This is a genomic window from Cereibacter johrii, from assembly GCF_001720585.1.
Taxonomy (GTDB): Bacteria; Pseudomonadota; Alphaproteobacteria; order Rhodobacterales; family Rhodobacteraceae; genus Cereibacter_A; species Cereibacter_A johrii.
Map to the genome: position 1 here is coordinate 1 of NZ_MABH01000043.1, position 54,814 is coordinate 54,814.

The window sequence follows — 54,814 nt, forward strand, 5'->3', positions numbered from 1 at the left end:
CCGCGCGCTTTCACGCTGGCGCAAATATCCCGGGGGTCCGGGGGCAGCGCCCCCGGTCCTTCGGGGCCCGCCCCGGACGTTCCGTGATCAGAGCACCGCGGTGACGATCACTTCCACCCTGTAGTCGGGCGCCGCCAGCTTCGCCTCGCCGGTCGCGCGGGCGGGGCAATGGCCCTGCGGCACCCACTCGTCCCAGACCGCATTCATCTCGGCAAAATCGGCCATGTCGGCGAGCCAGATCTGGGTCGAGACGATGCGCGTCTTGTCGGTGCCGGCCAGAGCCAGCAGCCGGTCCACCTCGGCGAGGCAGGTGCGGGTCTGCTCGGCCACCGACTGGCCGGGATTGCCGACCTGGCCTGCCAGCCAGACCATGCCGTTGGCCGTCACGGCCTGGCTCATGCGGGCGCCGGTTTCGAAGCGGGTGATTTCGGTCATCAAAGCCTCCTGAAGTGACGCCTCCTGTTAGCCCACGGGCGGCGGGCGCGAAACCCTCTCCTGCGGCGCGCCCGGCGTGACCCGAAGCGCGGCGGCCGCGCTTGGGCTCTCCCTGAAACAAACGACATCCGTCCCGCTCCGGCGCGCGGCGGCGTGCGGATATTCCCCGCCTGCGGCCCGTCCCGGAACGATCGTCTCCTCCGCGCCTGAGGCCGGAAGAACGTTCCGGCCTTCCGCCCCCTCCGGCGGGCCTTACCGGAACATCCTGACTTGATTTTTCCGCTCTGCCGGCCGATCTGAGGAGCGACCCCAGATTCAGGATGTGACGCCATGCGACTGATCCCGCTCGCCGCCGCGGCTCTTGTGGCCGTTTCCGCTCCCGCTCTCGCCCAGACGGGCTTCGGGCCGCTCCTCACGCCCGAGCAGGCGGCCGAGGCGCAGGCCTCGGGCGAGGCGCTGTTCCTCGATATCCGCACCGGCGAGGAGGGCGCGGCCACGCCCTACGAGACGGGCCATATCGCCGGCGCGGTGCCCGCGCCCTACGGCCTCTTCCGCGGCCCGAAGGAGAACCCGGGTCAGGTGCCCGAGGCCGCGAAACTCACGGGGATCCTGAGCGGGCTCGGCGTGACCGCCGACCGGCCCACGGTCATCGTGCACGAGGGCAAGGACGCCACCGACTTCGGGGCGGCCGCCCGCGTCTACTGGACCCTCAAGTCGAGCGGCGTGAGCCAGCTTGCCATCATCAACGGGGGCATGCGCGGCTGGCAGGAGGCGGGCCTTCCGCTCAGCACCGAGGCCGTGACCCCCGAGCCCAGCGACTTCACCGTGACCTTCTCCGACCGCTGGCTCGCCACCCAGGACGAGGTGCAGCAGGTGGTCGAGGGCAAGGAAGAGGCCAAGCTCATCGACGCCCGCCCGCAGGAGTTCTGGGAAGGCAAGAAGGCCGCTCCCGCCGCGGCCCGTCCGGGCACGCTGCCGCAGTCGGAATATTTCACCCATGACCGCTGGTTCGGCTCGAATCCGGCGATCATCGATGCGGACCGCGCCCAGAGCCTCGCCACCGAGGCGGGCTATACCGACGGCGAGGAGCTCATCTCCTTCTGCAACACCGGCCACTGGGCCGCGACCAACTGGTTCGCACTGAGCGAGCTCGCGGGCGTCGAGAATGTGAAGCTCTATCCCGAATCGATGGTGGGCTGGTCGAACGCGGGCCTGCCGATGGAGAATGTCCCGGGGCCGATCCAGAACCTCTGGAACCAGATCTCCGGCGTCTTCTGAGGATCGCGACATGACGGACACCATGGCGGCCGCCGGGCCGGTCCCGGCGGGCCCCGGCGGCAAGAGCCTGCTCTTGGGCGCGGCGCTCTTCGCCGTCTGCGCGGTCGCGGTGATGGCGGGGGCGCGCTACGGGCTTCTGCTCGCGATCGGCCTCGGCTTCGGGATCGCGCTCGAGGGGCTGCGCTTCGGCTTCGCGGGCCCCTGGCGCGCGATGATCCTGCGGCGCGAGCCCGCGGGCCTTCTGGCGCAGCTTCTCGCCATCGGGCTCGTGGCGATCGTGGCGATCCCGCTTCTGGCCGCCCATCCGGCCGAGCTGGCCGGCGCCCATGCGCCGGTCGGCTGGTCGATGGTCGGCGGCGCCTTCGTCTTCGGCATCTGCATGCAGCTGGTGCTGGGCTGCGGCTCGGGAACGCTCGTCAATGCGGGCAGCGGCAATGCGGTGGCGGCGGTGGCCTTGCCCTTCTTCGCCGTGGGCAGCTTCCTCGGCGCCTACAACATCGACTGGTGGAACGGCTTCGGCATGGCGCCCCTCGTCGTGCTGAGTGGGACGGGCGGCCTTGCGGTGACGCTGGCGGGTCTGGCCGCCGTGGCGCTTCTGGCCGTCTGGTTCGGCGTGCCCGGCGGGGCGCGGCTGCCGCGGCGGCTCTGGATCGCGGCGGCGGCGCTCGCGGGGCTCGCGCTTCTGAACCTCGTGGTGGCGGGCCAGCCCTGGGGCGTGGTCTACGGCCTCGGCCTCTGGGCCGCCAAGGGGGCCGTCGCGATGGGGGCGGATCTCTCGGGCTCGGCCTTCTGGAGCGCGCCCGCCCAGGTCGAGCGTCTGCGCGAGAGCCTGCTGACCGACGTGACCTCGCTCACCAACATCGGCATGATCGCGGGCGCGGTGGGCGTGAGCCTCTGGCGCGGCGGCCTCGGCTCGGCGGTGCCCGGTCTTCCGGCCAAGGCGTGGATCGCGGCCATCGTCTCGGGCCTGCTTCTGGGCTATTCCTCGCGTCTGGCCTTCGGCTGCAACGTGGGCGCCTTCTTCAGCGGCATCTCGACCGGCAGCCTGCATGGCTGGGTCTGGTTCGTCGCGGCCTTTGCCGGCTCCTCGCTGGGGATCCGCCTGCGGCCCGGCCTCGGACTGGAGGGGCCGCGATGACCCGCAAGCCCGTGGCGCTCGTGGTGGTGCTGGCGGTGGCCGGTGTGCTGGCCCTCGACACGGCGGTCAGCGCGCCGCCCAATCCCTATCAGGCGCCGCCGATCCTCGCGCTCGGCTCGGGGCTCGCCCCGGGCGGCGCCCACTGTTCCGCCGCCGGATCCTGACGGAGCGCCCTCGGGGGCATCCTGCCCGACCGTCCGACAGGAACGGCGCCCTCCGGGGCGCCGTTCGCGTTTCGGCCGCCCCTCGCAGGCGCCGGACGCCTTCTCCGCCGCGCCCGACCCATGGCTTGCGGAATTTTCGTTGACAGACGCGTGAACCGGTCAGCTATTCTGACCGCACGGCGCCGTTGGGAGGCGGAGCCGTTTCTGCACGACAGTCCGGATCCCTGCTGCGCCGCCCTCGGCCGCGGCCTCTCCGGGTATGACGGTTCAACAAGGGAGGAAAACATGAAGCGACTGACGACGTCCCTCGCGGCCCTTTCCCTGACCGCAGGACTGGCCCATGCGCAAGCGGCGGATGTGCCCGACAATCTCGAGAAACTGTCGAATTTCCAGAGCACCGGTGCCACCGACTTCACCTTCGTCGAGCAGGGCGGAGAGTTCGCCGAAGGCATCAAGCGCAACCTCGAGCGGATCGAGCTGCCGCAGGGCTTCCGCATCGGCCTCTATGCCGTCGTCCCCGATGCGCGCCACATGGCGGTGGGGCCGCAGGGCATCGTGACCTTCGTGGGCACCCGGAAGGACAAGGTCTGGGCCGTCACCGACCGCAACAAGGACCGCGTGGCCGATGAGGTGAAGGATTTCGCCCCCTCGCTGCGCTTCACCATCCCGAACGGGCCCTGCTTCTCGAAGGACGGTTTCCTCTACATCGCCGAGCAGAACCGCGTGCTTCTCTTTCCCGCAGCCGAATTCTTCTATGAATCGGGAGATGTGGCGGCCTTCAACCTCGTGAAGCAGGGCGAGCTGATCCCGGTCGAGGAGGAGAGCTTCAACCACACCGCCCGCGTCTGCGACATCGGCCCCGACGGCATGATCTACATTACCCTGGGCCAGCCCTTCAACGTGCCCGCGCCCGAGAAGCGCGAGCTCTACGACAAGTGGGGCATCGGCGGCATCGTGCGGATGAAGACCGACGGCACCGGCCGCGAGGTCTTCGCCCGCGGCATCCGCAACTCGGTCGGCATGGACATCGACCCCGAGACCGGCAACGTCTGGTTCACCGACAATCAGGTGGACGGGATGGGCGACGACATTCCGCCGGGCGAGCTCAACCGCGCCACCGGGCCGGGCCAGAACTTCGGCTTCCCCTGGTATGGCGGCGGCAGCATCCGCACCAACGAATACAAGGACGAGGAGCCGCCCGCCGATGCCGTGATGCCCGTCGTCGAGATGGACGCCCATGCGGCCGATCTCGGCATGATGTTCTACACGGGCTCGATGTTCCCCGAGGAATATCGCGGCGCCATCTTCTCGGCGCAGCACGGCTCGTGGAACCGCACCACGCCCGTGGGGGCGCGCGTCATGGTGACGACGCTCGCCGAGGACGGCACCGCCACCACGAAGCCCTTCGCCGAGGGCTGGATCGACGAGAACGGGGAATATCTCGGCCGGCCCGTCGATGTGGCGCAGCTCCGCGACGGATCGATCCTCGTCTCGGACGATCTCGCGGGCGCGATCTACCGCATCTGGTATCAGCCGGAATGAGGAGGCTCGCGTTTCTCGGCGGTCTGGGCGGGGTTCTCCTCGCCCAGTCCGTCGCCGCCGAGCAGCCGGCGGCGCCCGAGGGCAATCCTGCGGCGGGCAAGGTGGCGGCGGGGCTCTGCCGCACCTGCCACGGGCTCAACGGCTTCGCCCGCATCCCCATCGCCCCCCATATCGGGGGCGAGCATCCGTCCTACATCCGCCACCAGCTCGAGGCCTTCCGATCGGGCACGCGCCAGCACGAGATCATGTCGGTGGTCGCGGCCTCGCTCAGCGATGCGCAGATCGCCGACCTCTCGGCGTGGTTCGCGATGCAGAAGATCCATGTGGCGCTGAAGCCCGGCGTCGATCCCCATGCGGCGCCCGAGGCCTGTGCGCTCTGCCACGGGGCCGACGGGGTGGCCGTGCTCGAGGATGCGCCGAACCTCGCGGGCGAGAACGCGGTCTATATCGAGACCCAGCTCAAGGCCTTCCGCACCGGCAAGCGGACGCACGAGATCATGTCGCCGATCGCGGCAGAGCTCACCGACGCCGAGATCCGCGCGGCCGCCGACTGGTATGCGGCCGTGCAGATCGAGATCGACCCACCCCCGTGACGGCGCCGGTCCCCCGGGGCGCGCGCCCGGCCCCCTGAGGGTCGGGCCGGGCCTCAGGCGAACGGGCGGCGGGCCACGCAGCCCGCTCCCCCATCGCCCGCGCTGCGGCAGTCCCAAGGGAACACCCGCTCTTGAGGGCAGGGCAGCGCGTCACGCGAAAGCGGCACCGCGGCGCATGGCCTGATCCTCCAGTGTCCCGAGCTGCGGCGGTCCCTTGAAGCGCCCGCTCTTGAGGGCGGGGCGGGACCTCAGGCCAAAGCGGCGCCGAAGCTCATGGCCTGATCCGCCAGCGTCCCGCGCTGCGGCAGTCCCTTGAAGCGCCCGCTCTTGAGGGCGGGGCAGGGCGTCGCGCGAAAGCGGCGCCGAAGCTCATGGCCTGATCCTCCAGCATCCCGAGCCGCGGCGGTCCCTCGAAACGCCCGGTCCCCTGACGGCGGGGCGGGGCTTCAGGCGAAGGCAGCACCTCGGCGCATGGCCTGATCCTCCAGCGCCACTCGCTCGGAGGTCTTCTGCAGGCCGTGCACCAGCGAGACGCCCATGAAGAAGTGGTAGAGGATCGTGCCCGGCAGCAGGTGCAGCAGGTAGCTCCAGCCGCCCCAGACGGTCGCCAGCGCCACGACCACGAGCGAGCCCGCGAAGGAGAGCGTGAAGCAGCAGAGGATCGCGAGCCCGTTGACGCCGGTGTAGCGCCCGACGATGGCGCGCCGCTCGATCTCGGTCGCCCCGAAGAGAAGGGCCAGCGAGACGGCGAGCGACAGGGTGAGAAAGAGGAACATGGCTAATCCTTCCGATCCGGCCCCGGCACGAGGCAGGCTCCGGCCGGGGACGGATCCTGCATAGATCCGGCAATCCGTGCGGACAATGAGACGAGATGACCTCCCCGCGGCCCGAGCGGATCGCGCAGCGAGGATGGCCACTTTCTCACTTCTGAAAGAACCGGCCCCCGAGGACCGGGCCGGCCCCACCCGGTTCCGGACGCCCGCGGCCCGAAGGCGAGATCCCTCTTCCCGGACCGAAGGAAACAGGCGCCCGACGCGCCTGTGCGGCCCGTCCGCGCTCCGGCCGGGACATCGCCGCCATGCCCGCCTGACCCCGCCGGCACCGCGCCCTGAGAGAGCCCCGGAGGGGGCAGGCTCGACGGCCGGTCCGTCCTCGAACCAGAGGTCGAGCGCCTCCGCCGCCTTCGCCGAAATCTCGGACCAGTCGTCGGCAGCGGCGACGCTTCCGTGGATGTTCTCCCGCAGGACTCGCGAATACAGGCTGGGGATCACTGGGAACCCGGTGCCGGAATCGTGCCGTATGCGCCGATTGCGACATTCGGAGCGGCAGCATCATGCGCCGCTTCCGGGATAGGCAAGTGCCCGCATGACAAAGAGAATTTTAGTGGGAAGTTGGAGCGGGTGAAGGGAATCGAACCCTCGTCGTAAGCTTGGGAAGCTTCTGCTCTACCATTGAGCTACACCCGCGTCAGGCATCCACCTAAGCCAGCCAAGGCGCCTCGTCAAGCGGTTGGATGCGGTGTTCATCCAAGGCCTCGGCGGCAGAGGGCGCCGAAGCCGCCATCGCCGCGGACGGACGCCGTGCGACCCGTGCCTAAGCTCGGCAGGCGCCTCCGGGAGACCCGGCTCCATGGGAGGAGTATGTCGGCCGAGAGGCTGCAACGCGGCAGTCCCCCGCCTCTCCGCAGGGTGCCTGCGCCGCCTGCCTTGTCCGGGCGATAGCAGTCTTTGCCATCGCGTCTGCTTGGGCCCGCCGCCCGCCCGTCGCCGCCCCTCTCGGCGGCGCCTCCGGGACTCCTGGCGAGCGAGGCGCGCGCTTCTTGCGCTGGAAGTCGACCGGACCTCTGCGGCGCTCCTTCCACGTCCGGGTGGGGAGCGAGGGATGGTCAGGAAGACGTTCCCGCTCATGATGGTGGCGGTGAAGGCCCCCGGATGCAGGAGCGCCGCCCGTCCCGAGAAGATCTGCGTATAGCGCGCCGTCTGCGGCTGGCAGGAGGGCCGCAGGCGCGCCCCGGTTGTGACTCGGCACCGCCGTCCCTGCGGGCGGATCAGCTCCTCCGGCGACGGCGTTCGCTGCCGCCGCCGCTGTTGAAGGCGGGTTCGGGCAGGCTGACGATCGCGCGCAGGCAGGGGAAGGGGGCGGTCGCGTGGGGGATCGCGTTCGCCGCCACGAAATGCTCCTGAAAGCGCGGCTCGATGGCGGTCTCGACCTTGTGGATCCGGTGCACCAGCGCCTCGATCGCGTCCCGCGCCGCGACCGAGGCGAGGGCGATCCGGGCGCCCGTGCCCGCGGCATTGCCGGCGGAGACCACCTTCTCGAGCGGCACGTCGGGGATCATGCCCAGCACCATCGCGTGCCGGGGGCTGATATGGGCGCCGAAGGCACCGGCCAGAACCACGCGGTCGACCTTCTCGATGCCGATCTCGTCCATCAGAAGCTGCGCCCCTGCATAGAGCGCGGACTTGGCCAGCTGGATGGCGCGGATGTCGCCCTGGGTCACGAGGATGCGCGGGCCGCCCGCGGCGCTGGCATCGTGGAGGAGATAGGAGTGGGTGCGCCCGTCGGGCTCGCAGCGCGGGCTGCCGGTCTGCTCGGCCGACCCGATCAGGCCGCGCGCATCGAGAAGCCCCGCCATCCGCATCTCGGCCACCGCCTCGATGATGCCCGAGCCGCAGATGCCGGTGATCGGACCCGCGGCCTCGGCGAATCCCGGATCGTCCGACCAGAGCTCGCAGCCGATCACGCGGAAGCGCGGCTCCCTGGTGGCGGGATCGATCTCGACCCGCTCGATGGCCCCGGGTGCTGCGCGCTGACCCGACGAGATCTGCGCGCCCTCGAAGGCGGGGCCGGTGGGCGAGGAGCAGGCCAGCACCCGGGCCTCGTTGCCGAGCAGGATCTCGGCATTGGTGCCCACATCGACGATCAGCACCATGTCCTTGGAGGTCTGCGGTTCTTCGGCCAAAGCCACCGCGGCGCAGTCGGCCCCGACATGGCCCGCGATACAGGGCAGGACATAGACCTGCGCCGCCGGGTTGACAGCTGACAACTCGAGGTCGCGGGCGCCGAGCGAAAGGCTCGAGCCGGTCGCGAGCGCGAAGGGGGCCTGACCGAGCTCGACGGGATCGATGCCGAGCAGCAGATGGTGCATGACCGGGTTGCAGACAAAGACGAGCTCGTAGATCGAGGCGGGATCGACGCCCGCCTCGGCCGCGATTTCCTGCGCGAGCCGGTCGATGGCCTCGCGGACGGCACGGGTCATCTCGACATCGCCGCCGGGGTTCATCATCGCATAGCTCACCCGGCTCATCAGATCCTCGCCGAAGCGGATCTGGGGGTTCATGAGGCCGCTCGAGGCCAGCACCCGCCCGTCGCGCAGGTCGCAGAGATGGGCCGCGATGGTGGTCGATCCGAGGTCGATGGCAAGGCCGTGGATGGCGCCCTCGAAGAAGCCGGGCCAGAGATCGAGAATGCGCGGCGCGGCATCGTGATTGCCGCGGTGGAGCGCCACGGTGACCTTCCAGCCGCCCTTGCGCAGCGCGGGCTGGAGACGGCGCAGGATCGAGAGGTCGGCCTCGACCCGCTCGACGCCCCACTGCTCGCGAAGCGCGGTTTGCAGCCGCTCGAAATCGCCCGAGGGCTCGTGCATGTCGGGCTCGGCCACCTCGACGAGGAGGGTGCGGGTCGCGGGATCCATGGCGATCTCCCGCTCGGCGGCGGACTTGCGGATCACCTGCTTGTGGACCTGGCTCTCGGGGGGGACGTCGATCACCACGTCCGACAGGATCTGCGCCTGACAGCCGAGGCGGCGGCCGTCGATCATGCCGCGCTTTGCGCGATACCGCTCTTCGACCGCGTTCCAGTCTGAAAGCGCATCGCGCGCCACCGTCACCCCATGTTTGGCGAATTCGCCGAAGCCCGGCTGGACCTGACATTTCGAGCAGATCCCGCGCCCGCCGCAGACCGAATCGAGATCCACGCCCAGCTGGCGCGCGGCGGTGAGGACCGGCGTTCCGACCGGAAAGCGGCCGCGCTTGCCCGAGGGGGTGAAGATGACCAGCGGATCGGACATGGGCGGGAACTCCGTCAGGGAAAGCCAGGCTCGGGCAGATATGCGACGGGGGAGCCGCTGGTGCCAGCCGCTCCCCCGCAGGATGTCGCGCGGATGCGCGGGAACCGGGCAGGGCCGCCCGGTCCGAAGCCCCGTCAGGCGCGGGCGCGGCGACGGCTGCGGCCGCCGGCGGCGGCCTGCGCGGCGCAGGCCTCGGGGAAGGTGGCCCCCTCCTTCACCGCATCGAGGATGCGCGAGAAGCGGATCCATTCGCTGCCGTTCGGATCGTGGTTCATCAGCATGTTGGCAGCGCGGATCGCCTCCATCTCGACCGAGCGGACCGGGTTCATGATGGCCGAGGTCATGCCCGCGCCGATGGCCATGGGCAGGAAGGCCGCATTCACCCCATGCCGGTTCGGCAGGCCGAAGGAGACGTTCGAGGCGCCGCAGGTCGTGTTCACGCCGAGCTCGTCGCGCAGCCTGCGGACGAGGGCGAAGACCTGCTGGCCGGCCGAGGCCATGGCGCCCACCGGCATCACCAGCGGATCGACCACGATGTCATGCGCGGGAATGCCGAAATCCGCCGCGCGTTCGACGATCTTCTTGGCCACGGCGAAGCGCACGTCGGGATCCTGGCTGATGCCGGTGTCGTCGTTCGAGATCGCCACCACCGGCACGTTGTATTTCTTGACCAGCGGCAGGACGAGTTCCAGCCGTTCCTCCTCGCCCGTCACCGAATTCAGGAGCGGCCGGCCCTCGCAGGCCGACAGGCCCGCCTCGAGCGCGCCGGGCACCGAGCTGTCGATGCAGAGCGGCACGTCGGTGATGGCCTGGATGCGCGAGACAAGTTCCTTCATCAGCGGCGGCTCGACGAAGTTGTTGTCGGCGTAGCGCGGATCCTCGGCCATCTTGTTGGTGAAGACCGCCCCCGAATTCACGTCGAGAACCGTGGCGCCGCAGGCGACCTGCTCGAGCGCGTCCTTCTCGACGGTCGAGAAATCGCCCGCCTCGAGTTCGGCCGCCAGCTTCTTGCGCCCCGTGGGGTTGATGCGTTCGCCGATCACGCAGAAGGGCTCGTCGAAGCCGATGACGACGGTTTTCGTTTTGGACTCGAGGACGGTACGGGTCATGCTTCAACCTTTTCCATGTTGGCCGGGATGCCGGAGCGGCCGCCGTTCGCGGTCACCCATTCGGCGTTGGTCTTTATCCCGCCAAGCGGGAAGAAATGCACGGACTCGATGCCGAACAGGTGGTTCTTGGCCTTGTGCGCCGCGATGCCGCTGACGAACTCCGTGGGCTCGTAGGGCAGGAGCAGTTTGGTCACATCCATGGCGCGCTTCTGGAGCACGCGCATCGAGGGGCCGACGCCGCAGGCCACGGCGAACTTGATCATGGTCTGAAGCTTGGCGGGGCCCGCGATGCCGATATGGATCGGAAGCCGGATGCCCTCGGCCGCCAGACGCTCGGCCCAGGCGATCACCGGGTCGGGCTCGAAGCAGAACTGGGTGGCGATGGCCATCTTCGCGTCGGTGCGCTCGGAGAAGGCCTGCTTCCAGCGCAGCGCCTCCATCACCATCCGGTCCGAGCCATCGGGATCGATGTCCTTCGAGCCCTCGGGATGGCCCGCCACATGCAGCCGCTCGAACCCGTCGAAGAGCCCGGTTTCGAGAAGCTGCATCGAGGAATGGAAGTCGCCCTGCGGGGCGCGCAGGCCGCCGGCGAGGATCAGCCCCTGCTTCACGTCGGCCTCGCCGCGGTAGCGGGCGATCCAGTCGGCAAGCGTCGCGCGGTCCTTGATGATGCGCGCCGGGAAGTGCGGCATCACCGGGAAGCCCTCGGCATTCAGGCGCTTCGCGGTCGCCACCATCTCCTCGATGGGCGTGCCGTCGATATGGGCGATATAGACCCGGGTGCCGCGGGGCAGCAGGTCGCGGAAGTCCGCGACCTTCTCGGCGGTGCGCGGCATCACCTCGATGGAATAGCCCTTCAGCAGCGCCTCGACGGGGGCGGGAGCGGAGGGAGCGGCCGCCTCGCGGCGGAGTCGGAAAAGCGCCATGGCGGCCTCCTTCAGGCGGCGGGGCAGGTCAGGCCCGGCCATCGTTGTCGATAAGCGCCCGGAGGCGCGCGGCATCGTAATCGCGGTCGAGACGGTCGGCTTCCGAGCGTGCGAGCGCCTCGGGCTCGCCCTCGGCTTCGTGCGTGGCCTTGCGCCATTCGGCGAGGTAGGCGTCGCTGTCCTTCGCGCCGATCTTCATGGCGCAGCGGTCGATCGCCTGTTCGAAACGTTCCGGCAGGGGCGCCTTGGAGCCCCTCCGGCCGCGGCCCACGATGACCTGGGCCGGGATATCTCGCCAGTAGACGATGGTGACTTCGGGCATCGGCGATTCCTCTTCCTCGGCTTCTCTTACGCGTCGCAATGCCGCGCTCGCTGTCGGTTTTCGACATGGTGCGCGCGCGGAGCGACGCGGCCCCTCCGGGCGGTGCCGGCCGTCCCCCGCGCGCCACAATCGCAGGCGCGTCAAAGGGGTCCGGGGTGGCTGCCGGCCCTGCCGCCGTGCGGCCTCGGGTGTGCTCCCTGCGACGATCCGACCTTGCGGCGGGAGGCTCGCGCGCATACTCTTGGAGCAACCATGAATGGAGGGCGACGATGACGCCCGAGCGTCCCAGGGGTGCGGACGCGATCCCGGCGCGCGACGAGCTGATCGTCGGCGCAGCAGTGGAACCTTCCGTCACCCCGCCAAGCGACCGGGGGCAGCTTTATGCGGCGCTGGACCTCGGCACGAACAGCTGCCGCATGCTGATTGCCCAGCCGAAGGGCAGTCAGTTTCAGGTCGTGGATTCCTTTTCCAAGACCGTGCAGCTCGGCGTCGGGCTGGAGGCCTCCGGCCGGTTGTCGCGCGCCTCGATGGGGCGCACGATCCAGGCGCTCAGGATCTGCCAGAAGAAGATCGAGAAGCATCAGGTGCGCCGGATGCGGCTGGTGGCGACCGAGGCCTGCCGGCGGGCGCGGAATGCGCGAGACTTCATCCGCCAGATCCGGCGCGAGACGGGCCTCGCGCTCGAGATCATCGCGCCCGAGGAAGAGGCGCGGCTGGCGGTCATCTCCTGCGCGCCGCTCGTCTCGCGGCGCACCGAGCAGCTTCTGGTGGTCGATATCGGCGGCGGCTCGACCGAGCTCGTCTGGATCGATCTGTCGGCCGTCCCGCGCGAGGACCGGCCCAGGGCGATCATGCGGCTCCATTCCGGCTTCACGCCGCAGGGGATCGGGCCCGAGGCGCGGGTGGTGGACTGGATCTCGGTCCCGCTGGGGGTGGCGACCCTCAAGGACCAGTTCGGCGACGTGGACGACGATGCCGCGCGCTTCGCGCTGATGAGCTGGTATTTCGAGGAGAATCTCGCGAGCTTCTCGCCCTACAATGCCGAGAACCCGCGCGAGGGGTTCCAGATCATCGGCACCTCCGGCACGATCACCACGGTCGCGGCGTCGTTCCTCGGCCTGCGACGCTACGACCGGACCAAGGTGGACGGGCTGCACATGACCTCGGACCAGATCGACACGGTGATCCGCGACTACCTGACCCTCGGCCCCGAGGGGCGGCGCACCGACCCACGCATCGGACGCGAGCGGCATTCGCTCATCATGTCGGGCGCGGCGATTCTCCAAGCCCTCATGCGGATCTGGCCCACGGACCGGCTGTCGGTGGCCGACCGCGGCCTCCGCGAGGGGCTTCTCTATGCACAGATGAGCGCGGACGGCGTTCTGGAAGACGGACCCTACAAATGACCACGAAGAACACATCGGGCCGGGGACAGCGGGAGCTGCGCGTGCGGGTGAAGACGGCGAAGGGGCGCAAGCTCTCCTCGACGCTCTGGCTCGAGCGGCAGTTGAACGACCCCTACGTCATCCGCGCCAAGAAGGAAGGCTACCGGGGCAGGGCGGCCTACAAGATCCTCGAGCTCGACGATAAGTTCGGGTTCCTCAAGCCAGGCGGTCGCGTGGTCGATCTGGGCTGCGCGCCCGGCGGCTGGTGTCAGGTGGCGGTCGAGCGGGTGAATGCGCTCGGCCAGCGCAAGAACAAGCCCGAGGGCACGGTGCTGGGGGTCGACCTGCAGGAGGTCGAGCCGATCAGCGGCGCCGAGATCCACCAGCTCGACTTCCTGTCGGACGATGCCGACGAGAAGGTGAAGGGCTGGCTGGGCGGGCGGGCCGATGTGGTGATGAGCGACATGGCCGCCGCCGCCTCGGGCCACAAGGGCACCGACCACCTGCGGATCATCGCGCTGTGCGAGGCGGCCGCGGCCTTTGCCTTCGACGTGCTGGAGGAAGGCGGGACCTTCGTGGCCAAGGTGCTGGCGGGCGGGGCCGAGAACGAGCTTCAGGCCATCCTGAAAAGGAATTTCACCAAGGTTGCCAACGTGAAGCCGCCGGCGAGCCGGGCCGACAGTTCGGAGAAGTTCGTGGTGGCGATGGGCTTCCGCGGACGTGCGTCCGAGCCCGAGGACGGCGAGGCCTGAGCCGGTCTGCGTCGGGCGGGGCCGAAGACAGGGCGCCTTCGAGGCGCCCTTTGCCATGACCGGAACACAGGGGCGGCCGACGGGCCAAAAGAAAGGGCGCCCCAAAGGCGCCCGTGATCCTGCACGAAAGAAAGGGGAGGCTCAGCGGCCCCAGTGGCGGACTGGGCCGCAATCCATATGGACGAAGTCCGAGCGCGAGTAGCGGCCGACGCCGCCCGAGGCGCAGGCTTCTGCGGCCTTCGCCATCTGGCCCACCGAGCGGGATTTCAACCGCAGGTCGGCCGCCTGTCCCTTGAGATGGAGGGAGTTCCGGGCCACGCCGCTCGACCGCGAGCGCAGCATGGCGTTGGTCTTGGGACAGCGGTAGCCCGAGAGGAGCATGTAGGGCTCGCTCACATCCATCAGGCGATGCGAGGCCGCCATGATGTCCACCGTGCGCGCGTCGATGCGGATCACGTCGTTCGTCCGCCAGTCGCGCATGAAGTGGTTGATTTCCTTGAGGGCTTCCGGAATGTACTCGCCCTCGATCCAGTAGATCGTGTCCATCGACTCGCCGGTGCGACCCGAATACATGCGGATCCGTCGCACATCGCCCGCTCCGCGGAGAAATCCGAACGCATTCGCGTAGGTGGGAGCCGCAACCACGGCCGTGGCGGCAAACGCACCCAAAAGGCCGCGCCGCGTGATGAGCGTGTTCGTCAGTGTCATGATGAGCGCCTGTCCCGTCGCCTGGTCTTCTGTCCGCCTGTTCCGGCGGCTTTCTTTGCTACTCGTCCCCAAGTGCTTACCTCCTATGCCATATGGTTCCCTGCAACAGAAGGCCCGGATTGGCCGCACCGGCGCAGTTAAGGCCCGATAGGCAAAAAATTGCTGAACGATAGCCTGAGGATCGGCGGGATCGGGAAAGTTGCGCGGCGTGACGAAAAAGCGACAAAAGCCGCGGGCCGCGCGGTGCCGGATTTACGCCGCGGTGCAAATAGCCGAAGTTGGTAGAGAATGCAGCGACCATCCCCGCTTGAGGTGCCAATGTCCTCCCCCCTCCGTCGCAAGACCGGTTTCGGACTTGCCCTCTGTCTGTCCGTGGCGCTCGGAGCGGAGGCTTTCGCGAATCCCCCGGCGGCCCCGGTCGAGCTGACGCCCTTCAGCCGCTCGGTGGCAGGGGCTGCGGGGCGGAGCGAGCTGATCGCGCAATTCTATGCGGCCCGCTCCTACCGGACGCTGTGGACCGGGCCCGAGGATGCCGCCCGCCGCGAGGCGCTGCTGACGGCCATCGCCGAGGCGCCGGCGCACGGGTTGCCGGTGCAGCGCTACGATGCCTCGGCGCTGATCGCGCGCTTCCGCGCGGCCCGGACGGAAGCCGACCGCGGGCGGCTCGAAGTGGCGATGACGCAGGCGCTTCTGGCCTGGGCGCACGATCTGCACGGCGGCGCGCTGGAGCCGGGCAAGGTCGATCCCGGCATCAAGCGGGCGGTGAAGCGGCTGGATCCGCGCAGCGTGCTTACGGCCTTCGAGGCGAACCCGGTGCATTTCCTCGACAGTCTCGCGCCGCGCGGGCCGGATTATGCCCGGCTGATGCGGGCGCGGCTGGATCTCGAGGCGGCCATCGCCGCGGGCGGCTGGGGGGCGGAGGTGCCCGGGGGCAAGCTGAAGCCCGGCGCCACCGGCCCGGCCTTTCTTGCGCTGCGCGACCGACTGATGGCGATGGGCTATCTCGGGCGCAGCACCGCCGCGAGCTACGATGCGGAGGTGGCGGCCGCGGTGCGGTCCTTCCAGACCGATCACGGGCTCAGCCCCGACGGGGTGGCGGGCGAGGGCACCATCGCCGCGCTGAACGTGGCGCCCGAGGCGCGTCTGAGGTCGATCCTCGTGGCGCTCGAACGCGAACGCTGGCTCAGCATCGACCGCGGCGAGCGGCATGTCTGGGTGACCCTCGCCGACTTCTCCACCCGCCTCATCGACAATGGCAAGGTCACGTTCGAGACCCGGTCGGTGATCGGCAAGGACAGCCCGGACCAGCGGACGCCGGAATTCTCGGACGAGATGGAATATATGGTGATCAACCCGTCGTGGCATGTGCCGCGGTCGATCACCACGAAGGAGTATCTGCCGCTTCTGCAGCGCAACCCGAATGCCGCGGGCCATCTGAAGCTGATCGACAGCCGCGGCCGCGAGGTCAGCCGCGGTGCGGTGAACTTCAACGCCTACAATGCCCGGAACTTCCCCTTCTCGATGCGGCAGCCGCCATCCGACGGCAATGCGCTGGGGCTGGTGAAGTTCATGTTCCCGAACCAGTGGAACATCTATCTGCATGATACGCCGTCGAAGTCGCTGTTCGACCGCGAGGTGCGCGCCTTCTCGCATGGCTGCATCCGTCTGGGCCGACCGTTCGACTTCGCCCATGCGCTGCTCGCCGCGCAGTCCGAAGACCCCGAGGGGCTGTTCCAGTCGCATCTGTCGAGCGGCAAGGAGAGCGTCGTGCGGCTCGAGAAGCCGGTGCCCGTGCATCTGGTCTATTTCACCGCCTGGGCCGGGCCCACGGGACGGATGAATTACCGCGACGACATCTACGGCCGCGACGGGGTGATCTTCGAGGCGCTGTCCGAGGCCGGGGTGGTGCCGGGCGCGGTTCAGGGCTAAATCTTCAGGCGGGGCGGCAGCGGGCCGCCGACGGTTCGGAGCGGCACCATGGGCCATACCATCCGCGAGATCGCCACGGCGCTGGACGCCGAGGCCGCCGGCAATCTCGATCTCGTCGTGACGCACGCGGCAGAGCCTGCCGCGGCCGATGCCGACGCGCTGGCGCTGGCCATGGATGCGCGTTACGCCGAGGGGATCCGGCAGGGTGCGGCGCGCGCGGCGATGCTCTGGCAGGGAGCCGACTGGCAGGCGCTGGGGCTGGAGGCTGCGATCTTCGTGCCGCGCGGGCGCCTCGCCATGGCGGGCCTGTCGCGGATGCTCGATCCCGGCCCGCAGATCGCCCGCGTCGTGCATCCGATGGCGCTGGTCGATCCCACGGCCGAGATCGGCGAGGGCGCGGCCATCGGGCCCTTCGTCACCATCGGCGCGCAGGTCCGCATCGGGCCCAATGCCCGGATCGCAAGCCATGTCTCGATCGCCGAGGGCGCCGAGATCGGGGCGGACGCGCTGATCCTGCAGGGCGCGCGGATCGGCGCGCGGGTGCGGATCGGCGACCGGTTCATCTGCCAGCCGGGCGCGGTGATCGGCGCGGACGGCTTCTCCTTCGTCACGCCCGAGAAATCCGGGGTCGAGGAGATCCGCGAGACGCTGGGCGAGCGCGAGGAGATCCGCCAGCAATCCTGGGTGCGGATCCATTCGCTGGGGTCGGTCCGTCTGGGCGACGATGTGGAAGTGGGCGCCAATTCCACCATCGACCGCGGCACGATCCGCGACACGGTGGTGGGCAACGGCACCAAGATCGACAATCTCGTGCAGCTCGGCCACAATGTGCAGGTCGGCTCCGATTGCCTGCTCTGCGGGCAGGTGGGCATTGCGGGCTCGGCCCGGATCGGCAACCGGGTGGTCCTCGGCGGGCAGGTCGGTGTCTCGGACAATATCTTCGTGGGCGACGACGTGATCGCCGGCGGCTCGACCAAGATCCGCACCAATGCGCCGGCGGGCCGGGTGATCCTCGGCGATCCGGCGGTGAAGATGGAAACGCAGATCGAGATCCAGAAGGCGATGCGCCGTCTGCCGCGGCTGGCCGCGACCGTGGCGGCGCTTCAGAAAGCTGTTTCATTGAAGGGGCAGAGTGACTAAATCACCGCCACCAGACGGTGCAAGGGGAAGACCATGGCACAGAGCGTTCAGGATAAAGTCATAGCGATCATTGCGGAGCAGGCGGTGCTTGAGCCCTCCGACGTGAAGATGGATGCCACGCTCGAAGAGCTGGGCATCGACAGCCTGGGCCTCGTCGAATCGATCTTCGCCATCGAGGAAGCCTTCGACATCTCGGTGCCCTTCAACGCCAACGATCCGGAGGCGAGCGGCTTCGACATTTCGTCGGTGCGCGCCATCGTCGCCGCGGTCGAGGGGCTGGTGGCCCAGCAGGCTGCCTGAACGGACAGCGCATGAAACGAGTGGTCATCACGGGCGCCGGCACGATCAACGCGCTGGCGCACGACGTGGCGGGCACGCTGGCCGCCTTCCGCGAGGGGCGCTGCGGCATCACCGAGCTCGACATCCGCGACAAGGACCGGCTGTCGATCCAGATCGGCGGCCAAGTCCACAACTGGGATCCCGAGGCGCATTTCAACCGCCAGCAGATCGTCCTCTATGACAAGTTCACCCAGTTCACCCTGCTCGCCGCCCGCGAGGCGGTGGCGCAATCGGGGCTGACCTTTGCGGGCAGCCTCGGGCTCGAGGCGGGGGTGATCCTCGGCACCGCGGGCGGGGGCGTGAACACTTGGGACGAGAATTACCGGGTGGTCTACGAGGAGGGGAAGAACCGCGTCCATCCGTTCGTCGTCCCGAAGCTCATGAACAATGCGGCCGCCTCGCATGTGTCGATGGAGTTCCAGCTTCGCGGACCCTCCTTCACGGTGGCCACCGCCTGCGCCAGCTCGAACCATGCGATGGGGCAGGCCTTCCAGATGGTGCGCTCGGGGATGGCGCGGGCGATGCTGACCGGCGGATCCGAGGCCATGCTCTGCTTCGGCGGCATCAAGGCCTGGGAGGGTCTGCGGGTCATGTCGAAGGACGCCTGCCGGCCCTTCTCGCTCAATCGCAACGGGATGGTGCAGGGCGAGGGCGCGGCGATCTTCGTCTTCGAGGAGTACGAGCATGCCCGCGCGCGGGGCGCCGAGATCCTCGCCGAGGTGATCGGCTTTGCCATGACCTCGGACGCGTCCGACATCGTGATGCCCTCGAAGCTCGGCGCGGCGCGGGCGATCGAGGGGGCGCTGCGGGATGCGCGGGTCAATCCGGATGCGGTGGGCTACATCAATGCCCATGGCACCGGGACGGCGGCCAACGACAAGACCGAATGCGCCGCGGTGGCGGATGTGTTCGGCCATCACGCCGATCGGCTGATGATCTCTTCGACCAAGTCGATGCACGGGCATCTGATCGGCGGGACGGGGGCGGTGGAGCTCTTGGCCTGCATCCTCGCGCTGCGCGAGGGCGTGATCGCGCCCACCATCGGCTACGAGGAGCCGGATCCGGAATGCGCGCTCGACGTGGTGCCGAACGTGGCGCGGCAGGCGCGGGTGGATGTGGTGCTGTCGAATGCCTTCGCCTTCGGCGGGCTGAACGCCGTGCTCGCCCTGCGGCGGGTCTGATCGGGCGGCTCGAAAGCGAAACGCCGCCCGGGTTGCGGGCGGCGTCTCTCGGTTGCGTTCGGAAGATTATTCCGCGGCGGGCTTCTGGGCCGCCTCGGCCTTCTCGTTCGAGCTCTTCACCGCGTCATAGGCGGCGGTGAACCCTTTCAGCGAGACGTTCAGCGCGACCTTCTGATCCGGCGCCACGGCCGGAACGATGGTCACGACGCTCTTGTTGCCCTTCTTGAAGGCATCCACCTCGGCCTGGGTGAAGCCCACGCGCGCAAAGCAGCCCGCGCGGTTGCACCAGGAGAAGGGATAGACCTTCGGCTTGGCCGCATCGACGCCCATCGTCAGATTGGCGGTGAGCAGCGTCTCGAGCGGCGCCACGATGGTCGCGCCGGCTGCGGCCTGCTGGCCCGCGGGCAGGGCGAACATGCTGATCTCGGCCACCGAGTTGCCTTCGCCGTCCTTCAGAAGCTGATACATCTGGCACGGGTCGGCACCGTCCTCGGTGCGGACGCAGCGCTGTTCCCAGTCGCCGTGGGTCGCGGCGACATAGGTGGAGCCGATCCCGTCGGCCTGGTCTTCCTGACCCATGGACAGCCCCTGCGGAGCCGCGGCGCCTTCGGCGGGCGCCTGCGCGGCGGGAGCTTCGGCGGCCGGGGCGGCCGGCGTCTCCTGTGCCCAGGCGGCGGGCGCAAGGGCGATGCCCAGGGCCATGACGCAGAGGGTTTTCAGTTGCTTGCTCGACATGCGCGATCCTGTCCTCACATTATGTCGAGCGCGCTGTAGCACGCCCGCCCCACAGTGTCAGGTGCCAAATGCGCGAGGGCCTGCGGGTGGCGGGGCCTTGCTCCCATGGAGCGTCGGGGCGCGGAGGCGACGCCGAAAAGCGAAAAGGGCCGGCAATCCGGCCCTTCTCAGCGTCAATTTTGCTCCCTGTCGGACTGGCCGACTTCATCTGAAAGGGAACGCTAAGGGCTAAAGGGAAGCCCGTCAACAGCGAATCGTTTCCGCAGCCGCCGCCGAAAAGGCAGGAAAAACCGCGCCTTCGAGAGAAGGCGCGGCCAGTCCAGTTCAGGGAGGAAGGAACACCGGCGGCTGATGGGCACCTCCGGTAGAGAGGAGAATCGCAGGGATAGTTTAAGGATGTATTGTTTCCACGCGCGCATCTGCCCCCCCGCGTCGCCCCGCTGGAAGGACAACGGCCGGAGGGGTCGATCCCTCCGGCCGTCAGGGCAGGTGCTTCGGCGACAGGCCCGGGGCGGGCCTGCCGGGGGCGTTATTCCGCCGCCTGAAGGGCGCCGGCGAGCCGTGCGCGCGCCGCCCGGATGCCGTCGCCGTAGGCGGGGCTCACAAGGTCGAACTGGGCCAGCGCCCGGTTCGCGATCTCGTCGGGGATGCCCGCCATGGCTTCGGCGATGTTGGCATAGAGCCGGGCCCGCTGGTCGTCGGTCATCACCTTGTCATGCAGGGCGCGGGGCTGGCTGTAGTCGTCGTTGCCCTCGCGGTGGTTGTAGCGCGCCGCATCGCCCGAGATCCTGAGCGGCGGCTCGGCCACGGTCGGATCCTCGACGGCCGCGCCCGGCACCGAGTTCGGCTCGTAATAGGCATCGACCGCCCCGGTGCGGTGGCCGAAGAAGTTCATCTGGCCGTCCTTGTGGTAGTGATGCACCGGGCAGCGCGGCGCGTTCACCGGCAGCGCCTCGTAATGGGTGCCGAGCCGGTAGCGGTGCGCGTCGGCATAGGAGAAGACACGCGCCTGCAGCATCTTGTCGGGGCTGAAGCCGATGCCCGGCACCTTGTTCGAGGGCGAGAAGGCCAGCTGCTCGATCTGGGCGAAATAGTTGTCCGCGTTGCGGTTCAGCTCCATCACGCCGACCTCGATCAGCGGATAGTCGGAATGCGGCCAGACCTTCGTCAGGTCGAACGGGTTGTAGGGCGTGGTCTCGGCCTCGGCCTCGGGCATCACCTGCACCATGAGGCGCCATTTCGGGAAGCGACCCTCCTCGATGGCGCCGAAGAGCGCCTCCTGATAGCCCTCGCGGGTGCGGCCGACGATCTCGGCGGCCTCGGCATTGGTGTAATGCGCGTGGCCCTGCAGGGTCTTCCAGTGGAACTTGACCCAGAACCGCTCGCCCTGCCTGTTCCAGAGCGAATAGGTGTGCGAGCCGTAGCCGTTCATGTGCATCGGATCGACCGGCAGGCCGCGGTCGGACATCAGGATCGTCACCTGATGCAGCGATTCGGGGCTCAGCGACCAGAAGTCCCACATGGCGGTGGCCGAGCGCAGGTTGGTGCGCGGGTGGCGCTTCTGGGTGTGGATGAAGTCGGGGAACTTCATCGGGTCGCGCACGAAGAAGACCGGGGTATTGTTTCCGGCGAGGTCCCAGTTGCCTTCCTCGGTGTACATCTTCACCGAGAAGCCGCGCACGTCGCGCTCGTGGTCGGCCGCGCCGAGCTCGCCCGCCACCGTCGAGAAGCGCACCGCGAGATCGGTCTGCTTGCCCACTTCCGAGAAGACCTTGGCGCAGCTGTAGCGGGTGATGTCGTTCGTCACGGTGAAGGTGCCGAAGGCGCCCCAGCCCTTGGCATGGACCACGCGCTCGGGGATGCGCTCGCGGTTCTGGTGCGCGAGCTTCTCGATCAGCTGGTAATCCTCCAAGAGCACCGGGCCGCGGGGACCCGCGGTCAGCGTGTTCTGGTTGTCGGCGATCGGCGCGCCGGCCGTTGTGGTCATGCGGGTCATGATGGTTGCTCCCTCGGTTGGCGTCTTTGCCCGGTGACATATGCCTGAGTTTTGGAATAAATATAAATCGGAACTTCTGTGTAATGCGATAAGGCCAGCTTATGAGACTCACGCTGCGGCAGCTTTCCTACTTTCTCGCCCTCGCCGAAGAGCGGCATTTCGGCCGCGCGGCCGAGCGGGTGCATGTCTCGCAGCCGGCGCTGTCGATGCAGATCCGCGAGATGGAGGAGACGCTCGACGCGGTCCTGTTCGAGCGCCATCCGCGCGAGGTGCGGCTGACGGCGGAGGGGCGCGAGGTGGAGCGGCGCGCGCGCCGCATCTTGGCCGAGGTTACGGAGCTCGAGGCGGCGGCGCGGCAGCGGGGGCTTGCGCAGAGGGTCAATCTGGGCGTGATCCCCACGGTTGCGCCCTATCTTCTGCCCGAGGTGCTGCCCCTGCTGCGGGCGCGCGACATCTCGCGCGACCTGCGGGTGCGCGAGGCCACCACCGACATCCTGCTGTCGGCGCTCGACCGCGGACAGATCGATGCCGCGGTGATCGCCGCGCCGCAGGCGGTGGCGGGGCTGAAGCTGGTGCCGCTCTTTTCCGACCGTTTCCTGCTGGCGGGGCGCGAGTCGATGCTGTCGGCGGCGGGGACCGAGGCGCTGCGGCCGGTGGGGCTCGATCCCGACCGGCTGCTGCTGCTGGACGAGGGCCATTGCCTTGCGGATCAGGCGCTCGAGGTCTGCGGGATGGACCGGCGGCAGGCGCGGCTCGACCTCGGGGCCTCGTCGCTCACGACGCTCTGCGGGCTGGCGGGGCAGGGGCTGGGGATGACCTTCCTGCCCGAGATCGCCTGGCGGCAGGAACGGGCGGCGGCGCCGGGGCTGGCCGTGCGCCGCTTCTCGAAGCCCGAGCCCGCGCGGCAGATCATGCTCGCGCGGCGGGCGGCCAGTTCGGCGTCGGACTGGTTCGAGGATCTGGCGCGGATGCTCGCACAGGCGGGCGAGACCCTGACCGGCCTCGCGCGCGCGGCGGTGCCGGCGTGAGGGGCTGCCCGCGCCAGACCCGGATGCGTCAGGCGGCGGCGCCCTGCGCGTCGGCCGCGAGCCACTCCAGCACCGTGTCGGGCGAGGAGACGCCGTAGGGGTCTTCGCCGTGGTTGTCGCAGAGGCCCGGCTCCTCGAACCAGGCTTCCACGCGGCCGTCCTTCACGATGGCCGCATAGCGCCAGGAGCGCAGGCCGAAGCCCAGATTGTCCTTGCGCACCAGCATCCCCACGCGGCGGGTGAACTCGCCCGAGCCATCGGGGATCACCTGCACATTCTCGAGACCCTGCGCCTTGGCCCACTGGTTCATGACGAAGCTGTCATTGACCGAGAGGCAGTAGATCGCGTCGATCCCGTGCGCCTGGAAATCGGCGAAACCCTTCTCGAAGCCCGGCAGCTGGTAGGTCGAGCAGGTGGGGGTGAAGGCGCCCGGCAGCGCGAACAGAACGCAGCGCTTGCCCGCGAAATAATCCTCGGTGGTCATGTCCTGCCAGCGGAACGGGTTCGGCCCGCCGAGGCTGTCATCGCGGACACGGGTGCGGAAGGTCACGGACGGGAGCTTGGAACCGGGCAACATTGGAATGATCCTCGTTTTACGACTGGCGGTTGCGGATTGTCGGTCTTCCGCTAAACGTCCGTTGCCCGAGGGTCAAGATGCTGCGGCGCGGCGGGAGGGCTCCGCCGCGCCGATGCTGAAGTCATGGGCACTTGCGCGCGCCTTCTGGCCGCCCGAGCGGCTCAGAGCGTGGCGGCGCCGGTCGCGGGCGCGGGCTCGATGCCGCCCGGACGGAAGAAACCCGAGGCATGGGCGAGGCCCGCCGCCGCGCCACCCGCGAGCGGCGCCACGATGAAGACCCAGAGGTCCGAAAGCGCCTTGCCGCCCACGAAGAGGGCAGGCGCCAGCGACCGCGCCGGATTGACCGAAACGCCGGTCACATTGATGCCCACCAGATGGATCCCGGTGAGGGTGAGGCCGATGGCGAGCCCCGCGAGCGCGGTCGAGGCGCTCGAGACATGGGATGCGGTGGCCGCGAGGATCACGCAGACGAAGACGAAGCTCGCCGTCAGTTCGAAGATCAGCGCCGCGCCCAGGGAATATTCGCCGAGATAGCCCGCGCCGAACCCGTTCTGGCCGAGCCCGTCGGTGGCCAGCACGAAGCCCGCCTTGCCCGAGGCGATCAGGAAGACGACGAGCGAGCCGAGGAGCGCCCCCGCAATCTGCGCCAGCACATAGCCGCCGAACTCGGCCATGGGCATCCGCCCCGCCATGAGAAAGCCGAGCGAGACGGCGGGATTGAGATGGGCGCCGGAAATGGCCCCCAGCGAATAGGCCGCGGCCACGATGGAGAGGCCGAAGGCGAGGGATATTCCCAACATGCCGATCTGCGGTCCCATCAGGACGGCGGCTCCGCAGCCGAAGAAGACGAGAATGAAGGTTCCGAGCAGTTCAGCCAGGAGCTTCTTGGTCATGGACTGTCTCCGAGATGAATGAAAAGGCCTGGGCAGCTCTTCGCGCCGGGAAGGCGCCCCTGCATTGCGCAACCTTCGCAGTGCGGGGCTGGCTTCGTCGCGCGCGACGGCCTATATGAGCACGGAATGTCGCTTTCATGATCGGAAAACTTGTGCGCGACCTGAAGATTCCCGACCAGCGCCACCCGGAGAAGGCGCACCGGCCCGACAATGTCCAGCCGAAGAAACCGTCCTGGATCCGGGTCAAGGCCCCCACCTCCGAGGGCTACAAGGAGACGCGGGACATCATCCGCGGTCAGAAGCTCGCCACCGTCTGCGAGGAGGCGGGCTGCCCCAACGTCGGCGAATGCTGGAGCCAGGGCCACGCCACCATGATGATCATGGGCGAGATCTGCACCCGCGGCTGCTCGTTCTGCAACGTGGCGACGGGCCGGCCGCAGGCGCTCGATGCCTTCGAGCCGGGGCGCGTCGCCCATGCGGTCAGCCAGCTCGGGCTGAAACATGTGGTGGTGACGAGCGTCGACCGCGACGATCTCGAGGATGGGGGCGCCGAGCATTTCGCCCAGACCATCCGGGCGATCCGCCATCGTGCGCCGGCCACGACCATCGAGGTTCTGGTGCCCGACTTCCTGAAATGCGGGCCCTCGGCGCTCGAGACGGTGGTGGCGGCGCGTCCCGACGTCTTCAACCACAATCTGGAGACGGTGCCCGGCCTCTATCCCGAAGTGCGGCCCGGCGCGCGCTACTTCCACTCGCTGCGGATCCTGCAGCGCGCGAAGGAGCTCGATCCCTCGATCTTCACCAAGTCGGGGATCATGGTGGGCCTCGGCGAGGACCGGCAGGGCGTGCTGCAGGTGATGGACGACATGCGCTCGGCCGATGTCGATTTCCTGACCATCGGCCAGTATCTCCAGCCCACGCCCAAGCATCACCGGGTCGACCGGTTCGTGACGCCCGAGGAATTCGCGGGCTACGAGAAGGCGGCTTACGGCAAGGGTTTCCTGATGGTCTCGGCGACGCCGCTCACGCGCTCCTCCTACCATGCGGGCGACGATTTCGCCCGGCTGCGCGACGCCCGGCAGAAGCGCCTCGGGGCCTGAGCGCCCGATCTGCGAAAAAAGCCGGCGGGGCGTCAGGCCCCGCCGGCTTTTTCATGGGGCAGGGCGGCCTTACTCGACCGCCGGCACCCGCTTCAGATAGGCCGCGATCGCCCGGCGATCCTCGTCGGGCAGCTGGCCCGTGTTGCGCACCACATCCGCCATCTGCCCGCCGGCCGAATCGTATTCCGGGGTAAAGCCCGAGCTCAGATATTCGGCGATGTCGCCCGCCGACCAGTCGAGCTTGGCCGGAGTGATGTTCGGGATCGTGCCGCGCCCCTCGGGGTTGGGGCCGCCGGCGAGCCACCGGCTCTCGTCGCGCAGGCCCAGCCCGTTGCGCGGCGTATGGCATTCGCCGCAATGGCCGAGCCCCTCGACCAGATAGCGCCCGCGCTCTTCCTCGGGCGTCAGGTCGCCCTCCACGATCCAGGACGGGCCGCCCGCCAGGAGCTTCCAGCCGCCGAGGATGACGCGCTGGTTGAACGGGAAGGCCAGATCGTGCGGCTCGTCCGCCCGGTCCGAGGGCGGCAGCGTATCGAGGAACGCCTTGAGGTCCGCCACGTCCTGCGCCTCCGCATGGGCATAGGAAGTGTAGGGGAAGGAGGGATAGTAATGCGATCCCTCGGGCGAGGTGCCGTGGCGGAGCGCGGAATCGAGGTCGGCCACCGACCAGCCGCCGATCCCGTGATCGGGATCGGGCGAGATGTTCGGCACGACGAACGTGCCGAAATCGGTCGTGAGCCGTTCGCCGCCGGAGAGCACGAGCCGTGCCTCGCCGGTGGCATCGGGCGCCGCGTGACAGGAGGCGCAGCCCCCGGCCCAGAAGATGCGCTCGCCCCGCGTCGCCTCGCCCGTCAGTCCGGCGAAGAGCTCCGGGTCGCTCTTCACGGGGCGGGTGAGCCAGAGCCCCGCCGCGCCCGCGATCAGCACGACCGCGAGGCCGGCACTCAGACTGCGCCGCACGGGTCAGTCCTTCTGGCGGTAGGTCTCGTGGCAGCTGCCGCAGCCGGCGCCCAGATCGCGCATCGCGCCCTGCAGGGAAGCGAGATCCGTGCCCGCCGCGGCCTGCATCTTCGCCGCAGCCTCTTCCATGTCGCTGATCTTCTGGGCGAAATCGTCCGGCTTCTCCCAGATCGCGGGCAGGGCCTCGCTGTCCTCGGCCTCACCCACGGCCGAGCCCTTGGGGAACAGTTCCGGCGAAAGCACCGAGGCCAGAGCGGAGAGGTTCGAGGCGGCATCGCCTGCGACTTCCGCATCGTAGGGCGTCTCTTCCTTCGCCATGCCGCCGAGCTTGCCGAGCTCATAGGCCATGAGCGTCATCAGGCCGTGGCGGCCTTCGATCATGCGCTCGATCTGGCGCGCGTCCTGGGCGAGGGCGGGCAGGGCCACGAGAGAGAAAGTCAGGGCGAGGGCGGGAATGGGTCGCATGGACGCCTCCTGGCTGGTGCTTCAATCCCGAAAATCTAGCCTGCCGGTGGCGACAAACATACTGGGAAAATGCAACTTTAATGTGATCGTGGACCCGCTGGCCATCTTGCGCCGACGGAGCTTCCGAGGCCGCGATCATCGGAGAGAGCACGTCCGTCATCCCCGAGCCTCGGGGCACGCTTCGGTCTCCGCAGGCCCACGGAAGAGGCGTGCCGGCTCTCCGCGCTCCGACATCCGGCCGGTGAGGCAGGCTTCCGGGGAGCAGGCGCGCCCGCTCGAGGCGCGGCCTCCAATGGCGAAGGTGGTAGCCTCGAAGCGCAGCGCGCCAGCGGGCGAGGGTGAGCCGCTCGGTCAGCCCTCTTCGAGGAAGCGCACCTTGCCGATGAAGGGGAGGTTCCGGTTGCGCTGCGCGAAGTCGATCCCGTAACCCACGACAAACTCGTCGGGGATCTCGAATCCGGTCCAGGTCGCGCGGATATCCACTTCGCGCCGCGAGGGCTTGTCGAGCAGGGCGCAGACCTCGAGCCGCTTCGGCTCGCGCGAGCGCAAAAGCCGCACGACATGGCTGAGGGTGAAGCCCGTATCCACGATATCCTCGACGACGAGCACGTCGCGCCCGGCAATCTCGCCGCGCAAGTCCTTGAGGATGCGCACTTCCCGGCTCGACGTCATGGCGTCGCCGTAGGAGGAGGCTTCGAGGAAATCCACTTCGACCGGCAGATGGATCTCGCGGACCAGATCGGCGATGAAGACGAAGGAGCCGCGCAACAGGCCCACCACCACCAGCTTCTCGGTCCCGGCGAAATGTTCGGTGATCTGGCGCGCCAGCACCTCGACCCGCGCGGCGATCTGTTTCGGAGAGATCAGCTGGTCTATGACATAAGGTCTCGTCGGCATGGCGCCCTCTTGCATCCTGCCGCCCCTTTATCCAGAAACGACGCCCAAGTCACGCCCGACCGGGGCCGTTGCCCGAGGACCGAACGCCGCGATGCCGACCCACTCCGAGAGCCGCCCGCTCCCCTGGTCCGCCCAGGAGATGTATGACCTCGTCGCGGATGTGGAGCGCTATCCGCAGTTCCTGCCGTGGAACTCGGCGGCGCGCATACGCTCGAGAAAACCCATACAGGGCGGGGAGTTGATGGAGGCGGATCTCGTGATCTCCTTCAAGGTCTTCCGCGAGCGGTTCGGCAGCCGGGTGAAGCTCTTTCCCGAGGCGAAGCGGATCGAGACGGAATATCTCGACGGGCCGTTCAAATACATGCGGTCCTCCTGGAGCTTCCACGACCGGCCCGAGGGCGGCTGCACCGTGGATTTCTTCGTCGATTTCGAGTTCCGTAACGCGATCCTGCAGGGGATCATCGGCGTGGTGTTCAACGAGGCCATGCACCGGATCGTCCGCGCCTTCGAGAAGCGCGCCCAGGCCCTCTACGGCCCGCGCTGACGGCGGAGCGACTCGCGGAAGACGACACCTGGGCGCGCGGCTCCTCGCGGGCCTCGGGCGGGTCCCCGTTCACGAAGCGCGAACTGGCCGCGGTCCTGCGGACGGCCTGTCCGCCACTGCGGCGCGGCTCAGGGCGCGGAGGGTTCTCTGACGGGAGAGTCGGCGCGGTCCGGTGGCGAGGGGCATCTCCGATCCGCTCGGCGCCGACAGGCCCGGAAATCGGCGGCAGTCCCACAGCTTCACGCGGTAGGCGGGCACCGGCAGCAGCTCATCGTCGCCTCACGCGCGCCCCACGCATGAGTCGGATAATCTGAATTATGTATTGTAAAGCGTGCCGGGACCGCACTTTGAACCGTCTCGCATGGGCTGAGACTTAAGGCCGCCTTGAAGCCTCCCACCGCCTCGGGGTAAGCGGGATCATCCCCAAGGAGCGTTGCCATGTCCTTCGATCGCCGTATCAAGATCGCCCCCTCGATCCTTTCCGCCGATTTCGCCAATTTCGGCGCCGAATGCCGCGCCATCGAGGCCCAGGGCTGCGACTGGGTGCATGTCGATGTGATGGACGGCCATTTCGTGCCGAACCTGACCTTCGGCCCGGCGATGTGCGCCGCGATCCGGCCGCACATCAAGGGCGTCATGGACGTGCATCTGATGATCGCGCCGGTCGACCCCTATATCGAGGCCTTCGCGGCCGCCGGCGCCGATGTCATCACCGCCCATCTCGAGGCCGGCCCGCACATCCACCGCACGCTGCAGGCGATCCGCGGCACGGGCCGCAAGGCGGGCCTTGCGCTCAACCCCGGCACCGGCCTCGATGCGGTGAGCCATCTTCTCGACCTGCTCGACCTCGTCTGCATCATGACGGTGAACCCGGGCTTCGGCGGACAGAAGTTCATCGCAAGCCAGGTGGACAAGGTGCGCGACCTGCGCGCCATGATCGGCGACCGGCCGATCCATATCGAGATCGACGGCGGCGTGACCCCCGAAACCGCGCCGCTGGTGGCCGCGGCCGGTGCGGACGTGCTGGTGGCGGGCTCGGCCGTCTTCAAGGGCGGCTCGGTCGACAATCCCGAGCCCTACGGCGCCAATATCCGCGCGATCCGCGCGGCAGCCGAGGCGTCGCTCGGTCAGGCCTTCGCGGCGAAGTGAGGATGGACGGGTCTGCCGGATGCGGCAGACCCTCATGCATCCTGTGAGGAACGCGGCGCAACGCACGGGCGTTGCGTGATTTTCAGACCACGGCCTTTTCGAGGAAGGGCCGCCCTGCGAGGACCCTTTCGACCGAGAGATCGGACAGGTCGAGGCTCTGCCAGCCGCCCGTCAGCAGATGCTCGGCGATGCCGCGGCCCACGGCCGGCGCCTGTTGCAGCCCATGCCCGGAGAAACCGTTCATCAGATAGAGGTTCGGCAGCGCCGGATGCGGCCCGAGGATCGCATTCTGGTCGAGACGGTTGTAGGCGTAGTGCCCGACCCAGTGGCGCACCACCTTCACCGCATCGAAGCCCGGAGCGCGGGTATAGAGCTGCTCCCAGATCACCTCCTCGAAGAGATGCAGGTCGGGCTCGAAATCCTGCGGGTCGCAGGGACTGTCGGTCTCGGGCACGGTGGCGGTGATCCACTGGCCGCCGCGCTCGGGCCGCAGATAGAAGCCGCGGTCGACCAGAAGCGGCGCGTCCGGGTGCCGGGCATTCGGCGCGTCGATCACGAAGACCGTGCGCTTGCGCGGTTCGACCGGCAGGGCGAGTCCCGCCATCCGCATGACCTCGGCGGCGCGGGTGCCGGACGCATTGATCGCGGCCCCGCAGGCGATGGTCTCGCCCGAGGCGAGACGGACGCCGCGCACCCTGCCCTGCGCCTGCTCGAGCCCCACGACACAATCGCGCAGGAACTCCACCCCTTGCAGTTTCGCCGCCGTCCTGAAGCCGTTCAGCAGGCCCATATTGTCGAACCAGCCCTCGTCGCGCGGCCCGAAAGAGCCCGCGGCCAGATCCCCCGTCTCGAGCCAGGGAAAGCGCGCGGCGAGCGCCGCGGGCGTGAGCATCTCGGTGGCGGCGCCGAGGCTGCGCTGCATGGCGGCCACCTCGGCCAGCACGGAGGCGCCCTCGGCCGTCGAGGCGAGGAAGAGATAGCCGTTCTCGGTCAGGCCCAGCGACGGGATCCCCACCTCCTGCCCCAGGCTCTCGCGGAAGTCGCGGATGAAGCCGATCCCGAAGCGCGAGATCGCCACATTGACCGGCGTCGTGAACTGCATCCGGATCGAGGCCACCGACAGAGCAGTCGAGGCACGGGCATAGGTCGGGTCGCGCTCGACCACGATCACCCGCAGGCCCGGCTGCATCCGGGTCAACCAGTAGGCGGCCGAGGCGCCCATGACCGCTCCGCCGATTACCACCACATCCGCCGTGCGCCCGCTCATGCCCCTGCCCCGCTGCCCTTTGCCGCGACGCTAGATCAGCGCCCCGGCGCCCGCCAGAGCCCACGCGCGGCAGCCACATTCGCGGCATGGCAGCGCCTGAAAAAGCGGCACGCTCCCGGAGGCACGGGGAAGCCGATTGCCGGGGATCGTGCCGCCTGAAAGGCGGTGCGCTTCAGCAGCTACGGGAGAGCCGAGGGTTAGGGGCCTTGCCGCCCTAGAAGCCGTCCGCTGCCGGACCTGCGGGCGAGCCGCCTTTCAGGGGCCATGATGCCTGACGGAGCGGTCACATCCCGGAGGCGCGGGAGAGCCGTTGTCCAAGGGCCCCGCGGCAAAGAAAAACGGCGCGATCCCGGAGGATCGCGCCGCTCTGTCTGCGAGGAGAAAGGGATCAGCCCGCGAGGGTCTTGGCGACCTCGGCCGCGAAATCCTCTTTTTCCTTCTCGATGCCTTCGCCCACGGCCATGCGCACGAAGCCCACGATCTCGACGCCGGCCTGCTTGGCGGCTTCCGCCACGGTCAGGTCGGGGTTGATGACGAACTTCTGGCCAAGCAGCGTGTTCTCTTCGAGGAACTTCTTCATCCGGCCCGGGATGATGTTGTTCTCGATCACCGCATCGGGCTTCGGCTTGGCCGAGGCCGCGTTTTCTTCCAGCGCCTTCTGGGTCTGCACGGTGCGCTCGCGCTCGACCACGGTCGGGTCGAGATCGGCTTCCGAGAGGGCCATCGGGTTGGTGGCCGCGATATGCATGGCGACCTGCTTGGCGATGCCGTTGTCGGCACCTTTCACGGCGACGAGCACGCCGATCTTGCCCAGCCCGTCAGCGGCGGCGTTGTGGACATAGGCCGCAACCGAATCGCCCGAGATCTTCGCCATCCGGCGCAGGGTCATGTTCTCGCCGATGACGGCGATGGTTTCCTGCAGCGTGGTCTCGACGGTCTTGCCGCCCATGTCGGCCGCCTTCAGCGCCTCGATGTCGTCCACGGTCAGCGCGGCCTTGGTGAAGCCCGTGACCATCGACTGGAAGTCGGCGTTCTTGGCCACGAAGTCGGTCTCGGAGTTCACCTCGACCGCCACGCCGGTGCCGCCGTCGACACAGACGCCGACGAGACCCTCGGCCGCGGTGCGGCCGGCCTTCTTCGCCGCCTTCGCGAGGCCCTTCGTGCGCAGCCAGTCCACGGCGGCTTCCATGTCGCCGTCGGTCTCGGTCAGGGCCTTCTTCGCGTCCATCATGCCTGCGCCGGTCGACTCGCGCAGTTCCTTCACCATCTGGGCGGTGATTGCCATTACGGCTCTCCTCAGTGAATTGCCAAAGACCGGGCGGGGAGTTACCCCCGTCCGGTAACGGGATTGCGACGGGCGGCCGATCAGGCCTCGAGCGTCTCTTCCTCGGGGGCCACGTCGAGCGCGCCGAGGTCGATGCCGGCGGCACCCATCTGGGCGCTCATGCCGTCGAGCGCCGCCCGCGACACGAGGTCACAGTAGAGCGCGATGGCACGGGCCGCGTCGTCGTTGCCCGGGATCACATAGTCCACGCCCTTGGGCGAGTTGTTGGTGTCGACCACGGCCACGACCGGGATGCCCAGCTTCTGCGCTTCGGCGATGGCGAGGTCTTCCTTGCCCACGTCGATGATGAAGAGCAGGTCCGGGGTGCCGCCCATCTCGCGGATGCCGCCGAGCGAGGCCTGCAGCTTCTGCTGCTCGCGCTCCATGTTCAGCCGCTCTTTCTTGGTCAGGCCCTCGGCGCCGGTGGCCAGAACCTCGTCGAGCTGCTTCAGCCGCTGGATCGACTGCGAGACGGTCTTCCAGTTGGTGAGCGTGCCGCCGAGCCAGCGGTGGTTCATGTAGTGCTGCGCGCATTTCTCGGCGGCTTCGGCGATCGGCTTCTGGGCCTGACGCTTGGTGCCGACGAAGAGGATGCGGCCGCCCTTGGCCACGGTGTCCCGCACGACCTTGAGCGCCTGGTCCAGCATCGGGACGGTCTGCGTCAGGTCGACGATATGGATGCCGTTGCGGTCGCCGTAGATGAACTCCGCCATCTTCGGGTTCCAGCGAGCCGTCTGGTGGCCGTAGTGAACGCCAGCTTCAAGCAGCTGACGCATGGAAAACTCGGGGAGCGCCATGTCCATGTCCTTTCCGGTTTGCGCCTCGGCGAAGCCTTGTAGAGGGTGTGCCCCCAACCGGTGGACCTGCGGGGATGTCTCCCCCGAAAGCCCGGACTTCGCCTGTGAAGTGGGCGCGCTTTATCCTCCCCGTCCGGCGATTGCAAGAGCCCTGGCCCCGGCGCGCCGGAAAAGGCGGGCCTCGGGGCCGCGTGCGGCAGCCTGACCCCCCTGCCGCCCCGGCACGGCGCTTGCCCAAGGGCGCGCGACGGGGCATCAAACCTGCATGAGCGTTCCCGCGATCCTCTGCATCGGCGCGGTCCAGTGGGACCTGATCGGCCATACGGCCGATCCGATGCCGGCCGGGGCCGACCTTCCGGGCCGCGTCTCGCGGATGCCGGGGGGTGTGGCCTTCAACATCGCGCAGGCGCTGGCGCGCGAGGGGCTGGCCGTGGCGCTCCTGGCGACGGTCGGCACGGATGCCGAGGGCGAGGGTCTGGTGCGGGCCGGCATGGCGCTCGGGCTCGACATGCGCTTCCTGCACCGCGGGGGCGCCACCGATCTCTATCTCGCGCTCGAGGCGCAAGGGGCGCTCGTGGGCGCCGTGGCCGATGCCCGCGCGCTCGAGGAGGCGGGCGAGGCGGTGCTGGCGCCGCTGCGCGACGGACGCCTCGCCACGGAGGCCCTGCCCTTCGCAGGCACGGTGGTGATCGACGGGAACCTTCCCGAGCCGGTCCTGAGCGGGCTCGCCGTCTCCGCGCTCCTTGCCCGCGCGGATCTGCGTCTCGCGCCGGCGAGCCCCGCCAAGGCGCCGCGTCTGGCCCCGCTTCTGGCCCATCCGGGCGCGGTGCTGCATCTCAACCGCGCCGAGGCCGCCGCGATCTGCGGCGCGGAATTCCCCACCTCGCTGGCCGCAGCCGAGGCGCTGCTGGCGCGGGGCGTGGCACGCGTCCTCGTCACCGACGGCGCGCTGCCCGCCACCGATGGCTGCGCCCGTCGCGGCCTTCTGCAGGCCTGTCCGCCCGCCGTTCCCTGTCGCCGGGCGACCGGCGCGGGCGATGCCTTCCTCGCCGCCCATCTCGCGGCCGAACATCGCGGCGCCGGGCGGGAGGCCGCTCTGGCAGCCGCGCTCGCCGCCGCGGCAGCCCTTGTGTCAGGAGACGACATCTCATGAATGCACCGCTCGCGCTCGACCGGGAAATCGCCGAGGCCCTGCTCACCGGGCAGCCCGTCGTGGCCCTCGAATCGACCATCATCACCCACGGCATGCCCTATCCGCAGAACGTCGAGACCGCGCGCGAGGTCGAGGCCACGGTCCGTGCCGCGGGCGGCGTGCCCGCCACCATCGCCGTGATGGACGGCCAGATCCGCGTGGGCCTGGGCCAGGCCGAGCTCGAACGGCTGGCGCGCGCCGACGAGGTGCAGAAACTGTCGCGGGCGGACCTCGCAACCTGCCTCGCCACCGGCGCCATGGGCTCGACCACGGTCGCGGCCACCATGATCGCGGCGAACTTGGCGGGGATCTCGGTCTTCGCCACCGGCGGGATCGGCGGCGTCCACCGCGGCGCCGAGACCAGCTTCGACATCTCGGCCGACCTGAACGAGCTGGCGCAGACGCCGGTCACCGTCGTCTCGGCGGGCGCCAAGGCCATCCTCGATCTGCCCAAGACCTTCGAGGTTCTCGAGACGCTGGGCGTGCCGGTCATCGCCGTGGGCCAGGACGAGATCCCTGCCTTCTGGTCGCGCCGCTCGGGGCTGAAGGCACCGATCCGGCTCGACACGGCCGAGGAGATCGCCGCGGCCCACCTCATGCGCGGGAGACTCGGCCTGCCGGGCGGGCAACTGGTGGCCAATCCGATCCCGGCCGAGGCGGAGATCCCGCTGGCCGAGATGGCGGCCGTGGTCGATCGCGCCATCGCGCGGGCCGAGGCGCAGGGCGTGGCCGCCAAGGCCGTGACGCCGTTCCTGCTCGACCTGATCTTCGATCTGACCGAGGGCCGGTCGCTCGAGGCCAACCGGGCGCTCGTCCTGTCGAACGCCCGGCTCGCGACCGACATCGCCCGCGCCATCGCCAGAGGCTGACGCGGGCGCAGCTGCCCCGGGGACCGCCCGTCAGAGGGCGGTCCAGCCTCCATCCACCGAGATCGTCGTCCCGGTGATCTGGTCGGCCGCGCCCGAGCAGAGGAAGACCACCGTGCCGCCGATCTGTCCCGTCGTGGCAAACTGGCGCGAGGGCTGGCGGTCGAGCATCACCTCGCGGATCACCGTCTCGCGGTCCATGTCGTGCGCCTTCATCTGGTCGGGGATCTGCGCCTCGACCAGCGGCGTCAGCACATAGCCCGGACAGATCGCGTTGCAGGTGATGCCCTTGCCCGCCGTCTCGAGCGCGGTGACCTTGGTGAAGCCCACGACCCCGTGCTTGGCCGCGACATAGGCCGACTTGTAGGGGCTGGCCGTCAGCCCGTGCGCCGAGGCGATGTTGACGATCCGCCCCCAGCCCTTGGCGCGCATCCCCGGCAGGGCCGCCGCCGTCGTGTGGAAGGCCGACGAGAGGTTGATCGCGAGGATCGCGTTCCATTTCCCGACCGGGAAGTCCTCGATCGACGAGACATGCTGGATGCCCGCATTGTTCACGAGGATGTCGCAGCCGCCCGCCGTCTCGATCAGCGCCCGGCACGCCTCGCCGTCCGACATGTCGGCCGCGATATAGCGGCAGCTCACCCCATGCTCGCGGCCGATCTTCTCGGCCAGCGCGTGATCCTCGTCGCGGTCGGTGAAGGAGTTGATGACAACCTCGGCCCCGGCGCGCGCCAGCTCCTCGGCGCAGCCCAGCCCGATGCCCGAGTTCGAGCCGGTGACGATTGCCCGCTTGCCTTTCAGATCCATGGTCCTGCCTCCCGTCATGTGCACTGGCCAAGACCTAGCCAATGGGCCGCAGGATGGCGAGATGGCACGGAGACCGGGGCGCCTGTCATTCGCGAAGCGCGAAAAAAAACGCCGGCGCGAAGCCGGCGTTAAGTCGTTGAGGCAGGTTTCATACAGGCAAGAAACCTATCGAGCAGTGAGATACTTATACGACCTTCTCCGCCGCTGTCCAAGGTAAAAGTTTGAAAAGGTTACCGCCCGCGGCTAAATCTGGCCCCCTGCGGATCGGCCACCGAGGAGCTGTTGCCGGAATGATACAGGAATACCGGTCCCGCCTGAGGGGCGCCGCGCTGGCTCTCGGGCTTGCCGTTCTGGGCACGACGCTGGCCGCCGAACCCCGGCACGGCATAGCTATGTATGGCGAACCGGCGCTTCCACCGGATTTTGTGTCTCTGCCATATGCAAATCCCGACGCGCCGAAGGGCGGCCGGATCGTGCTGGGCGAGACGGGCGGATTCGATTCCCTGAACCCCTACATAGTTAAGGGCCGTGCCCCCTATTCGCTCGCGCCGCTGACGGTCGAGACGCTGCTCGGCCGGTCGCTCGACGAGCCCTTCACGCTCTACGGGCTCCTCGCCGAATCGGTCGAGACGGACCCTGCCCGGACCTGGGTCGAATTCACGCTGCGCGAGGGCGCGCGGTTCTCGGACGGGACGCCCGTGACGGTCGAGGATGTGCTCTGGTCGTTCGAGGTTCTCGGCACCCAGGGGATGCCGCGCTACTGGGGCGCGTGGCAGAAGATCGCGAGCGCAGAGCAGACGGGCCCGCGCTCGGTCCGCTTCACCTTTTCCGAGCAGGACCGCGAGCTGCCGCTGGTGCTGGGCCTGCGACCGATCCTGAAGAAGGCGCAGTGGGAGGGGCGGGACTTCGCCTCCTCGGGCTTCGAGGCGCCGATCGGCTCGGGGCCCTACATCCTCGAGAGCTTCGAGCCGGGCCGGGTGCTGCGCTACCGCCGCAACCCCGACTGGTGGGGGCGCGACCTGCCCTTCAACCGCGGCCAGCACAATCTCGACGAGGTGGTGGTCGAGTATTTCGGCGATGCGAGCGTGGCCTTCGAGGCGTTCAAGGCCGGCGCCCTCTCGGTCTACCGCGAGACGAGCGCCGCCCGCTGGGCCACCCACTACGGTTTCCCGGCCGTGCAGAGCGGCGCGATGGTCAAGTCCGAGATCCCGCATGGCCGCCCTTCCGGAATGGAGGGGCTGGTGATGAATACGCGTCGCGCCCTTTTCGCCGACTGGCGCGTGCGCGAGGCGATGCTCCTGGCCTTCGACTTCGACCTCGTCAACCGCACGCTGACCGGCGGCGCCGAGCCGCGGATCGCCTCCTACTTCTCGAACTCGGCGCTCGGCATGGAGGTGGGAGCGCCTGCCACGGGGCGCGAGCGGGCGCTGCTCGAGCCCTTCGCGGCAACCCTCCTGCCCGGCACGCTCGACGGCTATGCCCTGCCCGCCACGCACGGCGCCTCGAACCGCAGCAATCTGCGCGAGGCCGCCCGGCTTCTCTCGGAGGCCGGCTGGCGGATCGAGGACGGGATGCTCGAAGGCCCCGGCGGCGAGCCCTTCGCCTTCGAGATCCTGCTGCCGCAGGGCGCGGATGCGATGATCGCGGCCGCGATCATCTACCGGCAGGCCCTGACGCGGCTCGGGATCTCGGCCCGCATCACGACCGTCGATCCGGCGCAGTTCAAGCAGCGGGTCGACAATCAGGATTTCGAAATGACGAGCTTCCTGCGCTCGCTCAGCCTGTCGCCCGGCAACGAGCAGCTCCTCTACTGGTCGGCCGAGGACAAGGATCTGCCCGGCTCGCGCAATCTGATGGGAATGGAGAGCCCCGCCGCCGAGGCGGTGATCCGGCACATGCTGGCCACCGACGATGCCGAGGAGTTTCAAGCCTCCGTGAGGGCGCTCGACCGGGTTCTGACCGCCGGTAGATATGTCATTCCAATGTGGTATTCTCGGGTCTCCCGGCTGGCGCACGACAAGCGCCTGCGCTATCCGGCAAAAACACCCATCTATGGCGACTGGCCGGGATTCCTGCCGGACGTCTGGTGGCAAGAAAAGTGAGAGCGAGCGGACGAAGATGAAGAAACTGGTGGTTCTGGCGGTCGTCGCGGCCGCCCTTCAGGGCTGCAACACGGTGGCCGGCGTCGGGCAGGACATCACGGGTGGCGCGAACCGCGTCGGCAACTGGGTGATGGGCCCCGGCTACTGATCCGGGGCCGACGCCCGGCCTTTCTCCTGACAGGATCGGACGATCCCCCGGCCCTCCCGCAGGGCCGGGCGGTCTTCACTGTGCGACGAACATCCGCTTCGGCGCCTGTTCGAGCTCGGCCACCCGCGCCTGAAGTGCTGCCAGATCCGCCTCCCGCGCGCTCAGGCGCTCGGCCAGCTCCTCGGGGGTGGGCTGCGGCGCCTCCTCTTCCCGGGCCCCCGCGATGCCGCGGAAGAGCCGGGCGAAGAGCCGCGAGAGATCGTCCATGATGAGGAAGAAGGACGGCACGATCACGAGGCTCAGCACCGTCGAGACGATGATGCCGCCGATCACGGCGGTGGCCATCGGCGCGCGGAACGGCCCGCCCTCGCCCACGCCCAGAGCCGAGGGCAGCATCCCCGCCGACATGGCGATCGAGGTCATGACGATGGGACGGGCCCGCTTGTGGCCGGCCTCCATGATCGCGGAGAACCGGTCCATGCCCCGCGCCCGCATCTCGACCGCGAAATCCACGAGCAGGATCGCGTTCTTGGTCACGATCCCCATCAGCATCAGGATCCCGATCAGCACCGGCATGGAGAGCGCCGAGCCCGTCAGGATCAGCGCCGCGGCGACGCCCCCGATGGCCAGCGGCAGCGAGAAGAGGATGGTGAAGGGCTGGAGCACCGAGCGGAACAGCAGGATCAGCACGGTCAGCACCAGCATGAGCCCGAGGATCATCGCATTGCCGAAGCTCGTCATCAGCTCCTGCTGCACCTCGGCGTCGCCCGCCTCCTGAATCCGCACGGTGGGCGGCAGGGCCACGCTTTCGGTGATCTCCTTGAAGCGCGCCGAGGCGGTGCCCAGCGCCACGCCCACGGGCAGGTTCGCCCCGATGGTCGCACGCCGCTCGCGGTTCAGCCGGTCGACGACGCTCGGACCCTCGGCGATGCGGATGTCGGCCACCGCCGAGAGCGGCACCTGCGCGCCGGAGGCGGTGGTGACCTTCAGCGCCGCGATGCGGGCCAGATCGCCCCGCGCCGCGGTCGCGAGCTGCACCCGCACCGGGATCTGGCGCCCGTCGAGCGAGATCTTGGCGAGGCTCGCGTCGATGTCGCCGATGGTCGCCACCCGCACGATCTCGGCGATCTGCGCCGTGGTCACGCCGAGCCGGGCCGCCTCGTCGCCCCGCGGCGTGATCTGCAGCTCAGGGCGCGGCAGCGCCCCCTCCGAGGCCACATCGGCCAGCAGCGGGTCGCCCCTGAGCGCGGATTCGAGCCGCGCCACCGCCGCGTTCAGGTCGGCCTCGTTGCTCGAGAGGATCGAGAAGCTCAGGTCGCGCTCGCCCCGGTCGTTCAGCTTGAAGGCGCGCACGTCGGGCACGTCGGCGATCCGCGCGAAGATCTCGGCCTCGATCTCGTTCTGCGGCCGGACGCGGCCCTCGGGCGTCATCTGCGGCAGGAACGGCCCCACGAGCGGCAGCCGCCCGGCCAGCGTCACGATGCGGTAGCTGAGCCGGTGGTCGAGCTTTTCGAGCAGCACCGTCACCGCCGCGCGGCGGATGTCGCGCTCGCCCGTGGGCGAGGCTCCGCCCAGCACGAAGACATTCTCCACCCCCTTCACGTCGCGGATCCGGTCGAGGATCGCCTGCGTCGTCCGGTCGGTCTCGTCGAGCGAACTGCCGGGGGCAAGCTCCACGCTGAGCGGGATGCGGCTCACGTCCTCGGGCGGGATGAAGCTGCCCGGAATGCGCAGCATGAAGAACATCGAGACGGCGAAGACCCCGATGGCCGCCAGAAGGGTGAGATAGCGGAAGCGCAGGGTCTGGCGCACGAGGCCCAGATAGCCGCGCATGATGAAGCCGTCGCCGTGGGATTTCTCGTCGGCATCCTTCGCGCGCATGAGATAGGCCGCCATCATCGGCGTGATGAGCCGCGCCACGAGGAGCGAGAAAAGCACCGAAATGGCGACGGTGAGGCCGAACTGGGCGAAATACTGCCCCGGGATGCCGGGCATGAACGAGACCGGCACGAAGACCGCGACGATGGTGAGCGACGTGGCGATCACCGCCATGCCGATCTCGTCGGCCGCGTCGATGGCCGCGCGGTAGGGCGATTTGCCCATGCGGATGTGGCGCGCGATGTTCTCGATCTCGACGATGGCATCGTCGACGAGGATGCCGGTGGCGAGCGTGATGGCGAGGAAGCTCACGAGGTTGAGCGAGAAGCCCAGCAGATCCATCACCCAGAAGGTCGGCACCGCCGACAGGGGCAGCGCCACCGCCGCGATGAAGGTCGCGCGCCAGTTCCGCAGGAAGGCCAGCACCACGAGCGTGGCCAGAAGCGCCCCCTCTAGGAGCGTGTGAAGCGCCGCCTCGTAGTTGCCGTAGGTGTAGAAGACCGTATCGTCCACCAGCTCGGTGCGGACCTCGGGATGCGCCCGTGCGAGATCGGCCAGAACCGCATTCACGGTCTCGGCCACCGAGACCTCGCTCGCGCCCTTGGCGCGGAAGACCGCGAAGGTCACCACCGGCTCGCCGTTGAAGCGCGAGAAGGAGCGCAGCTCCTCGTAGCTGTCCACCACCTCGCCCAGATCCGAGAGCCGCACGAAGCGCCCCGAGGGCAGCGCGATGGTCGTGGCGGCGAGCCGCCCGGCCGTCGCCGCATCGCCCAGCACGCGGATCGCCTGCTCGCCCTGCCCGAGCTCGGCCCGGCCCGAGCCGAGATTGGCATTCGTCGCGCGCAGCTGCGCGTTCACCTGCGGCGCGGTGATGCCGAAACTGTCGAGCTTCACCGGATCGAGCTCCACCCGGATCTCGCGTTCGGCTCCGCCGTAGCGGTCCACCCGGCCGATGCCGGGCTTGCCCTGAAGCGCGCGGGTGATCGTGTCGTCCACGAACCAGGACAGTTCCTCGATCGTCATGTTTGGCGAGGAGACGGCGAAGGTCATGATCGCCTGCCCCTCGACGTCGATGCGCGTCACGATGGGCGCCTCGATCCCGCCCGGCAGGTCGCCGCGGATCTGGTCGATGGCGTCCTTCGTGTCCTGCACCGCCTTGTCGGTGGGCACCTCCATGCGGAACTCGACGACGGTGGTCGAGCGGCCGTCCACCACGGTCGAGGTGATGTTCTTCACCCCGGTGACGCCCGCCACCGCATCCTCGATCTCCTTGGTGACCTGCGTCTCCATCTCGGCGGGCGCGGCGCCGGCCTGATCGACCGTCACCGCCACCAGCGGCACGTCGATGTTCGGAAAGCGCGTGATGGGCAGCGTGTTGAAGGCCTGCCAGCCCAGCACCATCAGCAGGACGAAGCCGAGGAGCGGCGCGACCGGATTGCGGATCGACCAGGCGGAGAAGTTCATCGCGGGCGCCTCAGTTGACGGGTTCGGCGGGGACCGGGTTCACCCGGTCTCCGGGGCGCACGAAGGCGCCGGCCTTCGTGACCACGAGGTCGTTCGAGAACAGGCCCTCGACGATCTCGACCATGCCGCGGTCGCGGATGCCGGTGGTGACGGGCGTCCGCTCCACCTCGCCGCCCTGACGCACGCGCAGGACCGTCGCGCCGTCGGCGCCGCCGCTGACCGCCGTCACCGGCACCGCCAGCGCATCGCGCTCGCTCACGAGGATCTCGGCCTCGGCGAACATGCCCGAGCGCACGGCCTCCATATGGCCGATGGCTATGCGCGCACGGCCGAGGCGGGTTGCGGTGTCGATGGCGGGCTCGACCAGCCGGACCGTCCCTTCGAGCGGGTCCACCGCGCCGAGCGTGCGGATCAGCACCGTCTGCCCGGGCCTGAGCCGCAGCAGATCCTGCTCGGCCACATCGGCGAAGAGTTCGAGCTGCCCGTCGCGCAGCAGCGTGAACATGGGCTCGCCCTGCGCCGAGGCGATGGCGCCGACCTTGGCATTGCGCGAGACGATCTCGCCCGCCACCGGCGCCACCACCGACGTGCGGTTCAGCTGCAGCTCGATATTGGCCAGCTGCGCCTCGGCCAGCGCCACCTGCGCCCGCGCGGCCTCGAGCGTCTGGCGCGCGACCATTACGCGGGCGTTGGCCGAGACCGAGGCTGCCTGCGCCGTATCGGCCGCCGCCTGCGAGGCCGCGCCCTGCTGGCGCAGCTGCGCGGTGCGCCGGTTCACCCGCTCGGCCTCGTCGGCGGAGGCCTTGGCCTCGAGCACCTGCGCCTCGGCCTGAGCGATGGTGGCGCGCGCCGAGGCGAGCGAGGCGGTGAACTGGCTCTTCTGCAGCTCGAGCGTCGAGACCGACAGGCGCGCCAGCACCTGCCCCTGGGCCACCCTATCGCCCACATCGGCCTCGAGCGTTTCGATGGGCTGGCCCTCGATCAGCGGCTGGACCTGCACGAGCTCGACCGCGCCGATCAGCCCCGAGGCGATCACCCGGTCGCGCATCGGCCGGCGCACGACCGTCGAGACCGTGATGGCGGGCAGGGCCTGAGCGGCCGAGGCCTGCGGCGCGGCCTCCTGCGCGGGGCTCGCCCAGGGCATCAGACCGGCAAGAAGGGCAATCGTCATCAGGCGCCGCATGGCAGACCTCTCGCTTTCGAAGGATCGCGCGCCGCGCACCGTGCCACCTCGTCGAGGGTGGCATCGATGCTGCGCAGCAGAAGGGATTTCAGTTCGACCGACCCGGCCCGCTTCTGCGGCCAGTCGAGCGCCCAGGCGCGCACCAGCATCACGAGGAAGGCGGCATGGGCTGCAAAGCGTGCCTCGACCTCCGCCGGAGGCTGCCCCGTCACGCGGGCGAAGATCCCGAGGAAGGCCCGGCGGATCTCCGTCTCCATGCGGTCGCAGATGCCCGCGATCTCGGGGTTGCGGTGCGCCATGGCGGTGATCTCGGCCCAGAGCGGCGCATCCTCCTCGCAGAGCTCCACCTCGATCCGGTAGCGCAGGATCTCGCGCAGCCGCGCCATCGGATCGTCGGAAGAGACCACGGCCGCGAAGTCGCGCTCGACGCTTTCGAGGTCGCGCCGCACGATCGCCTCGACGATGGCGGCCTTCGAGGGAAAGTAGCGGTAGAAGTTGCCGACGCTCATGCCTGCGGCGCGGGCCAGATCCTGCATCGACGCGCCGTCGAACCCCTTCTCCGCGAAGGTGCCGCGGATCTGGTCGAGGATCTCGTCGCCGCGCGGAACGGGGGCAGAGCTGTCGGGCATGGGGCCTCGTGCGGCTGGCGAATGAACGTTCATTCGCACATAGAGAGCCGCCGGGCAAGATCAAGAGGGCGTGAGGCGCCCCCGCTTGCATCGCCCGGCAGGCAGGCGTAGCACGAGATGGCGCATCGCCGCAGGGCTCCCGTTCGGGCATGTCCGCCGCGGCCCACCCCCCAACGCAGGATTTCCAAAGGAGCGGCCATGATCCGCCTCGACATCTTCTCGGATCCCGTCTGCCCCTGGTGCTACATCGGCAAGGCGCATCTGGACCGCGCGCTCGAGACGCGCCCCGACCATCCGTTCCTCATCGAATGGCATCCGTTCCAGCTCAATCCCGACATGCCCCCCGAGGGGATGGACCGGCGCAGCTACCTCGAGACCAAGTTCGGCGGGCGTCAGGCCGCCGTCGAGGCCTATGCCCAGGTGCAGGCCGCAGCCGAGGCGGCGGGGCTCGAGATCGACTTTGCCGCGATCGACCGCACGCCCAACACGCTCGACGCCCACCGGCTGATCCATTGGGCCGGGCTCGAGGGGCGGCAGGCGGCGGTGGTCTCCGCCCTCTTCCGCGGCTATTTCCGCGAAGGGCTCGACATCGGCGCGCCCGAGGTGCTGGCCGACATCGCCGGGCGCTGCGGCATGGACCGGGCGCTGACGCTCAGGCTTCTTTCCTCGGATGCCGACCGCGAGGATCTGGCCGCGCGGGATGCGGATGCACGCGCCAAGGGCGTGCGGGCGGTGCCCACCTTCCTCGTCGCCCGCCGCCATGTGGTGCCCGGCGCCCAGCCGGTCGAGCTCTGGCAGCAGGTGATCGACGAACTGGCCGCAGCGAAGGGACCCGACGCATGACCTCCTTCGCCGGCACACCCGAGAGCGGGCGGCTCTCGAAGCCCGAATTCATCGGCATGATCGCGATGCTCTTCGCGACCGTGGCCTTTTCCATCGATTCCATGCTGCCCGCCCTGCCCCAGATCGCGGCCGAGCTGAGCCCCGACGCGCCGAACCGCGCCCAGCTGATCCTCACGAGCTTCATCCTCGGCATGGGGATCGGCACGATCTTCGCAGGACCGCTCTCGGACCGCTTCGGGCGCAAGAAGGTCATCATGGGCGGCGCCGTCCTCTATTGCCTCGCGGCACTCTGCGCCTGGGCGGCCCCCACGCTCGAGTTCATGCTGCTTGCCCGCGTGGCAGGCGGGCTCGGCGCTGCGGCCCCGCGGGTCGTGTCGCTGGCGCTCGTCCGCGACCTCTACCGCGGGCGCGAGATGGCGCGGATCATGAGCTTCGCCATGCTGATCTTCACGCTGGTGCCGGCGGTGGCGCCGCTCCTCGGCACGGTCGTCATCGAGGCTCTGGGCTGGCGCGGCATCTTCCTGTCATTCCTGGCCTTTTCGGCCGTCTCGATCCTCTGGGTCTCCGTGCGCCAGCCCGAGACGCTTCCGCCCGAGACGCGGCGGCCCTTCTCGGTCGAGGGGCTGGTCTCGGCCTTCCGCGAGGTGCTCTCGCACCGGGTGATCCTCACCGCCATCGGCGTGCAGACGCTGGTCTTCGGCGCGCTCTTCGGCACGCTGTCGTCGACCCAGCAGATCTTCGACACGACCTGGGGCCGGGCCGAGAGCTTCCCGCTCTGGTTCGCGGCCATCGCCCTCATGGCGGGCAGCGCGAGCCTCGTGAATGCGGCCCTCGTCATGCGGCTCGGGATGCGCTTCCTCGTGACGGTCGCGCTCGGGGTTCAGTTCCTCGTCTCGCTCGGCATGTTGGGGATGAACGCGGCCGATCTCTGGCCGGCGGCGCTGGCCTTCCCGGCCTATGTGGCCTGGACGACGGGCGTCTTCTTCACCGCGGGCCTCACGCTCGGCAACCTCAACGCGCTTGCGATGGAGCCGGTCGGCCATATCGCGGGGATGGCGGCTTCGGTCATCGGCTCGATCGCGACCGTCCTCGCGGTCTGTCTTGCCGCGCCGCTGGGTCTCGCCTTCGACGGCACGCCCGTGCCGCTCATGCTGGGCGTGGCCTGCTTTGCGGGGCTGGGCTATCTGCTGATCCGCTCGTTGCCCCGGAGCTGATGGTCCGCCACGCAGGGAGGGCCTCCGGGCCGTCCCTGCCGCTTCTCTTGAGCAGGCCGGAGGCGCGGACCGGCTCCGACCGCTCTCCCGCCGCGCTGCGGTCCCCCTGCCTTCCCCCGGCTCGCCTTTGCCCGGCAGCGCGTCAGGGAGCGCGGTCTCGATCCTGCCCCTGCCTTCGCCCTACCCGCCGGACGGGCGGCCTCTGCACCACGGCGCGATAGGGATCGCGGTCTCGCTCCCGCCTCGCCTAGCCCGCCGGACGGGCGACCTTGGCGGGGGTCTTCTCCGGCTTGACCACCTTCTCGGCCAGATCGCGGGCGATGGCGAAGGCGCCCTTGATGCGTTCGGCCTCGGTCTTCCAGTCGCGCGCGAGCACGATCTTGTTGTCCTTCACCCGCGCCGTCTCGCCCTGCGCCTTGATGAAATCCACGAGCCCCGCCGGATTGGCGAACTTGTCGTTGTGGAACTGGACCGTGGCCCCGCGCGGGCCGGTCTCGAGCCGCGAGATGCCCGCGCGCTTGCACATGGCCTTGATGCGCACCACGAGGAGGAGCGTATTGACCTCCCGCGGGAGCGGCCCGAACCGGTCGATCAGCTCTGCCGCGAACCCTTCGAGCTCGACCTTGGTCGTCAGACCCGAAAGCCTGCGGTAAAGCCCCAGCCGCACGTCGAGATCGGGCACGAACTCTTCCGGGATCAGCACGGGAACGCCGAGGTTGATCTGCGGCGCCCACTGCTCGTCGGGCTCGCTCAAGCCCTGCAGCTCGCCCGAGCGGATCTTCTGGATCGTCTCCTCCAGCATCTGCTGGTAAAGCTCGTAGCCCACCTCCTTGATATGGCCCGACTGTTCCTCGCCGAGGAGGGTCCCCGCCCCGCGCAGGTCGAGGTCGTGCGAGGCCAGATTGAAGCCCGCGCCGAGGCTGTCGAGGCTGGCCAGCAACCGCAGCCGCTTGATCGCCTGCGGCGTGAGCGGCGCGCGGGGCTTCGTCGTGAGGTAGCAATAGGCCCGCGTCTTGGCCCGGCCCACCCGGCCGCGGATCTGGTAGAGCTGGCTCAGCCCGAACATGTCGGCGCGATGGACGATCATCGTGTTGGCGGTCGGGATGTCGAGGCCCGATTCAACGATCGTCGTGGCCAGAAGCACGTCGAACTTGCCGTCGTAAAAGGCATTCATCCGCTCGTCGAGCTCGCCCGCGGCCAGCTGGCCGTGGGCCACCACATAGGAGATCTCCGGCACATGGTCGCGCAGGAAAGCCTCCATGTCCGGCAGATCCGAGAGCCGCGGGACGACGAAGAAGCTCTGCCCGCCCCGATACCGCTCGCGCAGAAGCGCCTCGCGGATCGTCACCGTGTCGAATTCCGAGACGTAGGTGCGGATCGCGAGCCGGTCCACGGGCGGCGTCGCGATGATCGACAGATCCCGCACGCCCGTGAGCGAGAGTTGCAGCGTCCGCGGGATGGGCGTCGCGGTGAGGGTCAGCACATGGACCTCGGAGCGCATCTCCTTCAGCCGCTCCTTGTGCGACACGCCGAAATGCTGCTCCTCGTCGATGATGAGGAGCCCGAGGTTCTTCAGCTTCACGCCCTTGGCCAGAAGCGCATGGGTGCCGATGCAGATATCGACCGTGCCGTCGGCGAGGCCCGCCCGCGTCTCGGCCGCCTCCCTGGCCGAGACGAAGCGCGACAGTTGACGCACCTTCATCGGAAAGCCGCGGAAGCGCTCGGCAAAGCTGCGGAAATGCTGACGGGCGAGCAGCGTGGTCGGGCAGATGACAGCCACCTGCATGCCCGCCAGCGCCGCCACGAACGCCGCCCGCATCGCGACCTCGGTCTTGCCGAAGCCCACGTCGCCCACCACGAGCCTGTCCATCGGGCTGCCGGATTCGAGATCCTTGACGACATCGGCGATGGCCGACAGCTGGTCGTCCGTCTCCTGATAGGGGAAGCGGGCCGAGAAGGCCTCCCACAGCGAATGCGGCGCCTCGAGGATCGGCGCATGGCGCAGGTGCCGCTCGGCCGCGATCCGCATGAGCCGCTCGGCGATCTCGCGGATACGCTCCTTGAGGCGGGCCTTCTTGGCCTGCCACGCCCCGCCGCCCAGCTTGTCGAGGAGCCCCTCCTCGTGCCCGTAACGGCTCAGAAGCTCGATGTTCTCGACCGGGAGGTAGAGCTTGGCGTCCTCGGCATAGACGAGATGCAGGTAATCGTGCGGCGGCCCCGGCTTGTTCGAGGGCGGCTGCGGCACGCGCAGCGTCTCGAGCCCCATGTAGCGGCCCACGCCATGCTCGACATGCACGACCAGATCGCCGGGCGTCAGCGTATCGTGCTCGCGCAGGAAATTCTCGGCCTTCCGGCGCTTCTTCGGCTTCGAGATCAGCCGGTCGCCCAGCACATCCTGTTCCGAGATCACGGCAAGGCCCGGCGCCGTGAAGCCCTGCTCCAGCGCCCAGACCATCAGATGCGTGCCGCCGCGCCCCTCGGGCACGTCGCAGATGTCCTGAACGAGCTTCGTCCCCTGCAGGCCCGCTTCCTCGAGAAGCCCCTTCAGCCGTTCGCGCGCGCCCTCGGACCAGCTCGCGATCACCACCTGCCGATCTTCGCGCAAGGCGCGAACATGATCCACCAAGGCACCGAACAGGCTGATGTTTTCGGCCTGACGCTCGGGCGCGAAGCTGCGCCCCATCCGCCCGCCCGCGTCGAGCACGCCCGGACCCGGGCTCTGGGCCAGCGGCGAGAGCTGGATCGCCCGATGCCCCGCCACCGCCGCCTCCCAGGCGGCCTCGTCGAGATAGAGGAGATCCGGCGCGGCGGGCTTGTAGACCGTGTCGAGCCGGCCCTTGGCCGTCATCGCCTCGCGCCGCGCGTCGTACTGATCGGCGATCCCCTCCCAGCGCGAGATCCGCGCGGGCGTCACCTGATCGTCGAGCATCACCGCCGCCTCGGGCAGATAGTCGAAGAGCGTCTCGAGCCGCTCGTGGAAGAAGGGCAGCCAGTGCTCCATCCCCTGATGCTTGCGGCCCGCCGACACGGCCTCGTAGAGCGGGTCGTCCGTCCCCGCCGCGCCGAACTCGATCCGGTAGTTCTGGCGGAAGCGGGTGATGGCGCCCTCGTCCAGCATCACCTCGGACACCGGGGCCAGTTCCACGAGGTCGAGCTTCTCGACCGTGCGCTGGGTCTCGGGGTCGAAGCGGCGCGCCCCGTCCAGCACGTCGCCGAAGAAGTCGAGCCGCACCGGCCCCGCCACGCCCGGCGGGTAGATATCGACGATGCCGCCGCGGATCGCATAGTCGCCGGGCTCCGTCACCGTGTCGGTGAGCGAGAACCCCATGCGGGCGAGATAGGATCTCAGCCGTCCTTCATCCACCCGGTCGCCCACGCGGGCCGAGAAGGAGGCCGCCCGCAGAACCTCGCGCGCGGGAATGCGCTGGGTCGCGGCATTGAGCGTGGTCAGCAGCACGAAGGCGCCCGGCATCCCGTGGGCGAGCGCCGCCAGCGTCGCCATCCGCCGCGCCGAGATCTCGGGGTTGGGCGAGACCCGGTCGTAGGGCAGGCAGTCCCAGGCGGGAAGCTCCAGCACCACGGCGCGCGGCGCCATGACGGCCAGCGCCGTGCGCATGGCCTCCAGCCGCTTGTCGTCGCGCGCGACGTGAATGACAGGGGCACCGCGGTCGAGCTCTTTCGCGACCAGCCGGGCATCGTAGCCCTCGGGCGCACCGCCGAGGAGGATCCGCGTTCCGTTCTGCATGAGGCTCACTTAACAGGGCCCGCCGCCGCGTCAACGGCTTGCGTGTTGCGAGGCGGACCGGCGCGTCCGGGCCGAGGCACGGGGCCCGTCAGAGCGCGCCGATGCGCAGGTTCTGATACATCCCCCAGAGGGCGGTGAAGAAGATCGCCACCACGCCAAGACCCTGCACCCGCCGCCGGTGCGAGGAGAGCGCATGGTAAAGCTCCGGCCCCGCCAGATCCTCGATCCGGTGCGCGGTGCGGTGGCTCATGCCGGCCACGAGCATCATGGGGAACCCGAGGCAGAAGAGCGCCTGCGCGAACTCGAGCCCGTAGCGGAAGCCCAGAATCCCCAGTGCGGTCAGCAGGAACGAGGCCAGCGCCACGACCCAGAGGCCCGCCGCCTCGCCGATGTGGCGCAGCCGCCCCGCATGGATGCAGGCCAGCTGATGGACATCCTCGCCCGCGCGCCCGCCCTGCCTGCGGGCCCGCTGCACCAGATCCCAGGGCACGCCCATCACCCAGTGGCTGGCCGTCGACCACATCACCGCCAGCGCGATCCAGAACCAGAGGTTCGAGAAGGAGCGGAAATCGATCACCTCGGACATACGGACGTAGAAATCCACCTGCGGCCTGCCTCCTGCCCGGACGATCCTGCATACCGCCCTTGCGGCATTCGTACCCTTGAGATGGGGGTCTTTCCATGGCAGGCACAAGGAAATTTCCAAGCACGGGCGCCGTGTGCCCGTGACGTTCCCGAGGACAGCCATGCGCCCGATCCAAGCCGCCTACCCCCATGCCCGCTTCCGCCGCACCCGGCGCACCGACGCGCTGCGCCGGCTCACGCAGGAATATACGCTGACCACGGGCGATCTGATATGGCCGCTCTTCGTGCGCGACGGAGAGAACATCGAAGAGCCGATCCATTCCATGCCGGGCGTGGTGCGCCGCTCGGTCGACCGGATCGTGGCCGCGGCCGAAGAGGCCGCAAGCCTCGGCATCCCGGCGGTCTGCCTCTTTCCCTACACCGATCCGTCGCTGAAGACCGAGCTCTGCGAGGAGGCCTGGAACCCCTGCAACCTCGCCAACCGGGCGATCCGCGCCATCAAGGCCGCGGTGCCCGAACTGGCCGTCATGACCGATGTGGCGCTCGATCCCTACAATGCGAACGGCCACGACGGGCTGGTGCGCGACGGGATCATCCTGAACGACGAGACGGTCGAGGCGCTGGTGCGGATGGCGCTGGCGCAGGCCGAGGCGGGCGCGGACATCCTCGGGCCGTCGGACATGATGGACGGCCGCATCGGCGCGATGCGGACCGCGCTCGAGGCGGCGGGCCACAAGGATGTGGCGATCCTCTCCTATTCGGCGAAATATGCCTCGGCCTTCTATGGCCCGTTCCGCGATGCGGTGGGAGCCTCGGGCGCGCTCAAGGGCGACAAGAAGACCTACCAGATGGATCCCGGCAATTCGGACGAGGCGCTGCGGCTGATCGAGCGCGACCTGCGCGAGGGCGCCGACATGGTGATGGTGAAGCCCGGGATGCCCTATCTCGACATCTGCCGGCGGGTGAAGGACGCCTTCGGCGTGCCGACCTACGCCTACCAGGTCTCGGGCGAATATGCGATGATCCGGGGCGCGGCCGACCGCGGCTGGATCAAGGGCGAGGCCGCGATGATGGAGAGCCTGCTCTGCTTCAAGCGCGCGGGCTGCGACGGCATCCTAACCTATTTCGCCCCCGAGGCGGCACGGCTGCTGAACGGCATGCGCTGACCCATCGGCAGGCGGCTGCCGCGGCCGGGACGCAGCGGGCTGACAAAGGGCGAAGAACGCGATACAAGTGTCCGTCAGGGGACGAAGATCCCCGCCCCAGGGACTTGAGGCGGAATGAGGGTTTCCATGGCTGATTTTTCGAGACGGGCTTTTCTCGGCACCGCCGGCGTGGCTCTGGCGCTGGTCGCAGGCTGCGCCAACGGCGTGGGCAACAACAATGCGGCGGTGATCGATGCACGGGTGGACGCCACGCGCGACTATCTCTTCGACCGCTACCCCGGCACGCGCGACCTCGCCCGCGATGCCAAGGGCGTGCTCTACATGCCGCTCGTGACCGAGGCGGGCTTCGGCCTGGGCGGCGCCTACGGCCGCGGCGCGCTCCGCATCAATGACATCACGGTGGATTACTACTCGGCCACCCGCGCCACCATCGGCTTCCAGATCGGCGCGCAGCAATATGCCCATGCGCTCTTCTTCATGACCGAGCAGGCGCTGGCCGACTTCCGCGCCGGCACCGGCTGGGCGGTGGGTGCGGACGTGCGCTACGCCACGCCCGATCAGGGCGCGAGCCTCGGCAAGGAAACGACCGAGATCCAGCCCGTCGTCGCGCTGGTCTTCGGCCAGTCGGGCCTGATCGCCGGAGCGACGCTCGGCGGCGTGAAATATTCGCGCATCATCCCCTGACGCGGCCTTCTTCGCGATCCGGGCCCCGGGAGCCATTCCCGGGGCCCTTTTCATGCGGGCATGCCGACCTTTGGCCTTGGCGCCCGGCGAGCCGGTCCGCGCGGGTAGCCCCATGCGGGATCAAGGGAGGGAGCGCCCGACCGCGCGACCGAGGTGCAGCTGTCGGGGGCCTTCCGGTTGCGGATTGCGGGCGGCAGCCCGTCTCAGCGCGTCAGGCGCTTGATGAGCGCGGAGGTGTCCCAGCGCCCGCCGCCCATCTGCTGGACCTCCTTGTAGAACTGGTCCACAAGCGCCGTCACCGGCAGGCTCGCCCCCACCTCGTCGGCGGTCCTGAGGCAGATGCCCAGATCCTTGCGCATCCAGTCCACGGCGAATCCGTAGTCGAACTTGCCGTCGAGCATCGAGCCATGCCGGTTGGCCATCTGCCAGCTGCCGGCAGCGCCCTGACTGATGACCTCGACCACGGCCTTGCCATCCATGCCCGCCTTCTCGCCGAAGGCCAGCGCCTCGGCCAGCCCCTGCACCAGCCCCGCGATGCAGATCTGGTTCATCATCTTGGCGATCTGGCCCGAGCCGCTGTCGCCGAGCCTGCGGCAGATCCGGGCATAGGCCGCCATCACCGGCTCGGCCGCTGCGTAATGCGCCTCCGAGCCGCCGCACATGATCGACAGGACGCCGTTCTCGGCCCCCGCCTGCCCGCCCGAAACCGGCGCATCGACGAAGCCCAGACCAAGCCCGTCTGCCTCGGCCGCAAGTTCGCGCGTGACCTGCGCCGAGACGGTGGTGTGATCGACGAAGATCGCGCCCCGCTCCATGCCGGCGAAGGCGCCGCTCGCGCCACGGCAGATCGAGCGCAGGTCGTCGTCGTTGCCCACGCAGGCCATCACGAATGCGGCACCCGCCACGGCCTCGGCCGGCGTGGCGGCCGCGCGTCCGCCATGCTGCGCGACCCAGGCCTCGGCCTTGGCGGGGCTGCGATTGTAGACCGTCACCTCGTGCCCCTTGGCCGCGAGATGCCCCGCCATCGGGAAGCCCATGACCCCCAGTCCCAGAAATGCCAGCTTGGCCATGATCTTCCTCCCGATTGCCGTCATGTCACGGATCGACTAGGAACCATTCCGACCTCTCGCGTCAAGGACGGGCCCCATGATCGTCGTCTTCCGCTGGCTCCTGCGCATCTTCACCGGCCTCGTGGTGCTCGCGCTCGCGGTCACGCTGATCGGCTACTATTTCCTGTCGCGCTCGCTGCCCGACTATAACGAGAGCTTCCGCATCGAGGGCCTCTCGGGCCCGGTCGAGATCGTGCGCAACGATGCCAACGTGCCCCATATCTTCGGCCAGACCGACGAGGATGTCTATTTCGCGCTGGGCTTCGCCCATGCGCAGGACCGGCTCTGGCAGATGGTCACGATGCGGCGCACGGCGCAGGGGCGGCTGTCGGAAGTGTTCGGCGAGCGGACGCTGAAGATCGACGAGCTCATGCGCCGCTACGACCTCTACGGGCTCGCCCAGAGCTCGGTCGAGGCGCAGGATCCCGAGACGCGCGCCGCGCTCGAGGCCTATGCCCGCGGCGTCAACGCCTGGATCGGCGAGGTGAATGCCGATGCCCGTGGCCGCGGGGCGCCGGAATTCTTCCTCTTCTCGAACGAGATCGCGGTCTGGCGTCCGGCCGACAGCATCGCGCTCATCAAGCTGATGGCGCTTCAGCTCTCGTCGCACCTGCAATCCGAGGTGCTCAGGGCGCGGGCCTCGCTGCTCTTGCCCGACGCCCGGGTGGCGGACCTGCTGCCCGATGTGCCGGGCGCAGGCGTGATCGCGCTGCCCTCCTACGCAAGCCTCGTGCCGGGCCCGTTCCCCGCGCTGCGCAAGGCCGAGCATGTCGAGGATCCGCTCTCGCCCTTCCACACGAAGGCCCTCTCCGGCGCCTCGAATGCCTGGGCTGCGGCCCCCTCGCACTCGGCCGCGGGCGGATCGCTTCTGGCCAACGACCCGCATCTGGGCTTCACCGCGCCGTCGGTCTGGTATCTGGCCCGGCTCCAGCTTGCCTCGGGGGGCGTGATCGGTGCGACCCTGCCCGGGGTGCCCGCGGTGCTCCTCGGCCGGTCGAACCGGCTCGGCTGGGCCCTGACCTCGGCCTATCTCGACGATCAGGACATCCATATCGAGGAGGTGAACCCCGAGAACCACGAGGAATACCGCACGCCCGACGGCTGGAAGCGGTTCGAGCCCCGCCGCTCGATCATAAAGGTGAAGGACGCGCGCCCCATCACCATCACCCTGCGCTGGACCGACAACGGCCCCGTCCTGCCGGGCACCCACTACGATCTTGCCGCCATCACCCCGCCCGGCCATGTGGCCTCGCTGTCCTGGACGGCGCTCTCGCCCGCGGACACGTCGATGAGCGCGGCCGTCCGGCTGATGAAGGCCGCGAGCATCGACGAGGCCATCGAGGCGGGGCGCCTCTTCGTGGCGCCGGCGCAGAACCTCATGCTCGCGGACACGCAGGGGGTGGCGCTGCAGACCGTGGGGGCGATGCCCCGGCGCGATCCCGCGCACCAGTCGAAGGGCCGGATGCCCTCGCCCGGCTGGATCGCCGGGAACCGCTGGCAGGGCACCTTCCCCTACGAGGAGAATCCGCGTGTGGTGGCCCCCGAGACGGGCATCCTCGGCAATACCAACAACAAGACGGTGGATCGGCCCTTCCCGCTCCATGTCTCGTTCGACTGGGGCGACACGCAGCGCATCCAGCGCTGGCTCGCGCTGATGAAGAGCCGCGAGGTCCATACCCGCGAGAGCTTCATCGAGGCGCAGCTCGACACCGTCTCGCCCACGGCGCGGAACCTCCTGCCCCTCGTGGCGGCGGATCTGTGGTTCACCGGCGAGGCCGCGCCCGAGGGCACGCCCGAGCGGCTGCGGCAGCGGGCGCTGGCGCTCCTTGCGGAATGGAACGGCGAGATGAACGAGCATCTGCCCGAACCGCTGATCTACATGGCCTGGATGCGGGCGCTGCAGGACCGGCTCATCCGCGACGAGCTGGGCCCGCTCGCCGACGAGTTCGACCATCTGCAACCCGATTTCGTCGAGCGCGTCTATCGCAACACGGACGGCGCTGCGGTCTGGTGCGACATCATCCAGTCGGCCGCCACCGAGAGCTGCACCGACATCGCGCGCATGGCGCTCGACGATGCGCTGGTGCGCCTGACCGAGGACTGGGGCCCGAATGTCGAAAGCTGGCGCTGGGGCGACGCGCATCAGGCCACCCACGACCATCCGACGCTGGGTCAGGTGCCGGTGCTGCGCTATTTCGTGAACATCCGCCAATCCACCTCGGGCGGCGACCAGACGCTGATGCGGGGCGTGTCCCGCGGCACTGGACCTAACCCCGACGAGAATGTGGCGGGCGCGGGCTATCGCGGCGTCTATGATTTCGCCGACCCGGATTCGTCGGTCTTCATCACCTCGACCGGCCAGTCGGGCCACCCGCTCTCGCGCTTCTACGACAATCTGGGCGAGCTCTGGCGGCGGGGAGACTATATTCCGATGTCGCTCGATCCGGGCCTCGCCCG

The 54,814-nt window shown here is 69.1% G+C and carries 48 protein-coding genes, 1 tRNA gene and 1 pseudogene; 24 read left to right on the forward strand and 26 right to left on the reverse strand.

Features of this window, described 5'->3' with window-relative positions; genetic code table 11:
• Positions 1-87: 87 nt before the first annotated feature.
• A complete protein-coding gene (locus tag A9O63_RS02510) occupies positions 88-435 on the reverse strand; it encodes a RidA family protein (protein ID WP_069330518.1) in 348 nt (115 codons plus the stop codon).
• Positions 436-765: 330 nt separating this feature from the next.
• On the opposite strand from A9O63_RS02510, the gene A9O63_RS02515 reads away from it, so the two are divergent.
• The 5 genes from A9O63_RS02515 (at position 766) to A9O63_RS02530 (ending at position 5,150) form a co-directional block, all read left to right on the forward strand.
• Positions 766-1,713: a sulfurtransferase gene (locus tag A9O63_RS02515; protein ID WP_069330519.1), complete on the forward strand. Its 948-nt coding sequence runs from the start codon at positions 766-768 to the stop codon at positions 1,711-1,713.
• Positions 1,714-1,723: 10 nt separating this feature from the next.
• The gene (locus A9O63_RS02520) at positions 1,724-2,851 is read left to right on the forward strand and encodes a YeeE/YedE family protein (RefSeq protein WP_069330520.1); all 1,128 of its coding nucleotides are present in this window, start codon (positions 1,724-1,726) and stop codon (positions 2,849-2,851) included.
• Positions 2,848-3,015, forward strand: coding sequence for a hypothetical protein (locus A9O63_RS21720; RefSeq protein ID WP_084295532.1), 168 nt, complete (start codon positions 2,848-2,850; stop codon positions 3,013-3,015). The genes A9O63_RS02520 and A9O63_RS21720 overlap by 4 nt, the downstream gene beginning before the upstream one ends.
• A gap of 285 nt (positions 3,016-3,300) precedes the next feature.
• A complete protein-coding gene (locus A9O63_RS02525) occupies positions 3,301-4,557 on the forward strand; it encodes a PQQ-dependent sugar dehydrogenase (protein ID WP_069330521.1) in 1,257 nt (418 codons plus the stop codon).
• Positions 4,554-5,150, forward strand: a complete 597-nt coding sequence (locus tag A9O63_RS02530; RefSeq protein WP_069330522.1) for a c-type cytochrome — start codon at positions 4,554-4,556, stop codon at positions 5,148-5,150. Before A9O63_RS02525 ends, A9O63_RS02530 begins: the two co-directional genes overlap by 4 nt.
• Before the next feature lie 446 nt (positions 5,151-5,596).
• On the opposite strand, the gene A9O63_RS02535 is transcribed toward A9O63_RS02530, so the two are convergent.
• The 7 genes and pseudogenes from A9O63_RS02535 to A9O63_RS02560 form a co-directional block, all read right to left on the reverse strand.
• On the reverse strand, positions 5,597-5,926 hold the full coding sequence (locus tag A9O63_RS02535; RefSeq protein ID WP_069330523.1) for a hypothetical protein: 330 nt from the start codon (positions 5,924-5,926) through the stop codon (positions 5,597-5,599).
• 616 nt (positions 5,927-6,542) lie between these two features.
• Positions 6,543-6,616 (reverse strand) — tRNA-Gly (locus A9O63_RS02540).
• A 414-nt stretch (positions 6,617-7,030) separates the two neighbouring features.
• Positions 7,031-7,120 (reverse strand): annotated as a pseudogene (locus A9O63_RS22565) (urate hydroxylase PuuD); the annotation flags it as partial.
• A gap of 77 nt (positions 7,121-7,197) precedes the next feature.
• On the reverse strand, positions 7,198-9,219 hold the full coding sequence (locus A9O63_RS02545; protein ID WP_069330524.1) for an ASKHA domain-containing protein: 2,022 nt from the start codon (positions 9,217-9,219) through the stop codon (positions 7,198-7,200).
• A 134-nt stretch (positions 9,220-9,353) separates the two neighbouring features.
• Positions 9,354-10,328: a methyltetrahydrofolate cobalamin methyltransferase gene (locus A9O63_RS02550; protein WP_069330525.1), complete on the reverse strand. Its 975-nt coding sequence runs from the start codon at positions 10,326-10,328 to the stop codon at positions 9,354-9,356.
• Entirely contained in the window at positions 10,325-11,254 is a 930-nt protein-coding gene (locus A9O63_RS02555) for a methylenetetrahydrofolate reductase (RefSeq protein WP_069330526.1), read from the reverse strand. The genes A9O63_RS02550 and A9O63_RS02555 overlap by 4 nt, the downstream gene beginning before the upstream one ends.
• 28 nt (positions 11,255-11,282) lie before the next feature.
• Entirely contained in the window at positions 11,283-11,576 is a 294-nt protein-coding gene (locus A9O63_RS02560; RefSeq protein WP_069330527.1) for a virulence factor, read from the reverse strand.
• 269 nt (positions 11,577-11,845) lie between these two features.
• On the opposite strand from A9O63_RS02560, the gene A9O63_RS02565 reads away from it, so the two are divergent.
• Together A9O63_RS02565 and A9O63_RS02570 are read left to right on the forward strand one after the other, a co-directional pair.
• Positions 11,846-12,982 (forward strand): Ppx/GppA phosphatase family protein, encoded by a 1,137-nt coding sequence (locus A9O63_RS02565; protein WP_009562235.1) that lies wholly within the window; start codon positions 11,846-11,848, stop codon positions 12,980-12,982.
• Entirely contained in the window at positions 12,979-13,713 is a 735-nt protein-coding gene (locus tag A9O63_RS02570; RefSeq protein WP_069330528.1) for an RlmE family RNA methyltransferase, read from the forward strand. Before A9O63_RS02565 ends, A9O63_RS02570 begins: the two co-directional genes overlap by 4 nt.
• Positions 13,714-13,854: 141 nt before the next feature.
• Here A9O63_RS02570 and A9O63_RS02575 read toward each other — a convergent pair whose 3' ends face one another.
• Positions 13,855-14,421: a YcbK family protein gene (locus A9O63_RS02575; RefSeq protein WP_009562233.1), complete on the reverse strand. Its 567-nt coding sequence runs from the start codon at positions 14,419-14,421 to the stop codon at positions 13,855-13,857.
• Positions 14,422-14,739: 318 nt separating this feature from the next.
• Here A9O63_RS02575 and A9O63_RS02580 point away from each other — a divergent pair, with 318 nt between their 5' ends.
• The 4 genes from A9O63_RS02580 to A9O63_RS02595 are packed head-to-tail and all read left to right on the forward strand — an operon-like array spanning position 14,740 to position 19,010.
• Complete coding sequence (locus A9O63_RS02580; RefSeq protein WP_084295534.1) at positions 14,740-16,350, forward strand: L,D-transpeptidase family protein; 1,611 nt, start codon at positions 14,740-14,742, stop codon at positions 16,348-16,350.
• Between the two features lie 48 nt (positions 16,351-16,398).
• The gene (locus A9O63_RS02585) at positions 16,399-17,490 is read left to right on the forward strand and encodes a UDP-3-O-(3-hydroxymyristoyl)glucosamine N-acyltransferase (RefSeq protein ID WP_069330530.1); all 1,092 of its coding nucleotides are present in this window, start codon (positions 16,399-16,401) and stop codon (positions 17,488-17,490) included.
• A 33-nt stretch (positions 17,491-17,523) separates the two neighbouring features.
• Positions 17,524-17,790, forward strand: coding sequence for an acyl carrier protein (locus tag A9O63_RS02590; RefSeq protein ID WP_041669409.1), 267 nt, complete (start codon positions 17,524-17,526; stop codon positions 17,788-17,790).
• An 11-nt stretch (positions 17,791-17,801) separates the two neighbouring features.
• Positions 17,802-19,010, forward strand: coding sequence for a beta-ketoacyl-[acyl-carrier-protein] synthase family protein (locus A9O63_RS02595; RefSeq protein ID WP_069330531.1), 1,209 nt, complete (start codon positions 17,802-17,804; stop codon positions 19,008-19,010).
• A 66-nt stretch (positions 19,011-19,076) separates the two neighbouring features.
• On the opposite strand, the gene A9O63_RS02600 is transcribed toward A9O63_RS02595, so the two are convergent.
• A complete protein-coding gene (locus A9O63_RS02600; RefSeq protein ID WP_069330532.1) occupies positions 19,077-19,745 on the reverse strand; it encodes an invasion associated locus B family protein in 669 nt (222 codons plus the stop codon).
• Positions 19,746-20,274: 529 nt separating this feature from the next.
• Complete coding sequence (locus A9O63_RS02605; RefSeq protein WP_069330533.1) at positions 20,275-21,741, reverse strand: catalase; 1,467 nt, start codon at positions 21,739-21,741, stop codon at positions 20,275-20,277.
• Between the two features lie 101 nt (positions 21,742-21,842).
• Between A9O63_RS02605 and A9O63_RS02610 the strand changes: the two genes are divergently transcribed.
• Positions 21,843-22,769 carry a hydrogen peroxide-inducible genes activator gene (locus tag A9O63_RS02610; RefSeq protein ID WP_069330534.1) on the forward strand — a complete coding sequence of 309 codons (927 nt, stop codon included), beginning with the start codon at positions 21,843-21,845 and terminating at the stop codon, positions 22,767-22,769.
• A 28-nt stretch (positions 22,770-22,797) separates the two neighbouring features.
• Here A9O63_RS02610 and A9O63_RS02615 read toward each other — a convergent pair whose 3' ends face one another.
• Together A9O63_RS02615 and A9O63_RS02620 are read right to left on the reverse strand one after the other, a co-directional pair.
• A complete protein-coding gene (locus A9O63_RS02615; RefSeq protein WP_009562223.1) occupies positions 22,798-23,346 on the reverse strand; it encodes a peroxiredoxin in 549 nt (182 codons plus the stop codon).
• A gap of 161 nt (positions 23,347-23,507) precedes the next feature.
• Entirely contained in the window at positions 23,508-24,239 is a 732-nt protein-coding gene (locus A9O63_RS02620; RefSeq protein ID WP_069330535.1) for an aquaporin, read from the reverse strand.
• A 137-nt stretch (positions 24,240-24,376) separates the two neighbouring features.
• On the opposite strand from A9O63_RS02620, the gene lipA reads away from it, so the two are divergent.
• Positions 24,377-25,339 carry a lipoyl synthase gene (lipA, locus tag A9O63_RS02625; RefSeq protein WP_084295536.1) on the forward strand — a complete coding sequence of 321 codons (963 nt, stop codon included), beginning with the start codon at positions 24,377-24,379 and terminating at the stop codon, positions 25,337-25,339.
• Positions 25,340-25,408: 69 nt separating this feature from the next.
• Here the strand turns inward: lipA and A9O63_RS02630 are convergent, their stop codons facing one another.
• The 3 genes from A9O63_RS02630 to hpt form a co-directional block, all read right to left on the reverse strand.
• The gene (locus tag A9O63_RS02630; RefSeq protein ID WP_069330536.1) at positions 25,409-26,299 is read right to left on the reverse strand and encodes a c-type cytochrome; all 891 of its coding nucleotides are present in this window, start codon (positions 26,297-26,299) and stop codon (positions 25,409-25,411) included.
• 3 nt (positions 26,300-26,302) lie between these two features.
• On the reverse strand, positions 26,303-26,764 hold the full coding sequence (locus tag A9O63_RS02635; RefSeq protein WP_069330537.1) for a c-type cytochrome: 462 nt from the start codon (positions 26,762-26,764) through the stop codon (positions 26,303-26,305).
• A gap of 351 nt (positions 26,765-27,115) precedes the next feature.
• Positions 27,116-27,661 (reverse strand): hypoxanthine phosphoribosyltransferase, encoded by a 546-nt coding sequence (gene hpt, locus A9O63_RS02640; RefSeq protein WP_069330538.1) that lies wholly within the window; start codon positions 27,659-27,661, stop codon positions 27,116-27,118.
• A gap of 91 nt (positions 27,662-27,752) precedes the next feature.
• On the opposite strand from hpt, the gene A9O63_RS02645 reads away from it, so the two are divergent.
• Together A9O63_RS02645 and rpe are read left to right on the forward strand one after the other, a co-directional pair.
• Positions 27,753-28,205: a type II toxin-antitoxin system RatA family toxin gene (locus A9O63_RS02645; protein WP_069330539.1), complete on the forward strand. Its 453-nt coding sequence runs from the start codon at positions 27,753-27,755 to the stop codon at positions 28,203-28,205.
• A 438-nt stretch (positions 28,206-28,643) separates the two neighbouring features.
• Complete coding sequence (gene rpe, locus A9O63_RS02650; RefSeq protein WP_011841008.1) at positions 28,644-29,354, forward strand: ribulose-phosphate 3-epimerase; 711 nt, start codon at positions 28,644-28,646, stop codon at positions 29,352-29,354.
• Between the two features lie 82 nt (positions 29,355-29,436).
• On the opposite strand, the gene A9O63_RS02655 is transcribed toward rpe, so the two are convergent.
• The 3 genes from A9O63_RS02655 to rpsB form a co-directional block, all read right to left on the reverse strand.
• Positions 29,437-30,621, reverse strand: a complete 1,185-nt coding sequence (locus A9O63_RS02655) for an NAD(P)/FAD-dependent oxidoreductase (protein WP_069330540.1) — start codon at positions 30,619-30,621, stop codon at positions 29,437-29,439.
• Positions 30,622-31,009: 388 nt separating this feature from the next.
• Positions 31,010-31,906, reverse strand: coding sequence for a translation elongation factor Ts (gene tsf, locus A9O63_RS02660; protein ID WP_002719943.1), 897 nt, complete (start codon positions 31,904-31,906; stop codon positions 31,010-31,012).
• Positions 31,907-31,986: 80 nt separating this feature from the next.
• Positions 31,987-32,748, reverse strand: a complete 762-nt coding sequence (gene rpsB / locus A9O63_RS02665; protein ID WP_002719944.1) for a 30S ribosomal protein S2 — start codon at positions 32,746-32,748, stop codon at positions 31,987-31,989.
• 259 nt (positions 32,749-33,007) lie between these two features.
• Between rpsB and A9O63_RS02670 the strand changes: the two genes are divergently transcribed.
• On the forward strand, positions 33,008-33,895 hold the full coding sequence (locus tag A9O63_RS02670) for a PfkB family carbohydrate kinase (protein WP_069330541.1): 888 nt from the start codon (positions 33,008-33,010) through the stop codon (positions 33,893-33,895).
• Positions 33,892-34,803 (forward strand): pseudouridine-5'-phosphate glycosidase, encoded by a 912-nt coding sequence (locus A9O63_RS02675; RefSeq protein ID WP_069330542.1) that lies wholly within the window; start codon positions 33,892-33,894, stop codon positions 34,801-34,803. The genes A9O63_RS02670 and A9O63_RS02675 overlap by 4 nt, the downstream gene beginning before the upstream one ends.
• A 30-nt stretch (positions 34,804-34,833) precedes the next feature.
• Here A9O63_RS02675 and A9O63_RS02680 read toward each other — a convergent pair whose 3' ends face one another.
• Entirely contained in the window at positions 34,834-35,607 is a 774-nt protein-coding gene (locus tag A9O63_RS02680; protein ID WP_069330543.1) for a 3-hydroxybutyrate dehydrogenase, read from the reverse strand.
• A 290-nt stretch (positions 35,608-35,897) separates the two neighbouring features.
• On the opposite strand from A9O63_RS02680, the gene A9O63_RS02685 reads away from it, so the two are divergent.
• Both A9O63_RS02685 and A9O63_RS02690 read left to right on the forward strand, forming a co-directional pair.
• Positions 35,898-37,709: an extracellular solute-binding protein gene (locus tag A9O63_RS02685; RefSeq protein WP_069330544.1), complete on the forward strand. Its 1,812-nt coding sequence runs from the start codon at positions 35,898-35,900 to the stop codon at positions 37,707-37,709.
• A 16-nt stretch (positions 37,710-37,725) separates the two neighbouring features.
• Positions 37,726-37,857, forward strand: coding sequence for an entericidin (locus tag A9O63_RS02690; RefSeq protein WP_002719949.1), 132 nt, complete (start codon positions 37,726-37,728; stop codon positions 37,855-37,857).
• 75 nt (positions 37,858-37,932) lie between these two features.
• Here A9O63_RS02690 and A9O63_RS02695 read toward each other — a convergent pair whose 3' ends face one another.
• The 3 genes from A9O63_RS02695 to A9O63_RS02705 are packed head-to-tail and all read right to left on the reverse strand — an operon-like array spanning position 37,933 to position 43,011.
• On the reverse strand, positions 37,933-41,199 hold the full coding sequence (locus A9O63_RS02695) for an efflux RND transporter permease subunit (protein ID WP_069330545.1): 3,267 nt from the start codon (positions 41,197-41,199) through the stop codon (positions 37,933-37,935).
• 10 nt (positions 41,200-41,209) lie between these two features.
• Positions 41,210-42,382 carry an efflux RND transporter periplasmic adaptor subunit gene (locus A9O63_RS02700; protein WP_069330546.1) on the reverse strand — a complete coding sequence of 391 codons (1,173 nt, stop codon included), beginning with the start codon at positions 42,380-42,382 and terminating at the stop codon, positions 41,210-41,212.
• On the reverse strand, positions 42,370-43,011 hold the full coding sequence (locus A9O63_RS02705) for a TetR/AcrR family transcriptional regulator (protein ID WP_069330547.1): 642 nt from the start codon (positions 43,009-43,011) through the stop codon (positions 42,370-42,372). Before A9O63_RS02705 ends, A9O63_RS02700 begins: the two co-directional genes overlap by 13 nt.
• A 198-nt stretch (positions 43,012-43,209) precedes the next feature.
• Between A9O63_RS02705 and A9O63_RS02710 the strand changes: the two genes are divergently transcribed.
• Together A9O63_RS02710 and A9O63_RS02715 are read left to right on the forward strand one after the other, a co-directional pair.
• Complete coding sequence (locus A9O63_RS02710; RefSeq protein WP_069330548.1) at positions 43,210-43,854, forward strand: DsbA family oxidoreductase; 645 nt, start codon at positions 43,210-43,212, stop codon at positions 43,852-43,854.
• Positions 43,851-45,068, forward strand: coding sequence for a multidrug effflux MFS transporter (locus A9O63_RS02715; protein ID WP_069330549.1), 1,218 nt, complete (start codon positions 43,851-43,853; stop codon positions 45,066-45,068). The genes A9O63_RS02710 and A9O63_RS02715 overlap by 4 nt, the downstream gene beginning before the upstream one ends.
• Positions 45,069-45,315: 247 nt before the next feature.
• Here A9O63_RS02715 and mfd read toward each other — a convergent pair whose 3' ends face one another.
• Both mfd and A9O63_RS02725 read right to left on the reverse strand, forming a co-directional pair.
• On the reverse strand, positions 45,316-48,813 hold the full coding sequence (mfd, locus tag A9O63_RS02720) for a transcription-repair coupling factor (RefSeq protein ID WP_069330550.1): 3,498 nt from the start codon (positions 48,811-48,813) through the stop codon (positions 45,316-45,318).
• A gap of 88 nt (positions 48,814-48,901) precedes the next feature.
• The gene (locus A9O63_RS02725) at positions 48,902-49,417 is read right to left on the reverse strand and encodes a component of SufBCD complex (protein ID WP_069330551.1); all 516 of its coding nucleotides are present in this window, start codon (positions 49,415-49,417) and stop codon (positions 48,902-48,904) included.
• Between the two features lie 142 nt (positions 49,418-49,559).
• On the opposite strand from A9O63_RS02725, the gene hemB reads away from it, so the two are divergent.
• Both hemB and A9O63_RS02735 read left to right on the forward strand, forming a co-directional pair.
• On the forward strand, positions 49,560-50,564 hold the full coding sequence (hemB, locus tag A9O63_RS02730; protein WP_069330552.1) for a porphobilinogen synthase: 1,005 nt from the start codon (positions 49,560-49,562) through the stop codon (positions 50,562-50,564).
• A gap of 126 nt (positions 50,565-50,690) precedes the next feature.
• Positions 50,691-51,248: a lipid-binding SYLF domain-containing protein gene (locus A9O63_RS02735; protein WP_069330553.1), complete on the forward strand. Its 558-nt coding sequence runs from the start codon at positions 50,691-50,693 to the stop codon at positions 51,246-51,248.
• A 203-nt stretch (positions 51,249-51,451) separates the two neighbouring features.
• Here A9O63_RS02735 and A9O63_RS02740 read toward each other — a convergent pair whose 3' ends face one another.
• On the reverse strand, positions 51,452-52,318 hold the full coding sequence (locus tag A9O63_RS02740) for an NAD(P)-dependent oxidoreductase (RefSeq protein WP_069330554.1): 867 nt from the start codon (positions 52,316-52,318) through the stop codon (positions 51,452-51,454).
• Between the two features lie 76 nt (positions 52,319-52,394).
• Here A9O63_RS02740 and A9O63_RS02745 point away from each other — a divergent pair.
• On the forward strand, positions 52,395-54,814 hold a 2,420-nt coding region (locus A9O63_RS02745; protein ID WP_069330555.1), incomplete at its 3' end, for a penicillin acylase family protein.

Excerpts from the sequence above, each read along its gene's own strand:
- A9O63_RS02510 (WP_069330518.1), bottom strand. The coding sequence starts at position 435 with ATGACCGAAATCACCCGCTTCGAAACCGGCGCCCGCATGAGCCAGGCC.
- A9O63_RS02515 (WP_069330519.1), top strand. The coding sequence starts at position 766 with ATGCGACTGATCCCGCTCGCCGCCGCGGCTCTTGTGGCCGTTTCCGCT.
- A9O63_RS02520 (WP_069330520.1), top strand. The coding sequence starts at position 1,724 with ATGACGGACACCATGGCGGCCGCCGGGCCGGTCCCGGCGGGCCCCGGC.
- A9O63_RS21720 (WP_084295532.1), top strand. The coding sequence starts at position 2,848 with ATGACCCGCAAGCCCGTGGCGCTCGTGGTGGTGCTGGCGGTGGCCGGT.
- A9O63_RS02525 (WP_069330521.1), top strand. The coding sequence starts at position 3,301 with ATGAAGCGACTGACGACGTCCCTCGCGGCCCTTTCCCTGACCGCAGGA.
- A9O63_RS02530 (WP_069330522.1), top strand. The coding sequence starts at position 4,554 with ATGAGGAGGCTCGCGTTTCTCGGCGGTCTGGGCGGGGTTCTCCTCGCC.
- A9O63_RS02535 (WP_069330523.1), bottom strand. The coding sequence starts at position 5,926 with ATGTTCCTCTTTCTCACCCTGTCGCTCGCCGTCTCGCTGGCCCTTCTC.
- A9O63_RS02545 (WP_069330524.1), bottom strand. The coding sequence starts at position 9,219 with ATGTCCGATCCGCTGGTCATCTTCACCCCCTCGGGCAAGCGCGGCCGC.
- A9O63_RS02550 (WP_069330525.1), bottom strand. The coding sequence starts at position 10,328 with ATGACCCGTACCGTCCTCGAGTCCAAAACGAAAACCGTCGTCATCGGC.
- A9O63_RS02555 (WP_069330526.1), bottom strand. The coding sequence starts at position 11,254 with ATGGCGCTTTTCCGACTCCGCCGCGAGGCGGCCGCTCCCTCCGCTCCC.
- A9O63_RS02560 (WP_069330527.1), bottom strand. The coding sequence starts at position 11,576 with ATGCCCGAAGTCACCATCGTCTACTGGCGAGATATCCCGGCCCAGGTC.
- A9O63_RS02565 (WP_009562235.1), top strand. The coding sequence starts at position 11,846 with ATGACGCCCGAGCGTCCCAGGGGTGCGGACGCGATCCCGGCGCGCGAC.
- A9O63_RS02570 (WP_069330528.1), top strand. The coding sequence starts at position 12,979 with ATGACCACGAAGAACACATCGGGCCGGGGACAGCGGGAGCTGCGCGTG.
- A9O63_RS02575 (WP_009562233.1), bottom strand. The coding sequence starts at position 14,421 with ATGACACTGACGAACACGCTCATCACGCGGCGCGGCCTTTTGGGTGCG.
- A9O63_RS02580 (WP_084295534.1), top strand. The coding sequence starts at position 14,740 with ATGTCCTCCCCCCTCCGTCGCAAGACCGGTTTCGGACTTGCCCTCTGT.
- A9O63_RS02585 (WP_069330530.1), top strand. The coding sequence starts at position 16,399 with ATGGGCCATACCATCCGCGAGATCGCCACGGCGCTGGACGCCGAGGCC.
- A9O63_RS02590 (WP_041669409.1), top strand. The coding sequence starts at position 17,524 with ATGGCACAGAGCGTTCAGGATAAAGTCATAGCGATCATTGCGGAGCAG.
- A9O63_RS02595 (WP_069330531.1), top strand. The coding sequence starts at position 17,802 with ATGAAACGAGTGGTCATCACGGGCGCCGGCACGATCAACGCGCTGGCG.
- A9O63_RS02600 (WP_069330532.1), bottom strand. The coding sequence starts at position 19,745 with ATGTCGAGCAAGCAACTGAAAACCCTCTGCGTCATGGCCCTGGGCATC.
- A9O63_RS02605 (WP_069330533.1), bottom strand. The coding sequence starts at position 21,741 with ATGACCCGCATGACCACAACGGCCGGCGCGCCGATCGCCGACAACCAG.
- A9O63_RS02610 (WP_069330534.1), top strand. The coding sequence starts at position 21,843 with ATGAGACTCACGCTGCGGCAGCTTTCCTACTTTCTCGCCCTCGCCGAA.
- A9O63_RS02615 (WP_009562223.1), bottom strand. The coding sequence starts at position 23,346 with ATGTTGCCCGGTTCCAAGCTCCCGTCCGTGACCTTCCGCACCCGTGTC.
- A9O63_RS02620 (WP_069330535.1), bottom strand. The coding sequence starts at position 24,239 with ATGACCAAGAAGCTCCTGGCTGAACTGCTCGGAACCTTCATTCTCGTC.
- lipA (WP_084295536.1), top strand. The coding sequence starts at position 24,377 with ATGATCGGAAAACTTGTGCGCGACCTGAAGATTCCCGACCAGCGCCAC.
- A9O63_RS02635 (WP_069330537.1), bottom strand. The coding sequence starts at position 26,764 with ATGCGACCCATTCCCGCCCTCGCCCTGACTTTCTCTCTCGTGGCCCTG.
- hpt (WP_069330538.1), bottom strand. The coding sequence starts at position 27,661 with ATGCCGACGAGACCTTATGTCATAGACCAGCTGATCTCTCCGAAACAG.
- A9O63_RS02645 (WP_069330539.1), top strand. The coding sequence starts at position 27,753 with ATGCCGACCCACTCCGAGAGCCGCCCGCTCCCCTGGTCCGCCCAGGAG.
- rpe (WP_011841008.1), top strand. The coding sequence starts at position 28,644 with ATGTCCTTCGATCGCCGTATCAAGATCGCCCCCTCGATCCTTTCCGCC.
- A9O63_RS02655 (WP_069330540.1), bottom strand. The coding sequence starts at position 30,621 with ATGAGCGGGCGCACGGCGGATGTGGTGGTAATCGGCGGAGCGGTCATG.
- tsf (WP_002719943.1), bottom strand. The coding sequence starts at position 31,906 with ATGGCAATCACCGCCCAGATGGTGAAGGAACTGCGCGAGTCGACCGGC.
- rpsB (WP_002719944.1), bottom strand. The coding sequence starts at position 32,748 with ATGGACATGGCGCTCCCCGAGTTTTCCATGCGTCAGCTGCTTGAAGCT.
- A9O63_RS02670 (WP_069330541.1), top strand. The coding sequence starts at position 33,008 with ATGAGCGTTCCCGCGATCCTCTGCATCGGCGCGGTCCAGTGGGACCTG.
- A9O63_RS02675 (WP_069330542.1), top strand. The coding sequence starts at position 33,892 with ATGAATGCACCGCTCGCGCTCGACCGGGAAATCGCCGAGGCCCTGCTC.
- A9O63_RS02680 (WP_069330543.1), bottom strand. The coding sequence starts at position 35,607 with ATGGATCTGAAAGGCAAGCGGGCAATCGTCACCGGCTCGAACTCGGGC.
- A9O63_RS02685 (WP_069330544.1), top strand. The coding sequence starts at position 35,898 with ATGATACAGGAATACCGGTCCCGCCTGAGGGGCGCCGCGCTGGCTCTC.
- A9O63_RS02690 (WP_002719949.1), top strand. The coding sequence starts at position 37,726 with ATGAAGAAACTGGTGGTTCTGGCGGTCGTCGCGGCCGCCCTTCAGGGC.
- A9O63_RS02695 (WP_069330545.1), bottom strand. The coding sequence starts at position 41,199 with ATGAACTTCTCCGCCTGGTCGATCCGCAATCCGGTCGCGCCGCTCCTC.
- A9O63_RS02700 (WP_069330546.1), bottom strand. The coding sequence starts at position 42,382 with ATGCGGCGCCTGATGACGATTGCCCTTCTTGCCGGTCTGATGCCCTGG.
- A9O63_RS02705 (WP_069330547.1), bottom strand. The coding sequence starts at position 43,011 with ATGCCCGACAGCTCTGCCCCCGTTCCGCGCGGCGACGAGATCCTCGAC.
- A9O63_RS02710 (WP_069330548.1), top strand. The coding sequence starts at position 43,210 with ATGATCCGCCTCGACATCTTCTCGGATCCCGTCTGCCCCTGGTGCTAC.
- A9O63_RS02715 (WP_069330549.1), top strand. The coding sequence starts at position 43,851 with ATGACCTCCTTCGCCGGCACACCCGAGAGCGGGCGGCTCTCGAAGCCC.
- mfd (WP_069330550.1), bottom strand. The coding sequence starts at position 48,813 with ATGCAGAACGGAACGCGGATCCTCCTCGGCGGTGCGCCCGAGGGCTAC.
- hemB (WP_069330552.1), top strand. The coding sequence starts at position 49,560 with ATGCGCCCGATCCAAGCCGCCTACCCCCATGCCCGCTTCCGCCGCACC.
- A9O63_RS02735 (WP_069330553.1), top strand. The coding sequence starts at position 50,691 with ATGGCTGATTTTTCGAGACGGGCTTTTCTCGGCACCGCCGGCGTGGCT.
- A9O63_RS02740 (WP_069330554.1), bottom strand. The coding sequence starts at position 52,318 with ATGGCCAAGCTGGCATTTCTGGGACTGGGGGTCATGGGCTTCCCGATG.